We start from the raw sequence: 57,671 nt of genomic DNA, 5'->3' as shown, positions 1-57,671 counted from the left end.
TAACAAATGGGACGTGACCATCACTCTACCTGCTTCTCTCGTTTAAATTAAATGCATATAGAACCTAAAGCATTCCTAAAGTTATGATAGGTTTAACAAACCAATCTGGATGCATCAATTTGATAAAAAGAGCAGCCTGCTGCGCTGCTTCTTTATCTTTAAAAATACCAAAACAAGTTGCACCAGTCCCGGACATACGAGAAAAGAGAGCTCCACTCTCATCTAAGGCATATAAAACTTCAGACAATTGAGGTGCAATTTTTAATGCGGGAATAAAAAGATCGTTACGTGTTTCTTGTAAAGCTTCAACCAATGAATCAACCGTCTTGAGAGATTCTAGATCAATCTTTACGGGTGGATGATCGCGCTTCTCCAAAGCCTTAAAAACAGCTTTCGTCGCAATCTGTTGTCCATGATTAACCAAAACCATTGCAAGAGAACAAGCCTCTTTTAACTGTGTTATATCTTGCCCAATTCCTCTAACAAAAAGTGGCTGCTGATACTCCAATGCAAAAAGACACATCGGCACATCAGCACCAAGCACTAAGCTCATTTCCGCCAATTTTTCACAAGAGCAATCAAGACCCCACTGCTGACGCAATAGACTCAAAACACCAGCAGCATTGCCCGAACCACCACCAATCCCCGAAGCAACCGGCAATAGTTTAACAAGTCGAAAAAAAGCAGGTTTGGCACACTTAGGAAAGGCCTTACACATAAAGTCATGTGCACGAACAACCAAATTACCTGTATCAGAAACAAGCTCATCGGCAAAAGGCCCTGTTAAAATAAAGTGATTACTCTTACAAGGCATATAGCTCAAACAATCACCGCTGAGACTAAAATAAACCAAACTTTCTATTAAATGATAACCATCCGTGCGCTGCCCTACAACGTGCAAGGTTAAGTTCAACTTAATAGGTGTAAATACATAAGAATGCCCTTTGAATGAAACTTTTACATCCGACATCATCTGACGTAATATTCACCAGTGCGAGAATCCTTTACCAACGTTCCCCTTCTACCAACCTGTGGTTTAGATTGGGCACGGTAAATATGATGCCCCCTCCGCTGTAATTGGTTTCTGAACAAACAATAAATATAAAGAGCTATGATACAAATCAAACTCGATGCCATCATTCGTATCATTTCAAATCTCTCTCCTTCTAAAAATTATTTTTAGGCAAAAGCATCAACTACACTCAGCACATATTAAACTACTATTTTCATCACAAACCATAACGTTGCCAAAGCGTCCGTTCTTGTGCTGCTATCAACGCGCTATCAACTGCTGTATAAACCGCATTAGCAGTAACGCCTGAAGGAGTTTTAGGACCTAAAAGGCTTTTCGGAGGAGTGATTAATCGAAGTTTTGTACCAGAACCGAACCGCTCCTTAATAACAGAGCGTATATCATTCAATCCATCAATCAGCCCAAGTTCAACGCTTTTCCTTCCACTCCAAAACATTCCTGTAAAAAGATCCGAATCATTTGATAACTTCGTTGCACGCCGCTCCTTAACCAAATCGATAAAAGTTTGGTGAACTTCGAGTTGCAAAGATTTCAAATGTTCAATATCTGCTTTCTTTTCTGGTTGAAATGGATCCAATGTAACCTTGTTTTTTCCTGCTGTGTATACACGACGCTCAATACCAATTTTCTTCAAAAACTCAGGAAAACCAAAAGAAGCTGAAACAACCCCAATGGAACCAATAATCGAAGAAGGATCAGCAAAAATTTCATCCCCAGCACAGGCAATCATATAGCCACCTGATGCTGCTATATCTTCAATAAATACAAAAACCTTTTTATTTTTCTCCTCTGCCAAATCACGAATACGCTTGAAGAGCAAACGTGATTGTACCGGCGAACCACCAGGAGAATTAATAATAAGTGCAACAGCCGGCGCTTTTTTGTAAGCAAAAGCCTTGTCTAAAAGACTTGCACACCTGCCTAACGAAAGTGTACGTGCTAACATTGAATTTGAATCCATAATCGCTCCATGAAGGCGTACTACAGGAATTTCAAATTTACTGGAATGAAAACAGCACGAAACAAAATTCTTTATAGCGTCAATCAAAATGAAACTTCCTTATAAATTTAGTAAACTGCCAAATAAGCAAGGGCATAAAATAGGAAGAGCATAACTGTAAAAAAAAGTGCCTAAATAAACTAAAATTATAGACCCAAACCCAATTTCACCCAAACTTAAAATCCCCTTCAAAACAATTCAAAGTTTAGCTCGAATTTAAATGATAAACTGGAAAACACAAGATATCATTTTAAAAGTTCCCACAAACTTATATGCCCATTATTAATTGCATCCATCCGCGGTGAAAAAGCATGACCATTGTCCTCATGCATAACTAGTGGCGGCAAGAGAGATAAAGCTGCTTTACTTCCTCGTTTTGCATAAAATAAAATACGAATTGCGGCTGTTGCAACGCGCGCGTGAAGAGGAATTATACAGATATTACCAAAGCGCCCTTTCAAAGCATGTAATATATCATTCAATGATTGTGGACGTGCGATTAACCCCAAATATCCACCCGGCTTAACAATTGCTGCTGTGCTCCGCAACCAATCATCAAACATTGCTTCAGGCATAACATGTGCCTCAAACTTCTGCTCATCAGGTGTTTTGCGATCCGCAGGATTATTAAAAGGCGGATTCATAATTGCAAAATCAAAAGCATGATCCGCTAATCCTGCTTCTAAACGGGCTCTCCCTTTGCATGTAACGTCTGCTTCTACCAAGCAAACTCGCTTCGCAAGTTTCTCATTTTGTTTTAGCATAAGCGTTTTTTGAGCGTAAGATGCCATAAAAGCCGATCGCTCAACCAATGTAACATGAACCTCCAAACAACGTGAGGCAACCGCCAATCCTGCAGCACCAGCACCAGCACCCAAATCAACAACCTTACCCTTAAAATTATTGGGAACTAAACCAGCTAATAACATAGCGTCCATGCCAGAACGATGACCACGTAAACGTGGCTGAACCAAATAAAACTTCCCACGATGAAACGCATCAATTGTTTCATCGCTATGATTCCTTGTTTTATTCATTTGAAAACCCAATATTCATCCTCATAATTCACTCGCCCTCCCTATCAATTGTTGTTCAAACAAAAATATTTCAAATTTTCCCATGACTTCATAACAATGATATTCTCCAAGCACAAAGGACATTCCTTGCAAATATTATTCAAGATTTGAATTTCAAATGCGGTATCAAAGCTTGAGTCAAAACAAAACCATCTTTATGCTATGGACAAAATAGAATTCATATATGTTCATTGCAATACTCTAGGAGTAAACACATTGCGTGCTGCTACAAAATTAGATCAGATAACAAACAATCAAATTTCTCTCCAATCCCTCATTAATCTTACCAAAGACGATATGGAACGTGTAAACAAATTCATCCTCTCTATGGCAAAATCAGATATTGAAATGATCCCTGAAATTTCCAACCATCTTATTTCGTCAGGTGGAAAACGATTGCGCCCAATGATTACACTGGCTTCCGCTCATATGTTTGATTATCAAAATGATGGACATATAAAACTCGCAACAGCAGTTGAATTTATGCATACGGCAACCTTGTTACATGATGATGTAATCGATGAGAGCAATTTACGACGCGGGAAATCTACTGCACGAATGATTTGGGGAAATCAAGCAAGTATCCTTGTTGGTGATTTCCTGTTAGGACAAGCTTTTAAACTGATGGTCGATGTTGGTTCTATAGAAGCACTCTCTGTCTTAGCAAACGCTGCAGCAATTATTGCTGAGGGAGAAGTTATGCAACTTTCTGCCGCAAAAAATATAGAAACTAGTACTTCAGATTATCTCAAAATCATCAACGCGAAAACGGCTGCACTTTTTTCAGCTGCCGCTGAAGTTGGACCAATTATTGCTGGTTATAAATATGAAGAACGTTTTGCATTGCGCGAATATGGAACATTGCTAGGGTTAGCTTTCCAATTAATTGACGATGTACTTGACTATGGTGGGACTGCTAAACATCTGGGAAAAAATATCGGTGATGATTTTCGAGAAGGAAAAATTACGATGCCTGTTATCCTTGCATATGCTCGGGGCAATACGGCAGAAAAAGCATTCTGGAAACAGGCGCTTGAAAATTGCAATAACAATGATGAAACCTTCGCACATGCACAACACTTAATAGAAAAATATGATAGCCTCACAGATACAATAGAGCAAGCGCGTGCCTATGGAAAACGTGCAACCAATGCTCTTGCGTCAATGAACGAAAGCCCCGCTCACAGTGCTTTGATCGAAACTGTTGACTTTTGTATTGCCCGTGTAAACTGATGATTTGCAAGAATCACAATATTTTTTACAAAATAACCGGATATGATTTATAAACTGGACAATTGATTGATTTTCTTAAGAAGGATTAGCTCTATGCGCAGTGCAACAATATCCCGCTTTTTTATTCTCTTTATCGCGGGTATTATGCTGACGCCATCCCCCACCTATAGCAAAATTAATGCCGCTATCAATACAAGCTCATTTACAGGTGCCTATCTGGCCGGGAAAGTTGCAAATCACGAAAACAAAACAGATCTCGCCATCAATTATTTTAAAAAGGCTCTCGCTTATAAACCTGATAACATTGAAACACAGGTAGAGATGCTAGAATTGATGCTCTCTTCGGGTGCTTTTAAAGAAGCTGTTCAGCAAGCCCAAAAACTAAAAGAGCAAGGTATCATGAATCCCTTTGTTTCTTTAACGTTGTCGGTCAAAAATCTCATCAACAAAAACTATAGGAATGCCAAGATTCTTTTACAATTAAAAGAACCTCCTGCATCCAATAATCCAATACCTGAATTAATTAATGCTTGGGCTACATTCGGATCTGGGCATCAATCTCAAGCAATTGCTGATCTTGAAAAGATCCAAGGACCTGCTTGGTATAATCTTTTTAGACTTTATCATCTTGCACTCATGTGCGACCTAGCAGAACGTAAGCAAGCTGCAAAAAAATATTTCACTCAAGTGCTCAATAACCAACAGAGTATTCTTATAAGCCCTAATACCTATGAACGTATTATCATAGCCTATGCCTCATTCCAATTGCGGCATAAGATGCGCAATCAAGCTATTCAGACCCTCAAGCACGGCGAACAAATACTGTCAGACCGAAAAATACTGAAGAACATTCGAGAAAAAATTGAAAAAGGTGCTTCCTTAGAAAGGCTCGTTAAAACACCTCAACAAGGAGCTGGCGAAGTATTATATAACTTTGGAACAGCTCTCAACCACAAAACCTCAGGACACATTGCACATATTTTCAACCAATTATCTTTAGCATTGTACCCTGAAAATGACGCAACAATGTTTCAATTGGCAAATATTTCTGCCAAACTGAATGACCCTAATCAAGCAATTAAGCTCTACCGCTCTTTACCATCCAGTTCCCCTTATTATAAAGATGGACAACTAAGGCTTGCATTCATTCTTGCAAATAACAATAATCAGAATGAAGCGATAAAATTGCTAACATCATTAAAGAAAAAATCTCCCAATGATCGCCACATTTTGATAACACTTGCTGCTTTTTATATGCAAGACAATAAATTTGTCGAAGCTATTAAAATTCTGGATCGTGCTATTGCACAGATAACAAAGTTTCAACGAGATGATTGGAAGCTCTTTTATCAACGCGGTATCGCTTTCGAACGTTTGCAACAATGGTCAAAAGCAGAAATTGACCTGCGAAAAGCACTTGAATTTTTCCCCGACCAACCGCAAGTCCTTAATTATCTTGGCTATTCACTTATTGAGCGTGATCAAAAACTTGAAGAATCACTCCATATGCTGCAAAAAGCTTCTGCCTTACAACCCAAAAATAGCCATATCCTTGATTCTCTAGGATGGGCCTATTACAAGCTTAAACAATATAACCAAGCTGTTCAAATATTGGAGAATGCTGTCAAGTTGCAACCTGAAGATCCAACATTGAACGATCATTTAGGTGATGCCTATTGGCAAGTTGGACGCAAACGTGAAGCAATATTTCAATGGAATCATGCAGTCGATGGGGAACCCAAAAATTTAAAAAAAATCCAAGAAAAGCTGAAATTTGGTTTGCAATAAACAACGATGCTTGACCATAACCATATGAAACAATAGACAGTAATGAAGGCTGAAATTTCTTTGGCTACTGTCTGTTGGTTAAACATTAAAAGAGTATAAAGCGTGAAATTGTCTGAATATCTCAATCCCACACGTTCTTTTCAAGGACTTATCTTCACTTTGCAAAATTACTGGGCCCATTATGGATGCGCAATTCTACAACCTTACGACATGGAAGTCGGAGCTGGAACCTTTCATCCGGCCACAACACTACGCTCACTGGGACCACGGCCTTGGAAAGTCGCTTATGTCCAACCTTGTCGACGCCCAACAGATGGCCGATATGGTAAAAATCCCAATCGTTTACAGCACTATTATCAATTTCAAGTGCTTCTCAAACCCTCTCCTCCCAATTTACAAGAGCTTTATATCAAATCGCTACAGGCTATCGGTCTTGATACAAAACTGCATGATGTTCGCTTTGTTGAAGATGATTGGGAAAGCCCAACACTCGGTGCTTGGGGACTTGGATGGGAGTGCTGGTGCGATGGGATGGAAATTTCTCAATTTACTTATTTTCAACAAGTTTGCGGCATCGAATGCGCGCCGGTCTCAGGAGAATTAACCTATGGACTGGAACGTCTGGCAATGTATATCCAGGGTGTCGATAATATCTATAATCTTAACTTTAACAGTTCAGATGGAGAAAACCAAATAAGTTATAGAGATATTTTTTTACAAACAGAACAGGAATATTCATACTATAACTTCGAATTTGCTGATACAAAACTGCTACATCAGCATTTTATCGATGCAGAATGCGAATGCATCGCAATCCTTAAAGCTGGAAAACCAAATACAGAGAATGGCTTACATCTGTGTGTTTTTCCAGCTTATGACCAGTGTATTAAAGCTAGTCATATCTTTAATCTTTTGCAAGCACGTGGCGTTATTTCTGTAACTGAACGACAAAGTTATATTTTTCGCGTTCGTGATCTTGCACGCCAATGTGGAGAAGCCTTTTTACGCACTAAAGCTGCTCAAATCCACAAAAACGGAGAATCCTAATGTCTGATCTTCTTCTTGAACTTTTCAGCGAAGAGATCCCTGCACGCATGCAGCGAAAAGCTGCTGCAGACCTCAAAAAATGTGTTATAGATCAACTTGTGAATGCGGGCTTAACCTATAAAGCTGCTCGTGAATACTGGACACCTCGTCGATTAACACTAGATGTACGCGGTCTTTCTATACGTTCAAAAGATACCCATGAAGAACGCAGAGGTCCCAGTACAAAGTCACCACAGCACGTGATTGATGGCTTCTTACGCACAACAGGATTGAATAATATTTCTGAAGCACCCATTGTGCATGATCCTAAAAAGGGTGATTTTTATATCGCTAAAATCATCAAAAAAGGACGGAGCGCAGAAGAGATTATTGCTGATATTTTACCGGGTATTATTCGCAATTTTCCATGGCCAAAATCTATGCGTTGGGGAAAAGATTCAGCAAAAAGCGGAGCTCTGAAGTGGATTCGACCTTTACAAAACATTCTTTGCGTCTTTGGACCAGAAATTGGTGAAACGCGGGTCATTCCATTTACCATTGGTTCTCTCAAAAGCAATAATTTGACCTACGGTCATCGCTTCTTAAGTAACGGAAAGCCTCTCCAAATTCGCCGTTTTGATGACTATATCACTCAGCTTGAAGCCCATAAAGTCATTCTGGATGCAGAAAGGCGAAAGAATATTATTTTGACAGATGCGCAAAATCTTTGTTTTGCAAATGGTTTAGAACTGGTTGAAGATAGTGCCCTTTTAGAAGAAGTTGCAGGACTCGTTGAGTGGCCTGTTGTGCTTATGGGCAATTTTGACAAATCTTTCCTTGATATTCCTCCAGAAATTATTCGCTTGACCATTCAGGCCAATCAAAAGTGTTTTGTAACCCGCAAACAAGGCGAAAAGATCAAACTTTCTCATAATTTTATTCTCGTTTCTAATATTCTTGCAAACGATGAAGGTAAAGAAATTTCCAAGGGAAATAGTAAAGTTGTCTGTGCTCGTCTTTCTGATGCGCTCTATTTTTGGCAAACAGACCAACATGATTTGCCTGATATCAAATACTTGCAGTCCTCTGCTAAGAAACTTGCTCTTGATTTAAAAAAACCTCTCGATCAAAGAATAGCACGCCTTGATCATTTGAATGTGACTTTCCATGAAAAATTAGGCACACAAGGTGCAAGAGTGGAGCGAATCGCCACCTTAGCACAAAAAATTGCACCTTCGGTGCAAGCAGACCCTCTCCTAGCTAAACGTGCCGCAATACTTGCAAAAGCTGATTTACAAACAGAAGTCGTTGGAGAATTTCCGGAACTACAAGGATTCATGGGACGAAAATATGCCCTTCTTCAGGAAGAAGACCCTCGCGTAGCTGAAGCAATCGAAGACCATTATAAACCTCAAGGACCAAAAGATCGTATTCCGCAAGAACCTCTTGCTATAGCAGTAGCGCTGGCCGATAAAATTGACATGCTTGTCGGTTTTTGGCTTATTAATGAAAAACCAACAGGTTCAAAAGATCCCTATGCATTAAGACGAGCAGCATTAGGAATTATTAGGCTTGTGCTTTTGCGTGACTGGAAAATCAATCTTATGCCACTGTTTCATCTGGCAACGAATCTTTTTCTACAACAAAAAAACAAAGATGAAACATCTCGAACAAAAACTACGCAATCGCAGAATCTCGTTCTGGAAAAAACAGAATATATTTTATCAGATCTGTTATTCTTTTTTCATGAACGTTTGAAAATCTATCTAAAAGAGGAAGGCGTTCGTTATGATGCTCTTGAAGCAGTCTTAAACAAAGATGCTGATGATTTTTTGTTGGTTGCGCGTCGTGTCGAAGCACTTATCGCCTTTATCAATACAAGTGATGGGGGTAGTTTTTTAACTGCTGTAAAACGTATTGTAAACATTCTTGAAAATGAAATCCAAAAAGGTTCAACAATAGTGAATGAAATTAACCCTGAACTCTTTAGTGAAACAGAAGAAAAACAGCTCTATCAAGCAATCGTTGAAGCAGAAAAAAAGGTTCGTGACCACATCAATGCAATAAATTTATCACACGCACTCAATACGCTAGCGCCATTGAGAAAATTTATCGACACATTTTTTGAAAAAGTATTAGTGAACGATAAAAACCCCAATATTCGTACTAACCGTCTCGCTCTTCTCAAACGTATCCACAACACGACACAAGCAGTTGCAGACTTCTCGAAACTTGTAGTCTAACTAGGTTCTGTGCACCTGAGCAATATTTGAGAGCACAAGCTGATCAGTGATAACATTCTATTTGTAAAGAATAGGAATGTTATCATCGAGGGATATTACATCAAGTGCAGGGATTGGTAAAGAATGTACAACTTATTGAAGAAAGTCTTTGGAATGCATATGAGAGTTAGAAAACCTTACCTGGCTTTTGTTCAAGTAAAAATCTTATAACTATAACAAAACCTTCATAAAGAACACTACCTCATCGAATGATTCTTCAATAAAATCAAACAATTCAGACGTATCTTCTCAATTTGATAAAAAGTCTTCTTTTATGAAATTCTTGATCTATACTGCAATCATTCTTCTGGCTTAAAGAGCTATAAGTGTAAAAAACTAACATTTTATCAACTGGAAAAATGATGAAGATAGAATTCTTCTTTTTCTTAGCTTAGCACCTTTATCATTGAATGTTTTCAAAAAACTTATGAAATAGCTTCACTGTAAGGCTTGAGACAATTTCAGAGAATTTTTAGCATAAATGACACTTTAATCATCATTGAGCAAAAAGCTGAATAGAATTCATTAAATACAAAAATTGAGATAGATGAAAATCAGAAAACTACTGCCCAGTCACGCTAATCCCGAAAAAGAACTCTCCTTCCAAAGGACTAGAAACCTTTTGAACTCACCCAATATCCCTTAATTAAGGTATGCCTTCATTTTTGTAAGAGATTCCTCAACAAGAGACTCCTTAATGAGCTCATTTGCTTTTTTAGAATCTAATTCCTGCTCGATAAGCAAACGCGCAGCAGAAACTGCCAAATCGACAGCAGACGAAGAAACCACGCGTATCGCATCAGCTTCTGCTTGAGCAATTTTTTGCTCTGCTAGTTTATTGCGATTTTTTACATACTCCTCTGCTTTTGTACGAGCTTCAGAGACAACAGCTTCAACTTCACGCTTAGCTGCAGCAATAATCTCTTGCGCATCCTTTTCTGCTTCCGCATGTTTGCGCTGATATTCGGCTAGAACTTCCTGAGCTTCTTCACGAAGACGAAGAGCCTCATCAAGCTCATCCTTGATACGCTTTGCCCGTGCATCAAGACGACGCACAATCATTTCTGGAACTTTGAAATAAGCCAAAAGAGCCAGAAAAAGAACTAATCCAACAAAAGCCCAAAAAGTATCTGTCATCGTTGTAATCCTCAATAACCTGCAGCTTTAACAGCTGAACGAACAGACTCTCTGCTGACATCAACATCAATCATTTTTTTTACAATCTCAAGGGCTGCTTCTTCAGCAATTGAGCCAACATTCTGCATAGCTTTATCGCGAATTTTTGCTATCTGTTTTTCAGCATCTTTTAGCTTTTTCTCTAAACTTGCTTCAATTTCTCTTCGTTCAAGCTCAACCTTTTGTTTTATCTCCTCGCCAGCTGCTTGTGCTATAATATGAGCTTGTGAACGCGCTTGTGCTAATTTCCGCTCGTAAGTTTCAACCACGGTATCTGCTTCTTGTTTCATACGCATTGCTTGATCCAAATCAGATGCGATTCGATCCCGACGTGTCTCAATAACATCACCAATACGGGGTACAATCACACGAGAGATAAAAAGATAAAAAAGCCCAAAAGAAATCGCCAACCAAAAAAAATGTGAACCAAAATGCACAAAATCAAAAGGTGGAAATATACGATCTGCATGCTCTGATGCATTTTTAATATGCTCTACCAGTATTTCATTGCTCTGTGCAAAAGCGCTGGAAATAAACATTTTCTCTCATCCTTCAAACAGCCTGGCTTAAGGCGTTTTATTCAAAACAAACGACGGCCGACTAACGCTCCTTTCGTTACAACACCAAAAGAGCATCCCCGCCCTCATAAAGAAAGCAGGCATACCCTTTCAAAAATGATTAAACCGCAAAAAGAAGCAACAAAGCAACAAGCAATGAAAAAATACCCAAAGCCTCTGTCACAGCAAAACCAAAGACGAGACGACCAAACTGACTATCTGCTGCCGATGGATTACGTAATGCACCAGAAAGATAGCTACCAAAAATATTCCCAAGTCCCAAAGCTGTCCCCGCCATACCAAAGCAAGCAAGACCAGCACCAATGTATTTTGCTGCAAGCACTAATTCCATATTATTCTCCTTTAAAGCAAAATTGCACCATTTGACGGAAAACCGTCAGTTTTATTAATGTCCCGGATGGACCGCATCATTAAGATACATACAGGTTAAAACTGTAAAGACATAAGCCTGAAGAAACGCAACCAAAAATTCAAGAGCAGTAATCGCTACAGTCATGATAAGCGGTAAAATTGAACCGCTAACGCCCATGATTCCTAGTTCAATCATTGATACAATAAAACCAGAAAAGACTTTGAGAGTAATATGACCAGCAAGCATATTCGCAAAAAGACGAAGCGAAAGACTGATAGGACGAGAGAAAAAAGAAATTACTTCAATCATCGTAACCAAAGGCAAAATCACAACAGGTACACCACTGGGAACGAACAGTTTCAAAAAACCGATCCCATGCTTACGAAAACCATAACCAATCACCGTCAAGATCACCAACATCGCCAATGAAAACGTGATCATAATCTGAGAAGTAATTGTATAAAAATAGGGGAAAAGACCAATAAAATTAGCAACCAAAATAAAAGTAAATAGAGAAAAGACTAAAGGGAAAAACTGCATCCCCTGTACACCACATGATTCTCGCAAAGTCGAGGCTACAAATTCATAAGCAATTTCTGAAATAGATTGCATTCGCGTTGGAACCAACCCACGACTTGATGATGAAATAAAGAGAAAGACTGAAGTCGCAACAACCGTAGCAATTATAAAAAATGATACATTTGTAAACGACAAATCCATATTTCCTACGGAAATATTAATCAATCGTGAAATCTCAAACTGATGAACAGGATCTGGAGCGTGCGATGTCACTTTAACCTCATTTATTGGACCTCTTATCGGTCCTTTTATCTTGGCGCGATGCGCCTCTTTGCTCTAATCGACTGGAGGCAATATAGCCGACAGAGCGAAGAATATTTAATACACCAGCAGCAAATCCAAGAAAAAGAAAAAACACCAACCCCCATGGTAATGAACCTACTAGCTTATCAAACCCCAACCCCAAAACAACGCCTACAATGATACTTGCTAAAAACTCACTGGAAAGCTTAACCGCACGGGCACTACCTATCCCTTTTGGCTCTCTTCCTTTCTCACACTTATACCTCTTTAATGCTTCCTTAGGTATTAAAGCTAAGCCTAAATTCTGACTACGGCATTCTAAATCCACTGAATGGAAACAGTCTTCTTGCCTTTTCCCTTCAGCTTCCTCTTGTGGTACAACGCGTTCGTTGCCCTTTGCCATAATTGGCTCCTTAATAATCAAAGAAAAGTTAAAATGCATTTCACAAAACCGCGAATAGCATATTGTTCCTCAATTTATTCGTCAAGCCACTAAAAGAAATCTATCACAATTTATCGCATAAATAACGTGTCTTTCAATTTTATAAACTCCAACCTTTAACGCACCTTCAAATAACTACCTTCAACAAGGAATGCAATGCTGCTTTACCTTAAGGTAAGCTATAACTGTCCTCATATCAGAACTGTAGGAGACATATTGAGCAAACATCCTCCGAAGTCAATCATTTGTTGTAGATTTTATCCATCGTTCATCAATGAAACTCCTTCACCTATTAATGCACGACACATAAATAGACCTATCATTTAATACATATCACACAAAAAGGACTTGTAAACAGGACTTTAAAGACGACCACACCACTTTATGCAACTGTTTACGGTGGTCTATTCATAAGGTGTAAGTAAAAAATTCTTTCGATTTTGATAAGAGAAGTTGAAATAAGAAAATATTACTCTATCCGATGTCCTTAATTTAATAAGGAGAATAATAAATTATCTTTATAAATAAACTTATTATAAAATAATTTTTTCTTTTATTGAAGGAAAAATCATTATCTGTTGAGTTAATAAATTGATATTAAAACTCAATAATCATGAAAAAGCTTATTTAAAAAACTTGTTTTTAAGGCAGATTTCATAAACTTTGAAAAAATAGAGAGCAATCATTTCTTTTTAGAACGTGCTGCGAAAGGATTGTCAGATGCCCGTAATGATATGCGAATTGGTACACCAGGCATATCAAACGTATTGCGCAATCCATTAGAAAGATAACGCAAATACGATTGAGGCATTGTTTTTGGTCGTGAGCAAGAAATCACAAATCCAGGAGGACGTGTCTTAACCTGTGTGATATATTTAACCTTAAGTCGACGCCCAAAAATTGCAGGGGGTGGATGATGCGCAACAATAGTTTCAAGCCATCGGTTCAATTTGGCAGTGGAAATACGACGATTCCACATACGGTGCATCATCATAACATTTTCCATCAGGTTATCAATCCCTTGACCATATTGCCCCGATAAAGGGACAGCTCTCAAACCAGGAACTTGAGGAAGAAGGTGGGCACATTTTTCATGCAAATCAACTAATGTTACCTGGCTATTTTCAATAAGATCCCACTTATTGAAAGCAATAATTGGAACACGCCCTTCACGAATCACAAGATCAGCAATTTGTAAATCCTGCTTTTCAAAAGGCGCAGTTGCATCAAAAACAATCACCACCACTTCCGCAAAACGAATTGCACGCAAAGTATCTGCAACAGAAAGTTTTTCTAATTTTTCTTGAATTTTCGACTTTCGACGTAACCCTGCAGTATCAAAAAGTTTAATATGACGACCACGCCATTCCCAATCCACAGAAATGGAATCACGAGTCAATCCTGCTTCAGGTCCTGTCAACAAACGATCTTGCCCCAACATCCTATTGATGAGAGTTGATTTTCCTGTGTTTGGGCGACCAGCAACTGCAATCCGAAGGGGTTGTTTACTTTCATCGCAAACAGATCCCTTTTCCTCCAAATCATCCACATAATCACCAACAGATGCAGACTGTACAGAAACACATTTTTCCGCGTTCTTGCTTTCAAAAACTCTCTCTTTACCAATAGCATCCATAATTGCATCACGAAGATCTGAAAGACCCAAACCATGTTCAGCAGATATTGGACAGGGCTCCCCCAAACCTAATGACCACGCCTCATACTCTGTCCCTACTGCCGCTTTTGACTCAGATTTATTGGCAACAAGCACAATTGGTTTTCCCGATTTACGAACCAGGGACGCAAAATTTAAATCACTCGGCGTTATGCCACTCTTTGCATCAAACATGAATAAAATAAGATCCGCTTCATTAATAGCAGCTTTTGTATGTGAACACATACGACCTTCAAGTGTATGATCACCGGCTTCTTCCAACCCAGCTGTATCGATCACATCAAAACACAGATCTTGAAGTTCTGCCGCATGAATACGTCGATCACGTGTCACACCTGGCTTATCACAAACCAAAGCCAATTTTTGGCCAACCAAACGATTAAAGAGCGTTGACTTCCCAACATTGGGCCGACCAACTACAGCAATGGTAAGGCTCATCAATTTATTCCTTGTCTGCCTTGCCCTCAGCTTGCATAAGCTCAAGCATAATTCGTGCCCTCTCTGTTGCTTTTGATCCTAGAACACCTTCTTTAGAGATCTTCCTAAAATAATCAACCGCTTCATCCATTTTATCAGCTTTATAAGCAGCTAAGCCCAAAGCCTCTCTTGCAGATATACGCATAGGGTCAATATCATTTTCCATGTCTTTGACCCGTTTTTTGACGTCATCCAAAGTCCCTGTATCAACCAAAATATAAGCTGCCCGAATTTTTGCAACTTTTCGCAAAATTGGCGGTGCTTTTTCATCAGCAGCGACAGAATCAAAAGCTTCCACAGATTTAACAGCATCACCTTGTTCCATAAGTAAAGAAGCCTCACGCATACGAGCAAGAAAAGGATATCCCCCAAAGTTAGAAGCTTTCACATTTTTCAATTGCTTCATCGCCTCATCAAAATGACGTGTATCCGCAAAATCAAGGACTTTCATAAATGCATCACCAATATGACCAGCTTTCTTCATTTGCTCATAATGGTAAATTTGATAAATGACTATCATCAACACAAAAATAATGGCTGCAACAATAACCGAAAAACCATAACGTCTCCAGAAAGCGAGAGCTTTTTCCTGACGAAACTCTGCATTAACTTCAGCAATAAAACTATCATACGACATATATCACACCCTGAAAAAATCACTTTCTGCACTTTTACGCATAAATGAATAAAGATGGTAGCCCTAATTAACTCAAAATCTTAAAATTGCCAGCCTATTCGTTTTAAATAATATAATATCCGATCAGATTGAATTCTTTTAATTTATTCATCAAAAACAATGTTATTCCCTTTTGGTTCACATTACAGCTCTTAGATATCTTTGATTTTGTAAAAATAGGAAAGTTATTAATGCCTTATTTCTACTATGCATGCTTGTTTATAATCTCGACAGTGTTACCCGTAGCTCCCCTAGTTAGTCAGTAGCCGTTCCTAGTTATGTACGGGGAAAATCTTTTAAAACTTTAAAAGCAACTGTTGTATTGCACTTTTCAAAATCCTCGGTTGTAGTATGACAATGGGAAGCAAATTCATTAAAAAAACCTTTAACAAAAAGGCATGACTCAATTTCCATGATTGGAAACATTTAAAACCAAATAAACAAGTCTTATTTATCCAGCATAAAAGAAACGCTGGAGCCCATAATAGAGCCTAATACAAATCCAAACTTCAAGCAAAACTCTTTGCACAAGTCTATCTCTTCAACTTACCTTCATCCAATTAACAGCCTTTGAGATTGATACTTATAGGTTCTAAAAGTGTTCTATTGTAATGGCCAAATCCACATAAGCATTGGAACCGCAACAATGACTATTAATACCGCCAAAGGAGCACCAAAGCGGGGGTAATCACTAAAACGATATCCTCCTGGCGCCATTACAAGCATATTACTTTGATGTCCAATAGGTGTGAGAAACTCACACCCTGCACCAATCGCAACAGCCATCAGAAAAGCTTCAGGCTTATAATGAAGAGAGTGAGCAAAACTTGACGCGATTGGTGCTACCATCATCACTGTTGCTGCATTGTTCAAAAATGGCGTTACCAACATAGCTGTAATCAACATAAGCGCTAATGCACCAAATGGTGGAAAAAATACCGCTAATTGACTGAGCCACTGACCTATAAGATCCGTGCATCCCGTCTTTTCTAGTGCTTCACTCACTGGAATAAGTGCTGCTAATAATACTAATATTTGGCCATCTAATGCCTGATATAAGTCACGCGCTGGCAAAACCCGAAAGATAACCATTGCAGCGGCAGCAGAAAAAAAAGAAAATGCAACTGGAACGATCTGAAAAGCCGTAAAAATAATTGCTATAAATAAAATAGCTAAAGAGACAAAACCATGCCGTAAATTACCAAACACAATATTACGTTTTGCTAAGGGCAAACATTTCAGTTCCCGTAGCAACTTTGGGATAATCATATCCTGTCCCTGCAGAACAATCACATCACCAAGATAAAAATCAATATCACCAAGCCTCCCACGCACCCTTTCATGTTGACGACTTAATGCAAGCAAATTCACATTATAGCGATCAAAGAGTGAAAAACCTTTCGCACTGATACCTATAAGCGGGGAATTATGTGTGATGACTGCTTCCACAATATCAATGTCGCTGTCCTTATCACCCGTGGAAATAGTTCGACCAGTAGAAAATTCTAAACGAGCAGCATTCATCACGCTATCTAGCCCTGTATGCGAACCTTCCAGCAAAACAATATCGTTTTCAGATAAAACAAAATCTGGCAGTGGTGAAATAGATACTTTGTTTCTAATGATTTGAACTACCATGACATCACCACCTGATGGCTTAACGAGATCAACAATGGTTTTTCCTACAATCGGTGAATTTATTGGAATATGCACTTCCGAAACATAATTTCGAATATCAATCACATCATCAAACGAAACACCTGAACGTGCACGCACAGGTAAACGCCAAGAAAAAAAGACCAAATATAAAATACCAGCAGTAGCAACTGCTGCACCAACCGGTGTAAAATCAAACATGGTAAAAGGAGCCCCTGATAAACGTTCTCGCATCGCTGAAATAACGACATTGGGGGAAGTCCCTATCTGTGTCATAAGACCACCCAACAAAGAACCAAATGCCATTGGCATCAAAAAAACAGAAGGTGCAACCTCAGAACGACGAGCAAATTGAAAAGCAATTGGAAGCATGATAGCCAAAGCACCAATGTTTTTAACAAACATTGATAAAAGTACCACAGAAATAACCAAAAAAGCCAATTGAAGGCGCACAGATTTCACCTCTGGCCAGATCCGTTGGATAATAAATTCCATTATACCAGAACGTGATACAGTCGTACTGACAATAAACACGCTCCCCACAATAATAACAATATCACTACTAAAACCGCTAAACGCCTCCTTCGGGCTGACAAGGCCGACAATGCAAGAAATCAATAATGTAAAAATAGCAACAAGATCATAACGGAACCGATCCCAAATAAAAATGATCATCATGAGACCAATGATAGAAAAAGCCATTATTTGATTTTCTGTCATGACACCCCTTTCTCCCCGTTAAATGGCAATGAACAACAACATATCTTTTGTGTTTTAACTGTTCCTATAAACAGCAGCAAGATAAAAGCAAACATGAGGACACCTTAGAGTGATTTAATGTGATAAAATTAGGATCAGCATAAACTTCTCTGTTTGTTATGAGTGCTTGTTTATAAAATGCTGAAACCAAAGAAAATTGGTGACAGTGGATAAAAGTATATTGCCAAAAAAATGATAATGACTCTACATGTAAAAGAAGATAAAAATGGATAACTTTTGAGCTGGTGCAAGCTATATTTGAGCCTTTATTGTTGCTTAAAGAAATTTGTCTACGTTCTCACATAGAGTTATAAAAGCGAAAGAAGAAGTGATGGTCAATCTTAATGGTGGGTACCGAAACAGTCTAAGATATTGGCTGACATGTATTATTGGATTTTGTGCTATTCTGGTAATTATAGTTGTCGGCGGTTTTTATATGGTAAAACCCCATCTTGACAGTTTTGTAAAACAAGAAATAGCCCGCCATTCCATAAAAGCAGAAAAATCCGAAGTCAGCATCACTGGTAAAGTCAACTTGAAAAACGTTACCCTCCCAGTTCCTGCCGACATATCACTTAAAATTGGTGCCATTTCAGCCCGTCCTCCCCTTTCTTTTATTCCTGGCACTTTCACACTTTATAATGTGGACTTACAGCATAATAATATTCACTTACAAATCCCAAAAATTTCTCTTAACAGTGTATCCTTTAAAAAAAAGGATAGTACGATTACATCACATCTTTTGCAATCAATTATGCGTCTTGAACTTTCCTCAATTGCTGCGCCGAATATACTGCTTTCTGTAGAAAATAAGAATAAGCTAACCGACAAATTTGAAATAAAAGGTTTTCAGCTTTCTGATTTTAAAAATGGTCATATTGGATCTGTTGGCATTCAAAATTTGGACCTTACGACGATAGCTGCAGACGGTACAAAACAGAGGACTCTGATCGCCAAGAGTAATACAATAAAAGCGCATGATATTAACATCAACTACGCATATTCTATTATTTTTGGAAAAAGCGACGCTTTCAATCAAGGAAAAACCGTTACTGGTTCTATTTCTCTAGAGAACTTCATGGTCAATGTTTTGGAAGAAAAAGAGAAAAATACTTCCCTCTCTTTTGGCAATTTCAAAACATCTGGCCTAAAAATGAAACCGCTCAAACAAGCACTTGAAAAATTGGTCAAAGCTTATTTTAACGCAAGAAAAGCAAATAACCAAGAAGCTGAAAGAATAGCACGAAATGGTATTATTCTAAATATCCTTCTCGCCATTACCTCAGCCGATGCCAAAATTGATAACATCACCATTGATATACCACAGTTAAAGGCAACACTTGAATCATTTCAATTCAAACCAAGCCAATGGGATCAGCCTATACCAAAAAAACTTCTGCTCTCTCTCGATAACCTTTCGATTGTACCTAAAAAAATGGACGAAAAAGACTTAGAATTCCTTAAAAATATGGATTTTGAACGCCTTGATCTTTCAGGAAAACTTGACATTTCTTATGATGAAAAAAAACGGACCCTTCTTCTTAATCCAATGTCTTTCAACATAAAAAATATTGGTTCTGGAGAAATATCTGCTAAAGCTATTGATGTTGATACAAAACTCTTCTCTGGACAAAAAGAGGCAATGGTTGCTGTCTCTCAAGATTTTGGTATAATCGAAACCGAAGTAAGTTATACGGATGCTGGTTTCATTGATAAGCTTTTTTCTTATCTCGCACAAAATCTTAATGACAGCAAACATGATCTCAAGAAGGAACTTTATAACGATTTCTATCTGATAATGACTCAAACCCCTAAAATATTGCTAAAAAATCATGAAAAAGCTGAAAATATTTCAAAGTCCTTTGGTGACTTTGCTAAAAATCCACAAACGTTGATTGTTAAAATAACAGCAAAAGATAAAAAAGGCCTCACAATCGCTGATCTCAAAACTGCACTTGAAAATGGTTTGTCCACTGTACTGGACAAAATAAATCTAACTGTCAAGAATGCATCGTCACCTTAAAAAACGTGTTCAACTTAAAATGGTAACCTTGTTCTTAAGATTTAAGAGCTTTATTCCTATTTTTTTCTTTTGTATGATAGAATGAATGCCACGCATAACAATCTATACAAAAAATATATATTAGCAGAATTGTTAATATTTGGAGTTGCTTATGTCTGCTTTATCCTCAAATCGCTTGCCAAATCGCGCCTCTCTTGTCACAAATCGAGCGTTCTCTGCTCTTGAGGGTTTTCTCCATGTTGAGGCTTTCAGTGGTATTGTTCTTTTATTAGCCGCTGCTGCCGCACTCATTTTTGCTAACTCTCAATATGCTTCTGTTTATGAATCGCTCTGGCATATTCCTCTTGGCTTTAATTTTGGCCATTTTACACTCTCATGGGATTTACATTTCTGGGTTAATGACGCTCTTATGACCGTTTTCTTTCTCGTAGCAGGAATGGAAATTCGGCGTGAGATTCATGAAGGCGCTCTCGCCGATTTTAAACAAGCAATTTTGCCAATAGTTTCAGCAATAGGTGGAGTTTGTTTTCCTGCACTTATTTATCTTAGCTTCAACTTTAACAGTGAACATATGCATGGTTGGGCTGTGCCAACAGCAACAGATATTGCCTTTGCGCTAGGTATTCTTGCTCTTCTTGGGAAAAAAATCCCTGCTAACCTTCATGTTATTCTCTTATCACTAGCAATTATTGATGATATTATCGCTGTTCTTATCATTGCTTTCTTCTATTCAACCAACATTGATCCTAGTGGGTTAGCCATTGCAATAGCAGGTATTGCTCTGGTGTTATTTTTTCAATGGATTGGGCTCGCATCGGCATGGCTTTACATTCTACCTGGTGCAATCATCTGGTGGGGTTTAATGATCACAGGCGTTCATCCATCACTGACGGGCGTGATTTTAGGTATGATGACTCCGGTTTTTCCTACGCGTACTCTTGTAGCTCCGCTTACAATACTGAGCAACGCCATGCAAATCCTTCAAGAAAAAAATATAAAAACAGACCTGCATCATATCTCAACTGCATTAAAAAAAATGCGCAAAGGACAACGCGATATGATTGCACCAGTAATACGTGTTCAGAAGACATTGCATCCATGGGTTGCATACGGTGTGATGCCAATTTTTGCCTTTGCAAATGCTGGTGTTAGTTTTGCAAATTTTGATCTTTCTTCTCATGAATCATTCTTGGTTGTTCTTAGTGTTGTAATAGGTCTCTTTATTGGTAAACCTTTGGGTATTATTACTGCTAGCTATCTGGCAGTAAAATCAGGGTTATGCCGATTGCCTCCCCATATGACATGGACAGGGATTCTGTTGATTGGATTTTTAGCAGGAATTGGCTTTACAATGTCTATCTTCGTTTCAATGCTCGCTTTCAAAGATATTGTCCTGTTGGATTCTGCAAAAATTGGTGTTCTCTGTGGATCTGGTTTATCTGCTCTTGCCGGCCTTGGATATGGGCTCATTTATATCAAACGTAATAAAAATAAAAAAGTACTTCATAGTCTCAATGGAATCAAATAGCTATCCACTTTATTATAGAAATTGCAGTTTGCGTAATCATAGTGATGATAAAGTTGAGGTACTCGAGATCGCCAGCTAAAAGCCTTGGTGAAAAATACAATAGACAATTTGTTTTGTATTTCTTGCTTATTGATTATGCTATCCACGCTATTCATTGAGATTAATCGGTCTAATCTGAATGATGAAATCAAACGAAGACATATTATTTTATGCGAAGCACACATTATTGTGATGAATCTCTTTCATGAAATTTCACGCTGGAGTTGAATATTTTCAAAAAGAAAATGCTTTTTTTTACTTGTCTATCGATAAAGGGACAAAATATCTTGGAATGTTTTTCCTTATTTATTTTTGTATTATGATACAGCCACAGTGTAACGAATCAATAAAACCGCTTTTTAAAAAATTTCCCGAATAAAGTGAATTGTCGTTTGGTTGATTGAGACTATGAAGTACTTTTTTATTTTTATTGCGTTTGATATAAATGAGCCCATATCCAAAGTCGATATGCTAAGAAAGAAGACAGTTTTTGTGCATTCCCTAAATTGAGAGTATTTTTTTACTCATAATTACTGCACAAACCTTTATTCTAAATATTTATTCAACCTCATGAAAAGGATAAATTAACCCTACAGGACACATAAAATTCTAAACAATCACTTGAGACAAGCAACACATCAATAGAAAATACTTCATCAAAATTGTATTTTGCTAAATTGTCTAAATAATCCGATGAGACCAAATTCTATGAGCTCTATAATATTGACTCTGTATTTACGAAGCTACCTTTGCATAACATGCATATTTGGACAAGCGTAGCGGACCTTTCCTCTCACACTAAAGACTTATTGTAGGAATTTTTCGCTCCCCCTCCATATAGAAATGCTTCATATTATTTGGAATCTCTTTGGAACTAAAAAATGCTTATCCCTTATCAAGTCCATAGAGAGCATGTAATGTTCTAACCGCAAGTTCAGTGTAAGCGTGATCAATCAAAATAGAAATCTTAATCTCTGAAGTCGTAATTGCTTGAATATTAATACCTTTTTCAGATAGAGCCTTAAATGCTGTAGCCGCAACACCTGCATGGCTACGCATTCCAATACCAATAACAGACACCTTGGCAAGATTTCTCTCAAATTGGAGAACGTCAAACCCTATCTCTTTACGATTTTTCTCAAGAAGTGTAACAGCTTTTTCGACATCTACTGATGGTACAGTAAAAGTCATATCGGTTTTTGAGCCATCTTCAGAAATATTTTGCACAATCATATCAACATTAATTCGCTCTTCAGCCAAGGGTCCAAAAATTGCTGCAGAGATCCCTGGACGATCAGCAAGTCGGCGAAGTGAAATTTGCGCTTCATCCTTAGCAAAAGCAATACCAGTAACATTTTGTTGTTCCAAGATTTCATCCTCATCGCAAATAAGTGTTCCAGAAGAATTTATTGGATCATCCATGCCTAACGCATCGGGATCCTCAAAACTTGAGCGCACGAAAGTACGGACTTTATGAACCATAGCCAATTCAACAGAACGAACCTGTAAAACTTTTGCCCCAAGAGAAGCCATTTCCAACATTTCTTCAAAAGCCACTTTTGGTAAAAGACGTGCCTTAGGTTCTATGCGTGGATCAGTTGTATAAACACCGTCCACATCTGTATAAATATCACAGCGATCTGCCTGTACAGCTGCCGCTATTGCAACAGCACTTGTATCTGATCCACCACGCCCTAAAGTAGAAATCCGATTATCTGGCGCTAATCCCTGAAAACCAGCGATCACTGCTACTTGGCCTTCCTGAAAACGCTGTATTAAAAAAGATCCATTAATATCTGTAATACGTGCACTACCATGTATATTATCAGTGTGAATAGGAATTTGCCAACCAAGCCATGAACGAGCATTTACTCCCATTGCTTGCAATTTCAGAGCTAACAAACCCGCCGTTATTTGTTCACCAGAAGCAACAACCACATCATATTCGTCAGCATCTTTATGCATTGGTGAAGCATCACGCGTCCACTGAACAAGCTCATTGGTTTTACCGGCCATTGCGGATACCACAACCGCAACCTCATTGCCTGCATCTACCTCTCTTTTGATATGCCGTGCAACATTATGAATACGCTCAACGTTTGCGACAGATGTTCCGCCAAATTTCATAACAATCCGCGCCATTAATAATACTCTTACCTTTAGATTTCTTATCTCAAACGACAATGAGAATAAGGTCTTACTTCCGTACCAAAAAACTTCTTTTTCACATACCCAATATCTATCGCTTGCGCAAGTCCACCATGTGGATGTTAATTTCCCTTGACTTTGGATAAAATCCACTTGACTTTATTAAAAGAATAGAAGGAGAGCAACATGATGAATGAAACGCGCACCACAATTGATCAGAATGAAATTGATCGCTTTTCCCGTATTGCTGCAGAATGGTGGAATCCAAAAGGAAAATTTCGACCACTTCATCAACTCAATCCAACACGTCTTGCGTATATTAGAGAAAAAATCTGTTTAGCATTTAATCGTGATCCTGTTTCACTTATGCCCTTCGAAAATTTGAAAATTCTCGATATTGGCTGTGGGGGTGGTTTGTTATGCGAACCAATGGCGCGTCTTGGTGCTATGGTTGTGGGAGTTGACGCTGCGCAAACAAATATCGAAGTCGCAAAACTTCATGCAACCCAAAGCGACCTTTCAATTGATTATCGTACCACTATTGCAGAAGCGCTTGCTGATAAAGGAGAGAAATTTGATATTATCCTCAATATGGAAGTTGTTGAACATGTTGCTGATGTCGATCTCTTCATAGCAGCTACAGCAAAAATGCTCAAATCACAAGGGGTGATGTTTGTCTCAACGCTCAACCGCACTTGGAAAGCATGGGGATTAGCTATTGTAGGTGCTGAATACATTTTACGCTGGCTTCCAAAAGGAACCCATGACTATAAAAAGTTTCTAAAACCTCAGGAACTTAAAAATCTCTTATCAAAAAACGCTTTGACTGTTATCGATGAGATAGGCATTACGTATAATCCAGTAAATGATAGCTGGAATCGCTCAAAAGATATGGACGTTAACTATCTGCTTCTTGCAAAACGGCCTTAAAAGAGAATACCATACCCCACAGCTATTCCACGCTTTGCAGCAAAGAATTAAGCTCTCCCTTAGCATTTAAAGCATAGAGATCATCACAACCACCGACATGATAATCACCTATAAAAATTTGTGGAAATGTATTCCGCCCATTTGCGCGCTGTACCATTTCTTCGCGCAAAACAGTTGATGCATCAATATCTGTATATTTCACGCCTTTTTTATCAAGCAAATCACGAGCTTTCGCGCAATAAGGACAGTTAGGACGTGTATAAAGTGTTACCTCTTTCATAATATTATTCTCCAAAGATTTTTTAAATAGTGTTAATTTTAACCGTCTTTCAAGAGTTGGGAAACATAGAAACTTCTTTGAAAGCTCGCGAAAATGTTAGAACATCAACCTGCCACGCACCTGCCTGTTTTAATGTCGCAGCAGCAGCCGTAACCGTTGCACCCGTTGTAAAAACATCATCAACCAGCAAAACAGAACATCCCTTTAGATATTTTTTAACTTTCCGAGGCACCTCAAAGGCATTCAGGACATTAAGTTTTCGTTCCCTAGCAGATAAATTAACCTGTGGACGTGTATTTCGACAACGCACAAGCCAACCCGGCTTAAAATTTTTTTTCTTTTTTACTGCAATATAACGAGCAAGCTCAGCAGATTGGTTATAACGTCGCCAAAAAAAACGGCGAAAATGCAACGGGATGGAAATAATAACATCACAATCATCGATAATCTCACGTCCAGCAAACACCATCCAATTGGCCATGAAAGATGCCAGTTCTATATGATCACCATACTTTAATCGCGTTACCAAAGCTTGCCCCACCCCCTTATGAACAATAGCAGAGCGAACACGCGAAAAAGGAGGGAGGTTTTGAAGAGCTTCACCACTGAGAAAACCATCCCCCATATCACAACCAAAAGGAATCCCCATAACAGGGCAATAAGGTTTTGTGATAAATTGAAGATCTTTCCAACACTGAGAGCAAATGGCACCATAAGCAGAAACTCTTTGCTTACATCCAGGGCACATCGGTGGATAGAGAATTGTTAGCAAGCACTCAATGCACTTATTCAATATATCCCCGCCATTTAAAGCCAATTTTCGAAAGCGTAACATTATCAATTTAGGCTTTTATAGCTTCCCTGTACAAAATTTCTTTTGTATTTTTTAAATGTAATTCCTTTAAAAACTCTTACCTCTTATAAATTTGTTTTTCTTTCACATCATAAACTTGACAGAGCTTGCGCAAAAGTGGACCTTTTTAAAATATTCTATCATACATCGAAAGTCCTCAACGATATGCCACATCCTTTAATCTTTGATCATAACCGCATTGAACAATTTCGCAAACGTGCTTTCCAAAAAGCAAAAAAGGGATACGATTTTTTACTGTCTTCCATGGCCGAAGACCTCTATAAACGTCTCAGTACTGTTGATCGGCGTTTTATATTAGCTCTAGATTTACACAGCCATACAGATCTTGCAGTGCAAGCTTTAATGAAATCAGGAAAAGTCCGTTCAATAGAACGCGTCGAAACCGACATACTCTATCAGAGTTATAATACAAAATTTCATGTACGCCATCGAGAATTGCTTGACTTTCCTCAAAATTATTGTGACCTCATCGTTTCGCTCCTTTCACTACAATTAACCAATGATACTCCTGGTGTTCTTAGCCAAATAAAAAATATTCTTAAACCAGATGGTTTATTCCTTGCTGTTATGACCGGAGCCGGTACATTAAGAGAATTACGCGAAAGTCTGCTGCAAGCTGAAAGTGAAATTTACGGTGGAGTTAGTCCAAGAATTTACCCCTTTGCTGATATTCGTGATGCAGGAGCTCTTTTACAGCGTATTGGTTTTACTTTATCCGTAGCGGATGTTGAAGAGATCACTATACGCTACAATACAATGTTTGACCTTATGCATGACCTTAAAGCTATGGGGATGCAAAATGCACTCATTAACCGGTCACGACGCCCTGGCTCTAAGCGCTTTTTTAACCGCGCTGCCCAAATTTACGCCGAACGATTTAGTGATCCAGATGGCCGCATTCGTGCACATTTTTCTTTCATCTGGCTCTCTGGTTGGACTCCTGATAAAAATTAATAAAAAACTCTATAATAAACATGCTCAGCTCAAATATTTCTTGTAAATATTTGAGAAAAAACAACCAAGATAAAAATGAAAAAATATACCCTCAACATGAATATCATTTTTCAAAAATGCTTTTATCTGTTGTCCGTAAAATTTGACTCGTTACAGTCCCAGCCAACATTGAATCACTTACGTTTAGAGTTGTACGCCCCATATCAATGAGAGGTTCAATAGAAATGAGCACAGCAACCAAAGAAACAGGAAGCCCCATAATTGGTAACACAACCAATGCAGCGAAAATAGCACCACCACCAACACCAGCAACACCAATAGAACTCAATGTTACAACCCCAACAAGGGTAGCAATCCAAGTAGGATCAAAAGGGTTAATTCCTACAGATGGTGCTATCATGGTCGCAAGCATTGCTGGATAAAGACCTGCACAACCATTTTGCCCAATCGTTGCCCCAAAAGAAGCTGCAAAACTCGCAATTGATTGCGGTACACCAATCCACTGCGTTTGTGCTTCAATATTCAAAGGAATACTTGCAGCACTTGAACGACCACTAAAAGCAAATGTCAAAACTGGCAGAACCTTTCTGAAAAAGCGAAATGGATTAATCCCTGATATGCCAAGCAACACACCATGAATTCCAAACATAAGGATAATACCAACATAGGAAGCAACAACAAAAACCAATAAATTTAAAATATCTGCAATATGTGAGGTTGCTCCTACCTTAGTCATCAGTGCAAAAATACCGTAAGGCGTTAAAGCAATCACAATACGGACTAACCACATAATCCAAGATTGTGCCACTTGAATAAATGAAAGCGCTTTTTCCCCTTTATCTCGATCATCTTTTTTTAAAAGAATAACCGCAGCTCCTAAAAACGCTGCAAAAATAACAACACTGATAATCGATGTACGCTTGACTTCACTTAACTCAGCAAATGGGTTTTTAGGAATCAAAGATAAAATCATCTTTGGGACACTCATATCTTCAAGTTGAGAAATACTAACCCCAGAAATAGCAGAAACATTTTGCCCTTCAGATACCAAACCATTCGCTGTTAATCCAAAAACATTAACTACAAAAATACCAACCAATGCTGAAAGAGCAGTTGTAAAGAGCAATATTGAAATTATCATTATGCTCATTTTGCCAACAGCATAAACAGAATGCAAATGAGCAACTGCTGAAACGATAGAGATAAAAACCAGTGGCATAACAATCATTTGCAATAACAAAATATAGCCGTCCCCTACAATATTAAACCATTCAATAGATTTTAACAGAGTAGCTTCACCTTCTCCATAAATAACCTGCAAAATACTTCCAAAAATCACGCCAAGGATAAGCCCTAGCATAACACGTAGTGAAAGACTCCATTTCATCTTCCTACTTTGGGCAAGCCATAACAAAAAAATAACAAATAGAAATAAATTGATGAAAAAATTAAATGTCATTGTTTATGCCCACATTATTATGTTTGCTATTGAATAACATACATAGTTCAAAATCAATGCATAATATCCGAAGATAAAATATAACGCTTAACAGGTCTTTACAAAATCACTATTTTTTTAATTTATAGGTTAGAAGAGAATTTTTTATCTACTAATCACTGTTTAAAGAAGATAAAAAATCAAATAAAATTATTTTCCTATTATTCATAAAAATTTTTAATAGGATAAAACATAAACAGCACCCATTGCAGCTCAACACTAAAAGAACAATTCCAATCTGCCTTAATCATTTGAATGATGCTATTATTCTCTCCTATTACTCGCACGGCATAAGAAGGATTGGGCAGTAGATAAGTAGATAAAAACTGTTTGAAAAGGACTCAATATATTCCTTATGAACCATCTTAATGCAAAAGTAGATACAATATTGAGGTTGGATAAATATCATGATGGTCTGTTACTTCATAAGCGTAAAAGTGGCACTGCCCAATAAATCCTGCGTTATACTCTTCCTGGACAGTGCCAAGAGATAGGATTGGCAGTAAAGTAAGATATCTCTCTAAAACAAATCTGTGAATTAACAGCACAAGGGCGTGCACTTCTTCGAAAAGTATATATTTCTTGCTTCAAAATTTAATAGGCGCATTCTAAAAATACAGGTTCCACAGTCCCATCCCAAACAGAATGATAAAGAGATAAAAATTTATCAGCATCTGTTTGGCCCATTGCAATCACCTCTTCCAAAGGAGTTAGAAAATTTGTCTCATCAAAACCATCCGAATCATATTGCCGACGATTTTTTAACCCCTTGCGTGAAATAGCAACAGCTTGACGAGCTATTTCTAAAATTACAGTTTGACGAAACGGAGCTCTTAATCCCTCTTTAGGAACACGTTTACGCAAATCCAAAACCTCTTCAAAACACCAATCTTTTGTCAAAGTTTCTGCCTCATTAAGCGCTTCACTATCATAAAGAAGCCCAACCCAAAAAGCCGACAACGCACAAATACGCTTCCAAGAACCGCAATCGGCTCCTCTCATTTCTAAAAATCGTTTTAGGCGTACTTCGGGAAACAAAGTCGATAGATGATTAATCCAATCTCCCATGGTTGGCATTGAATTTGCAATCTTTCCTTTTAATGCCCCATTCATAAACTGACGAAAAGTTATATGTGTACAATCGTAATAATGACCGTCACGCACAACGAAATACATCGGTACATCAAGTGCCCATTCAACGTAATCCGCAAAACCAAAATGTTCAGAAAATATAAAGGGAAGAACCCCAGTCCTCTGCTTATCAGTATCGCACCAAACTTCAGAACGCCAAGATAAAAAACCATTTGGGCGCCCCTCAGTAAAAGGTGAACTCGCAAATAATGCTGTTGCAATAGACTGTAACTTCATTGATACTTGCATTTTTCGCCGCATATCAGTTTCAGATGAAAAATCAAGATTAACCTGAACAGTTGATGTACGATACATCATATCAAGACCACTATAACCAACTTTCGGCATATAATTGGCCATAATCCGATAACGTGATTTAGGCATTCGCGGGGTTTCAGCTAATGTCCACTTTGGACTAGCACCAATACCTAGAAAACCAATGCCTAATGGTCCTGAAATTTTCTTGAGAAGAGCTAAATGCTCCATCACCTCGCAATAAGTATGACCAATCGTTTTTAGTGGTGCACCAGATAATTCAAATTGCCCCCCAGGTTCCAAAGAAATAGCACCTTGATCAACTGATCCTACAAGTCCAATAATATTTCCTTCATCTAAAATAGGCTTCCATCCTAAAGCTTTTTGCATTCCCTCTAGAAGTGCACGGATTCCCCTTGAGCCTTCATAAGGAACAGGACGAAAATCGTCTATATAGAACGGAAATTTTTCATGTTCAGTACCAATACGCCAGTCATTTTCTGCTTTACATCCCCCTTGGAAATAGCTAACCAAAGAATCTAAGTTATAAACTTCACTTTCATCAGTTATATCAAGTGCCATAACTTATTGTTTCCTATCATTAGTGCCATCGTTTAACACGAATCGTTTAGAATGTTTTTACAGACTTCTCAATCAATTTACCAATCTCCTACGGTAGCATTAAGCAGAGCCAAAGCAGCAACAGCTGCAGTGTCAGCACGTAAAATACGTGGTCCTAATGGTATTGGAATCACAAAAGAATGTTTTTTTAAAAAGCTCCGCTCCTCTTTACTAAATCCACCTTCTGGTCCAATGAGAACACCCGGCACTGTCATTTCGTGCTTTTTTAAAAGAGGTAATGGATTATGCAATTTGTGGGCTTCATCACAAAAGAACAAAGGTTGTGTCTCATCCCAACACGCTAAAAGTTCTGCTAACGACACAGCAGGTACGCATTCGGGCAAAGATAAAATGCCACACTGTTCAGAAGCTTCCACAACATTAGCCTCCATACGCGTCCTATTGATACGCGTAACCTGTGTATGATGCGTTATAACAGGCTGCAAAATCGATGCCCCCATTTCTACAGCTTTTTGCACCATGTAATCCAAACGCGCGTTTTTGAGCGGAGCAAAACAGTAAATGAGATTCGAAGGCGCTGTTTGCAATCTTTCTTGATGGATAAGCTTAACCACAACAAATCTCTTCTTAATGGTGATAAGTTTAGCAAGCCACTCACCATCTTGTCCATTAAAAAGTAAAATTTCAGCTCCTTCTTGCATACGCAAAACATGTATAAGATAAGAAGCTTTTTGCCCCTCTATCTTTATTTCTTCATTCAAAACAAGCGGCTGTCGAATAAATAATCTTTTAAGTTTATAATTTATGTGCATAAAAAATTGTGTTAGAGTTTACTATAATCACCGAAGAGGAGAATATACAACAATAAAGAAAAAATTACATCTATAGAGCTATATGTATAAAGAACTATAAAGTTTTTTTAAGATTTATAAGATAATAGTGGGAACAAAGAAAACACTAAGTGATTTTATATCTACAAGTTTATAATAACATATCATTCACCATTAATTCAGTGACTGATCATATGATTGAAGAGAAAATATGTCTGCTAAAAAAGCTACAATTATTACTATTATAACCCTCCTCGGCTTTATTCTGATTACGGTAGGTATTGGTTCCGTTGGAGCAGATGGAAAACACACAATCGCTGAAGATGGTTATGGCATCTCCTCTCAGATTCAATAGGCATAGGCTACATATCTTTAAAATTTTATATCAAAACAATATTTTTCAGCAAATTTCTAAAATCGCCGCTAATAATATGAAGGACAATGATCAATCCACATTAATGTCTTTTTTAACCCAAAAATTGCCCTGATCCTGCCCTTTAGAGCTAAGAGAAAAAGCGAAAGGCCATGCAAGACTGTTAGCAAGACATTCGACATCTCTACATAAAGTTTCTGAACTTTTACTTTTTCTTAATTGCGCCTGTAATGTCAATTCATTCTTTTGATCCTGTGCAATCGCAACTGCAATTGCTCCTTGAATGGACAAACTCCAATCCACCGTACGCATAAGCGATTCTATTACCGTGATTGTGCCATCTGAAAATCTCGTTTGAATATCCCAACGATCAAAAGCTGTTGATAAGGAGTCATTGTTCACCAAAAGAAATTGTTCCTTTTTTGAAAGCCTTGTCTGAAAATCATTCAAATCATACCCTAACAGCCACCCAGAAGACATATTGATTGTTAATCCACCTTGCATTTTCGCAAAAATTTCCGACCAAGAACTGGCAAGTGTTCGTACTGTTGTGGTAAAGCTAGTTTTACTCTGTGCAAATGGGATAATCCCCAAAGCCTCTGAAACAGCCTGCGTATCAATAGAAGTGCCTGAAGCACGTCCTTCAAGTCGCACTTTCTGAGCAACTGGTGTAATTTGAATAGTGCTTTGCAATGATCCACCAAAAACATTCGCATGTCCAAGGTCAAAAATGCCATGCCCATTTCTTATTTGTATTGCAGCAGCTAAATGAGTAAGGGTAACATTTCCTAATTTCGCTTGCGGAGTAGAAAGCCGTACATCTACCCCAATGCGATTAAAAATTGTCATATCACAGAATGCCTTCTTTTCTTCAACTAAAGAAAATACCAATTCCGATAGATTAAAGTCTAGGTTATCAAATGCTAACGATCCAATTACGATTGGTACATAATCCTGAAAATCTAACTCTAAAGCTCCACGCGCGCTTGATGTACCCATCGTAAATGTCACATTATTCATTTTAATATGCATGGGCTGCGCTAAAAAATGAGATTCCCATACAATAGGTATTTTCAATCCATGACCCCAGAACTGACTGCCTCCAATCCAGGCCAATGTCTGATTCCACTCTGGAGAACGCATTGATACCTTTCCATCAAAAATGTAATATTCAGATAATTGTGCCTGCCCTGTAAAGGTTATACCACCACGCACAGAATTGATGCTTGCCTTAATCTGGCTTTTCCCTCCTGCTAAAAGCAGCAATGCTTGGTCGGCATCAATCGATAATTTTGTTAACTCTCCGCGCCAACGAGCATCTGCACGAAACCGGGCTTCCTGGGTTGCTTCTGGCCAATCTAAAGCAGCATTTAATCCCGTTATTTTTTCTGCTACACTAGAAAGGCTATCATGATACACAAGAACGCCATTTTTAATAACAATCCGTCCAAAAGGTTGGTTCAAAAGACGCTTTATATCTGGCTGATCAGGGTTATGCTTAATTATTTCACGAGCATTACGTATTGCTAATCCTAATGCACCTTGGGACTGCGAAAATCTAGTAAAAAAATCAGCTACCGTTTTAACCGGCTTTTCCATAACAAATTGTGGACGCACAATCCGCGTCTCTGAAAAAGAAACATGCCCCCAAAGAAGGTCCACCAAAGAAAGATCAACTTCTATCGATTCAGCTTCCATGAGTGGTACAGCATTATTCATTTTTGATGTTAAAGTAACACCGAAAAGAAATGCTCTAGGATAAGGAAAAAGATTTAACCGTGGTGGATCACGTAATTGCACGTTATAGCCTGTCCATGCACTCAAATCCTGCGCTAAACGAATGCGAATCGCATCTGTTGACACAAGAGAAGGTAAAATGAGAATACTAGCTCCAAACAAAAAAACAATTGTAATAAAAACCCCGCTCAAAAACTTTATTATTCTGGCGCGCACAATCTTCCTCTACACTTTCGCCCCTATAACAGATTAAAAGTATACTTAAATTATCGTTAAAAAACTTCTTATAATCCTAAAATCCGTCATATCTCATCTAATAATTTAATTATTCCTGTTCTTATCCAAAGTTTATTGGAACAGCAATGTTGCTGCTTTGTAACAAAGCAATTATTTTAAAGCCTTCTAAAAACAAAAAAATATCTAACACTTTCGAACCACCTTTAGCATTTCCAGATTAATACTGCTACAAAGCTCTATTGGATCGTCAGCAAATGCTTTACAAAAAAAGCCCTTATGAAAGGATCGTTCCCATGAACAATATTATCGATGGAAAAAAGCTTGCTGAAGAGATTATCGTGAAAGTTAAGGCTGAAACAATAAAACTCCGCAATAACTATAAGATACAACCCGGTATTGCTGTCATCATTGTTGGAGATGATCCCGCAAGTCATGTATATGTCACATCAAAAAGCAAAAAAGCCGAAGAATGTGGTTTTTTTTCAATCAAATATATGCTTTCCAAAGAAACATCAGAAAAAGAACTCCTTCAACTTATTGCAACATTAAATTCTGACCCCAAAATCCATGGCATTTTGGTACAGCTTCCCCTCCCTGCTCATATTAATACAAATTGTGTAACGCAAGCCATCGCTTTCCAAAAAGATGTGGATGGTTTTCATTATATTAATATAGGAAAACTCTCATGCAATACCCTTGAAGATGCTATCATTCCCTGTACACCAGCTGGTGCCATGATAATGATTGAACAACAATGCGGACGAGATTTATCTGGTCTTGATGCCGTTGTTGTTGGGCGCTCTAATATTGTTGGCAAACCTATGGCTGCCCTCTTAACAGCAGCAAATGCCACTGTGACAATCGCCCATAGTCGTACCCGCGATCTTGATGACGTGTGTCGTAGCGCCGATATCTTAGTAGCAGCTGTAGGCCGTCCACAAATAATTAAAAAAGACTGGGTTAAAAATGGTGCTGTTGTAATCGACGTTGGCATTAACCGCATTGCAGCACCAGAGAAAGGCATAGGAAAGACGCGTCTTGTCGGTGATGTCGATTTTGAAGCAATAAAAGGAAAAACTGCTGCCATTACCCCCGTTCCAGGAGGCGTTGGACCTATGACAATTGCCATGCTTATGGTTAATACGCTCAACGCTGCTGCTCGATTACATAATCTGCCCGTACTAAAACTCTAAGGATTTTACGCGCTTTCATTGCACGTGCATTACTTCATTACTTTTCGCATTTTACTCATGCTATAATAACAGATGCTCCTTGATCTGCATGATTAACTGATTGACGAAAAACACTAAAGAGCTCGCGCCCAAAACCATAATGATTATCTGAAAGATCAGGAGGGATGACCTTTCGTACATTAAATTTAAAACATCTAACTTACCCACCTAAGCATCAAGACAAACGACATCACCATCCTACAAACGCGCAATAAAGCCATTATCCAAAGCTTCTGGTGTCACATGGACTGCAGCAGGAATTTTTCCTGATGCACCTGACATACGACCGTCGGTTATCAATGCTACCTTTTGACCACGATTTTGTAAAACCCTAAAATTGTCGTTAATTTATGAAGCTCTGGTATAAGATTCGCTTTTGGTCCTTGGTAACGAATGACAGCAATAAACTCTTTACCATTCAAAGCTCCAACTTTAAAAGCCTCGTGAAACCCCTCTTGATCATTAAAGACAAGAACTGGAGCTTCAATCGGCCAATGCTCAGATTTAACGGATGAAACTTTCATAATAGCTGTACCCAAATCTCCCGACAAAACACGAATACCACCATCAGGTTGAAACGACTTTCTCCATCCTGCTAATACCTTATGATTCCAACTTTCATTGCGAGCAGGCTCACGCACCACATTGCCATCAGCGCAAAATTTTGCTTCAATTGCATAAGCATTGAAACCTTTACCGAAAACTGTACAAACATCTTCATGAACTAAACCGGCCTCAATCAATTCGCGAATAATAAATCCCACACCATCAGCCAGCTACATGAAAATGATTGATATCAGCCAAACCGTTAGGGTAAATCCGTGCTAAAAGAGAAACAACTGACGAAACTTCTGCAATATCATGCCCTGTCAACCGAATACCGCCAACAGCGCAGCCAAGCAATTAAATGAATGGCATGATTGGTAGACCTTCCTGTTGCATTTAATCCTATAATGGCGTTTACGAAAGAGCGCTCATCAATTATCGTACCAAGTGGCATATAATCATCGCCAAAGGCTGTCATTTCAAGTACACGCTTGGTAGCTTCCTGTATTAAAGCATCACGCAAAGGTGTATTGGCATTGACAAAAGAAGCTCCCGGCATGTGTGGAACCCCATCATCTCCAGTATCACTTTATTTGAGTTAGCAGTTCCATAAAATGTACATGTCCTTGGCTCATGATAAGAACGTGCTTCTGATTCCAGCAATGTTTACCGATCCATTTTATTTTCTGCATAACACTGGTGCATTTTTGCTTTTTCGTCATTGCTTTGACCACTGTCATAGTGCCAGCAGGAACAAAAATTTCTTGTAAATGGCCGAATGTTAACGCACCAATTACAAACCAGGTATGATTTTATCACAAACTCCGAGATATAGCCACATCGAACATATCATGTATAAGCTTATAGCCGTCGCCATTGCAATCACTTCACGCGAAAAAAGGAGAGCCCCATCCAGCCAGCATACCCTTGTGTTACACCATCGCACATTGCAGGCACGCCACCTGCTACTTGTGCCACACAACCAACCGTATGAGCAAGCTCCTTTAATTAAAAAAGTCTCAAAAGGTTGATGTGCTGAAAGTATATCATTATATGCAGTGATAATACCAATGTTCGTAACGATATTATGCTTCAAACGCTTTTTATCGATTGGACAACAGGCAGCAAAACCATGAGCCTGATTAGTATATCCCCCAAAAAACTCCGCTTGGGACGATTTGCTTGCGCCTTTGCAATACGGTCTAGATAAATTTCCCGTGTCGGAAGAGAATGCTCATAAATTCTTCGCGTAACGGTAGCAACTTCTTTGAAAGTATCATGTTACCGCCCTTTCGCTTACGATCCCATCATCAGTTAGAGAGCTTGCGTATCTATCCTACTCTTCTCATGTTCTGCTTCAGTTATTTCATTTTCTTCCGGTGACCAATAAACCTGAATAAGATGATGGGCATTGCGCAAAACCGCACGAACAGGCATTTCCATTTCAGGCCCATCCTGACAAACCTTTTCAAAACAATCGCGTTTCTGAAAACCTTCAAAATGGAGAATAATGCAACGAGATTGCATTATCACTGGCAGAGTCAGCGTAAGTCTGGGTTCAAGAGCACTCTTCGCATGAAGTGGCAAAACAAGTGCCTGTGTTTGAAGATCAAGTGCTTGCTTCAAACGATCAGCATCAGGAAAGAAAGAAGCGGTATGTCCATCAATCCCCATTCCCAAAACAATAACATCAAAGGGTCTAGGCAAAGCATTGACCCGACTAGCTGCTAAAAAAGCGGTAAGCTCAGCAGTAATTGCCTTCTGATAAAGTCCTACAAAACGCGCTTTAGCGGCAAAATTTTGTAACAAATAGCGCCGCACAACATATTCATTTGAACACTCATGGTGAGCAGGTACAAGACGTTCATCGACCAAAGTGATAATAATATTTTCCCAATCAATATCAGCTTTTGATAAATAATGAAAAAACAATTCTGGTGTTTTACCACCAGAAACTGCCAAAATTGCGCGCTTACGCTCAAGAATAGACACACTAAGCTCTGCTGCAACGCGATCAGCTAATGCCAAAGCTAAGTCCGTGGGTGTTTTAAAATTTAAAGGGTGGATATTCAATTTATACATTATTTATCGCTCTAAACCAAGTTGTTCCATATCCGCCCATCACGTTCCATCAAAACAGTCGAAGCAGATGGTCCCCATGAACCAGCACTATAACCATAAACAGGCTGTTTTATTGCCTCCCATCCCTCAAGAATAGGATCAATCCAAAGCCAAGCAGCTTCAACTTCATCACGACGCATAAACAGTGTTTGATTTCCACGAATAACGTCCATCAATAGGCGTTCATAAGCATCAGGATTACGTTCAGAAAACGCAGACGCAAAACTCATGTCCAATGGAATATGACGAAACCGCATACCACCAGGACCTGGGTCCTTAATCATTAGCCACTGTTTTACGCCCTCATCAGGTTGGAGACGAACAACTAATCGATTAGAAAAAATTTCATTCGAATCCGTATCAAAAATATTATGGGGGATGGGTTTGAAAACGATAACAATTTCAGACATTCGCGTAAACATACGCTTACCAGTTCGTAAATAAAAAGGCGTATCAGCCCAACGCCAATTATCAATCTTAATTTTAAGCGCTACAAACGTTTCGCTCTGGCTGACCTTTTTCCCCAAATCATCAAGATAAGATTTTACAGCAACACCATCAGATAGACCAGAAAGATACTGCCCACGTACAGTATGTTCCTCTACATTATGAACATTAAGAGGCATTAAAGAATGCAAAACTTTAAGTTTTTCATCACGCACAGCATTTGCACTGTTGGTAAATGGTATTTCCATGGCAACCAAACAAAGCAATTGCAGCATATGATTCTGTACCATGTCACGTAGTGCACCCGCACTCTCATAATATTCTGCACGCCCCTCCAATCCTAAAGATTCAGCAACTGTGATCTGAACATGATCAATATATTTTGAGTTCCATAATGGCTCATACAGTGTATTAACAAACCGCAATGCCATTAAATTTTGAACAGTTTCCTTGCCAAGATAATGGTCAATGCGGAAAATTTGATCTTCATCGAATACGCTTGCAAATGTATCATTGAGTTCAACTGCTGTTTTTACATTGTGACCAATAGGTTTTTCAATGATAATCCGTGTTTGCTGCGTCACAAAACCATTTTGTCCCAATCTCATCGCAATATCACCAAAAAGGGACGAACTAACCGCCAAATAAAAAGCCCGAATATCAGCTGATTCTCTCGATAGCAGAAAAGCGAGATCTTCCCACCCCCAGTTTGATGTAATATCAACAGAAACATAGGTTAAACGCGCAAGAAAACGATTGAGTTCAATTCGATTGAGATCTTTTGGATGAACATATTTTTCTAGAGAAGAGCGAACAAAGTTTTGATATTCTTCACAACTCAACGAAGAGCGCGAAACCCCAATGATACGCGTTGGCTCGCTAAATTGCCCAACACATTGACAATGATATAAAGCAGGGATCAGTTTGCGTGATGCTAAATCACCATTGCCACCAAAAACAATACAGTCAAAGGGAGAGACTGGAATAATTTTACGCACCATAAGCTCGTCTCTCTTCCCATTCAATTATAAAAAATTAAAAAATTTATAAAAAGCTCATCATTAGAGCAAACAGATGCTAAACAAGCTCTTAATTTTTTTATTTCAAACGATGTTCAGTTTAAAAATGATCCATCAAAGCAAACCAACGCATTGCTAAAAATACAAGCGGGTAACGCAGCATTTTTCCTCCTGGAAAGGGTGAAATCTTTAAATTCTGAAAATATGCGAAACGCTCATGCCTCCCAGTTAACCATTCAGCATATAATTTTCCCATAAAAGGAGCAAGCATAACTCCATGCCCCGAATAACCACCACAGTAAGTTATACCCGGTAGAAGTTGGCGAACATAAGGCATGCGTTCAACTGTGATAGCAACCGTCGCACCCCAACGATGCGTTAGATTGATAAATTGAAGATGAGGATAAATTTCAGCAATCTGCTGTCGTATACGTTCCTCTAAATTTACAGGATAGCAATTATCATAACTTTCTACTCCGCCAAATAATAAGCGATTATCAACGCTCTTGCGAAAATAGCGAACCATAAAACGAGAATCATCTACTGATTCTCCACCCTGAAGAATTGGGTTCTCTTTTGATAATGGTTCAGTTGCTCCAATATAAGAGCGGATAGAAACAATATTTCTCTCAACAAAATCCTGAAGTCCAAGCTTATACGCATTGGTCGCCAATAAAACATGCTCAGCCGTTATTTTGCCTCGTTTTGTTATTACCATACAACGGCTACCCTTGCGATCTACCGTGGTTACTTGTGTCTTCTCATACAGTTTAGCACCAGCATTTTTGGCTTTTTTTGCCAACCAAACAATCAGCTTCAAAGGATTTATATGGCCCGTGTTGACATCATAAATACCGCCATAATAAAAAGACGAGCCAAGCCGTTTAGCTGTTTCATCCCTCCCCATAAAAGTGAGACCATAATAACCATAACGCTGCATCGTCTCAACATGCCGTTGATAAGAGATTACCTCACGCCTTTTATGGGTCACGGAAAGTTGTCCTTCCATAAAATCGCATTGACAATCAGGCATCATACACCAAGACAAAATATCCTTTTTAGCTTCTTCAGCTAAATCAAATAGTGCCTTACTTCGTTCAAAACCATATTTTTTTTCTAAGGTTTCTACCCATTGTCGTTGCCCCGTACCCAATTGGCCACCATTGCGCCCTGAAGCACCGTCACCAAAACGCGAAGCTTCAAATAAAACAACACCCACTCCAGCCTTAGCGAGATGATAAGCAGCCGAAAGACCAGTAAACCCACCTCCAATAATAACCACATCGCACTGTTGCTGTTCGTTAAAAAATGGATAAGAAGGGCGATCTTCTAAAGTATCTTCATACCAAGAAATTCCTGGAGAAATGGGATTATAATCAATCATTGTGATAAAACTTAAACATTCAGCAAGAGATATTCACGCTCCCACGGACTAATGACTTCCATAAAAGTTTCAAACTCTTGGCGTTTGATTGCAGCATAAGTACTGACAAATACATCTCCTAAAATAGCACGTATCGCCGTATCTTGTTCAAATAAGTTAACAGCCTCAATGAGTCCACGCGGTAATTCAATGTTATCAGTATTCACATTCTTTGTTGTTGGCTCATCCGGTTCAAGCTCTTGCTGCAACCCAATGAGACCACAAGCCAAAGAAGCCGCAAGCGCTAAATAAGGGTTAGCATCTGATGAAGGAAGCCTATTCTCAACACGCCGTCCCTGGGGAGAAGAACGCGGCACACGAAAAGCTGTAGTACGATTATCATATCCCCATCGCAAGTTAACAGGCGCTGAAAGATCAGGCACAAGACGCCGATAAGAATTCACATAAGGAGCAAGCATCACAAGAACCCCAGGTATATGTCTTTGTAATCCACCAATAAAATGGCGAAAACGGATATTTTCTTTACCATCCTCCTGTGTAAAAATGTTCATACCTGTTTTCTTATCAACAACCGATTGGTGAATATGCATAGCAGACCCTGGTTGCCCTTGAATAGGCTTGGCCATAAAAGTTGCATACATATTATGTTTCAGTGCCACTTCACGAATTGTTCGTTTAAATATAAAAACTTGATCAGCTAATTCGATCGGATCGCCATGGCGTAAATTGATTTCAAACTGACCAGCCCCTTCCTCATGAATGAGCGTATCAATTTCTAGCCCTTGCGCTTCCGAAAAATGATAAATATCATCAATCAGATCATCAAATTCATTCACACCAGCAATCGAATACCCCTGTCCCCCACCAATTGAACGTCCAGACCGACCAATCGGAGGAACTAAAGGATAATCAGGATCGGGATTTTTCTCTACCAAATAAAATTCAATTTCTGGTGAAACAACGGGTTTTAGACCCATTTTCGTGTAAAAATCAATCACTTTTCGCAAAACATTTCGCGGTGTATAATCAACACCTTGCCCATTTTGATACACAAGATCACAAATCACTTGTGCTGTAGGAGCTTCTTCCCATGGAACAATGCTTAACGTAGAAAGATCAGGCTCAAGGCGTAAATCACCATCTGTTTTGGGATATTCAAAACCATGACCATCCTCAGGATAATCTCCTGAAATTGTCGCCATAAAAACCGCTGAAGGCAATGCCAATGATGTTTCCGATATAAATTTTTTAGAAAGCATCATCTTGCCACGTGCTACCCCCGCTTGATCAGGCGTAATACATTCAATATCTTCTACATTACGCAAAGCAAGCCACTGCGAAACTTGCTCCCAATTATCGACACCGCGTAAATTTTTGAGAAACTGAGAAACAGGTTTAGAACCTTTACTTTTCATTTGTTTACTATTTTTCATCGCCATAACACACCACTTTTAAAAACAATCAAGCCCCGCTATTATGGTATCATCCCATGCATAAACGTCAAAAAAACCTTATCAACTTAATTTATAAAGAATGACACAACTTCCATCAAGGTAAAAGAGACCTTGCGATTTATTATAAGCTGTTCATCGTATCAAACATAGTGAAAAAAACTGGTACGGTTGGTGGGATTCGAACCTACGACCTCTGGTGCCACAAACCAGCGCTCTAACCAACTGAGCTACAACCGCATAAAGTAAATTGGATCAAACTGTTCACTCTTTCGTAAATACTTATTCTTCGCTCGTGTGACATAAGGAAGATCAGAAAAGTTTGCAAGCCCTTTAAAACAAATCATGCATTTTTTATCAAAAAAATAATTTATCATAAAGGAAGAGCGCGCTTTGCCCAATACTCAACACGATGATCACGATAAGTCTTTATGGTATCGACCCCATCTTGCTGCATAAACTGCAAAATCTCTTTCAAAATCGTTATGGCAAGGTCTGGGCCTTCATAAACTATCCCACTATACAACTGGATTAAGTCTGCACCAGCTTTAATTTTCTCTAAAGCTGTTTGTGCATCCTTTATGCCACCAACGCCGATTATCGCAATCTCCTTCCCTAATTTTTGACGCATCTTTGCAAGCACAATAGTAGACCGCTCGAAAAGTGGACACCCAGAAAGCCCCCCTTTCTCACCACTCAATTTACTATCCCTAAGGCCTTGCCGTGAAAGAGTGGTATTGGAAACAATGAGACCATCAAAATCAGATAATTTCATTTCTTCAGCCACATCATCCAATTCCTTTTCTGATAAATCGGGCGCAATTTTTAAAAAAATGGGAACAGAGAATCCATGCTTTTTCTTTTGTTCACGACGTGCTTGTGAAAGCGCATTCATCAAAAGATGCAAACTGTCACGCGCTTGTAAATCGCGTAAACCCGGGGTATTAGGCGAAGAAATATTAACCGTAAAATAATCAGCAATATCATAAAAACAAGTAATACCAGTGGCATAATCATCAATCTTATCGACCGTATCCTTATTGGCACCAATATTGATTCCTACAATACCAAGTTTTTTACACGCGCGAAGCCTGCTGTAAACAATGTGATGCCCATTATTATTAAAACCCATTCGATTAATAATCGCTTCATCTTCTCTCAAGCGAAAAAGCCGTGGTTTAGGATTTCCGACCTGAGGTTTTGGTGTAACAGTACCAATCTCAGTAAAACCAAATCCTAAATGAAAAATAGCTTCGACAACTTCTGCATTCTTATCAAAACCCGCAGCAAGACCGATAAAATTTTCAAACTCAAGACCTGCAACAGCCACACACAAACGCCTATCAACAACCTTACGATAACTGCTCAATCCACTTTTCAGCCCGACAATCGCTAAGCGGTGCGCATGCTCTGGATCCAACATAAATAAAGCAAAACGACCAATACAACGAAAAAAACTCATCAATCTCTCTCCACAACATGCAAAAAGTCCATTGCACCTCACGTAAATCCTTTAACACAAAAGATCGCTACCAAAGATGGCAATTGTCTAAATTAAGAACGTACTCCCTACTGCAAGAAAGTACATAATATAAACACCACTCATATTTATGTTTATGAACATTAAACAGAAAAAATCCTTGTACTATTGAAAAGACTGTCTTTTTTTCGCAATTCTTCAGATATTGAAAATTGAAACACTACAAATAAAAGCAATAGGTGTGGCCTGTAAAATATACCGCCTTTTTCAACACATTATCATAAAAATCTTGAACCTATTTCATAAATTAAGGATAGTTTTTCGTCTTTCGTGGAAAAGAAGATACAGTTTTTTATCAAAAAATATTAGTTTGAGTTTTATAAGACATTCGCGTATTAAGCCAAACAAAGTTCTTCGTTAAACTCTTTAACATATCATAACACTCTTATGAAAAATTTTTGATATTTGTAATATAATACTACAAGAAAGTAAAAAATTTCCCTTTCCTTTTTCATCAAAAGCGATAATTAAAGTTACCGTATGTCGCATATACAAAGGGGAAAATGCAATGCTTAAAGAGTTCAAAGAATTTGCCCTAAAAGGTAATATGATTGATCTCGCCATCGGTGTGATTATAGGGGGAGCTTTCGGTGGCTTAGTCAATTCAATTGTCAATGATATTCTTATGCCAATCATTGGCTTCATCACGGGTGGGATTGATTTTTCTAACATGTTTATTCAGCTTGCCGGTGAAAAACAAGCTACATTGAGTGCTGCCAAAACAGCCGGAGCGACCATTAGTTATGGTAACTTTATCACTTTACTTATCAATTTTCTCATCATTGCTTGGGTTCTTTTCTTATTCGTGAAAGGCATGAATAAAATCCGCCGCAAACAAGAAAAAGAGGAAAATTCAAAAAAAATGTCTCTGGAAGAACAACTCCTATCAGAAATCAGAGACCTGTTGGCCAAAAAAAATTAAATTTATGCATGGCCTCACCCATGAAACACAGGAAAAAACATTTCCACAGTTGTTCCATGATTAGGTTTTGAAAACAACAAAAATTGACCACCACTTTCTTCTACCATTGCTTTACATATCGGTAGTCCTAGACCAGTTCCGACAAAAACGCTGTCACCAGAGTGGCGGTCTTTGCGTTCTACCTGACCATAAGGTTGTAGAGCTTGCACAATCTCTTCGTCGCTCATCCCTACACCATTATCACTCACTGAAATCTTCACGCACTCTTTTTTACCATAAGAAACGTGAACAATAATTTGCCCACCTGATGGTGTAAAATGGATAGCATTGGAAAGGAGATTCCATATAATTTGCCGAAATATCTGTTGCGATACACAAATAAATGGTACATGAACCGGTGCAATAATGCGCATGATAATGCCATTATGATTCGCTTGTGTTTCAAGAAAAGCCATACTCGCACGTAAACAGGATATCACATCAAATGTTTCAGCTATAATGGGCGTATTGATCTGGTTCTTTGAGCCAGAATGATTTGCTTTCGAGCACTCTAGTAATTGATTCACCAGCGACAAGATATGTTTTCCAGATGAGATAATATCGCGTAAATATCCGCGATAACGCTCATTTTCAATCGAACCAAAACGGCCATCCCTCATAATTTCTGCAAAACCGATAAGAGCATTCAAAGGTGTCCGCATTTCATGAACAACTCCAACCATTTTATTTTCTTCTACCTTTTTCTCTAAGGACAGCATCACATCTGTCATATCGGACAGCATAACAGCATAACTATTTTGTTGTGCTAAAGATACAATCGTCATAGAAACGGTTATATTCTTAGAACTTTTCGTCACTAAATCAGCTATCTCACCGCGAGTAAAAACCTGATTTTTTCCTTTCACAGTAATCAACTTAAAATATTTCTCAATCAAAGATCGGCTTTGCAAAGTAAATAATGATGATAATGGTTGTCTCCGTAATTCATTTATTTCATAGCCAGTTAATGCTAAAACAGCGCGACTAACCGACTGAATGAAGCCCTGTTCATTCAACCACAAAATGCCATCAGTAGCTGTATCCAACAATGATAAAACCGCTGCCGGTTCTTTTATGAAAGCTTGTTCTATGATATTTCCAGACAATGTCTGTGCACATGGTAACTGAACCGCTGTTTCTTCAACCAAATGTGCCCCCGCTACCTCCAATTCGCCACGTAATCGCTCTGCAATCTCCCGAAAAGCTGAATGCTCTAGCTCCGAGAGACCCGATATTTTTGTATCCAGCTTTTCATCTCTTTTGTTTTGTACTTTTTCTTGCATCTTCAAAACACCAAAGCCACGAAACCCTTGAAGCCACTGTTGAACAGCAAAAATTGGCAAAGCAGATCATTCAACATCAAGCCACTCTAAACAACCATCAACAGGCTATTGAACGGTCTGTTCGCTCCAAGGATAACCGCTTCAATAACCGCTCAGTACTCGATACCGTTCACCATGAAATTGATTGGCAAGTTCACGAAAATGAGATCCTAAAATAGAGGAAGATAAAAAACCAAAAATTTCAGCTAATTCTTTTGAGACATCACAAAACCGGCCATTTTTATCCATTTTCCAAGTAAAACGTCGTGGCAAAAGTTCTGGTATAAAACGAAAAAGTTCTTGTTCATAGTTCAACTTCTCTTCTTTTAATAGCGCGCATAAAATCAAAAAACTTTCTGTTTTTACTGACAAGCGAATAATGCCAACTTGTGTATTGGCACCTCCTATGGATAAAATGGTTCTGACTGGCATCTCATTATCAATGGTCTGTAGTAGAATTTTGACCATTTCATCAATAAAACAAAAATGAGAGGAAGCCTCTAATCTCGTTGCATTTTCATCAATCACTGCAACAGATATTTTTGCATCATCCAAACAAGCAATAAGAGAAATAGCTTCTTCCCGGGAAGCTTCCAGAAAAAACGCTTTGCCTAAACCAAGAACATCAATAGAAATTACAGAAAATTCAGCACAGCGCTTTAAACTGCCTAACGCAACAGAACCTGCCCATTGAGCACACTTTAGGATCTTGTCGTGCTCCACTTGGTCAAAAAAAGACCGTTCTTGAATCATAGCAGCTAAAGAAGAAAAACCAAAAAAATACGCCTCAAAACCATTTGACCAAAGAATATTTCTACAATCAGAGGAAAGAACAAAAGCCATCTGTCCTCGAAGGAAAGCTTGTTTAATTTCTTCACATTCCAGATAATCTAAAAAAGGCAAAGGCATCTGTACCCCTTCTTTGTATCATCCTGTGCTACTTACCAGCAGCCTCAATACAAAATATCGTTTCGGCTCTAGCCACTCCCCATTTAATCTTTTTAATATTTTACAGTAAAAAAACAAGCAGGTGATAACATTCACTCTCATAAAATAATCAAGCATTAACCTTTAGAATAACCGCGTTCAGTTCACACATCTGGATCACCTTGATTATTATTGTTATAAACATTGAGCAAAATTTCACGTTTACCAACATGATTGGCAGCTCCGACAATGCCCTTTTCTTCCATCCGCTCAACGAGAGAAGCTGCCTTGTTATAACCAATTGCAAGCCGACGCTGAATGTAAGATGTCGAACATTTTTTATCACGCATGACAATTTTAACAGCTTGCATATAAAGTTCCTCCCCATCCTCACTAAGGCCTTCCGTCGCACCAATTCTCGCAACAGAGTCAGCAGATTCCACCTCTTTGTTATCGTCTTCACTATCTGTTATCGTTGCTAAATAATCAGGTTTTCCTTGTACTTTAAGATGTGCAACCACGGATTCAATTTCTTCGTCAGAAACAAAAGGCCCATGAACGCGTACAATGCGCCCACCACCAACCATATGAAGCATATCTCCCTGGCCTAAAAGCGTTTCAGCACCTTGTTCTCCCAAGATTGTACGACTGTCAATTTTTGATGTTACCTGAAAAGAAATACGCGTAGGAAAATTCGCCTTAATCGTACCCGTGATGACATCAACAGAAGGACGCTGTGTTGCCATAATAAGATGAATACCTGCCGCACGCGCCATTTGTGCTAAGCGCTGAATAGCATTCTCAATTTCTTTACCTGCCACCATCATGAGATCAGCCATTTCATCAACAATCACAACGATATAAGGAAGCTGCGTTAAATCCATTGCTTCTTCATGATAAAGCATTTCCCCACTTTCTTTATCAAAACCTGACTGTACAGTACACATGATTGTTTCGCCTTTTTGTGCTGCAAGTGCAACGCGTGCATTAAACCCATCAATATTACGCACACCTAACTTAGCCATTTTACGATAACGTTCTTCCATTTCACGAACCGCCCATTTTAAAGCTGTTACAGCTTTCTTTGGATCCGTCACAACAGGTGTTAAAAGATGTGGGATGCCATCATAAACAGAAAGTTCTAACATTTTAGGGTCAACCATGATCAAACGGCACTGCTTTGGTGTCATTCTATAAAGAATTGATAAAATCATTGTATTAATCGCAACAGATTTACCTGATCCTGTTGTTCCTGCAACCAATAAGTGAGGCATTTTCGCTAATTCTGCAATGACAGGCTTACCATTAATCCCTTTTCCCAAAGCAAGAGCTAATTTAAACTGGCTTTCACGAAAAGAATTTGATTGGATTAATTCCCGTAAATAAACGGTTTCACGAACAGCATTTGGCAACTCAATTCCAATAACATTGCGGCCAGGAATCACAGCAACGCGCGTAGAAATAGCAGACATAGAACGAGCAATATCATCAGAAAGATTAATGACCCGTGATGATTTTACTCCCGCTGCAGGCTCAAATTCGTACATTGTCACCACAGGTCCTGGATGAACATGGATAATTTCACCCTTAATTCCAAAATCTTCCAAAACACTTTCTAAAAGTCCAGCACCGCGCTCCAATGTTTCCTGTGGAATCATCGTGCCTTCATGGAAAACAGGCTCCTGCAATAAATCGATGGGAGGAAATCCATAACTGCCATAGTCAAGAGATTGAACGTTTGGCATAAAAGCAGAATCATAATTGCCTAACAACGCGCTAGCCGATTGCAATGTTTTGCCTTTTGCTTTCATCATAGACCAATCTTCTGAACTCTTCGCTACATCTTCTGTTATACAATCAGCAATATGGTTGGTATTTTTGGCTTCGATAGTAGTAGCCCTTACATCATCGCTTAACGTATGAGCAGACTCTTCAATAACAAGCTCAGAATGACACTTTTGAGCCTCTCTAATAGTATCACTCTTTGTATGTATCAAATCAGAAATTTGTTCAATTCTCCGACTACCCTCCGCGGGAGATTCTGATATAACGGAATCATAAAATTGTGGGAAACGGTATTCAAGCACACGATAAGGAGCAGTCATCGATTCATCAAAGGCAGAAACAGTATTCGATGCAACGTTATCGCTCGCAAAATTAACAGACGTTGCATCTTTTTCTGAAATTTTTGTGTTGACCTGCTCCAACATAAAGGGTTCACACTCAAAAAATGCGTTATCAGAAAGATGAAAAACAGGTGTTATTTTTTGCATCACATTATCTGCTTGTAATTTATGCTTCCCTGCATCCTCCTCAAGCGGCGTGCTAACAGTTTGCCGTGACAATTGCTCTAAAACCGTTGAATGACAAATTGACGCTTTATTTTCTATCGATCGAGAATTAATCACCCTTTTTGTCGATGGGGAATTTGTTGTTTTCTTGTTACAGTGTATAATGTTCGTGAGATTTTTTCGCTCTTGCTTCGTAAAAACTTTAAACTGTTTCGCAAAAACTGGATCTGTTTCTATGCGACGACGCAAAATCTCAACTTCTGGTGTTCGTGTAAAACGCACATTCTGCCCAAGCATAAATGCTTTTTTCCATATTTCCGGATAAGGAAATATTTCAGCAATCTTAGCAGATGAATTTCTTTCTGATTTACCTTGTGTACTCTCATCAGAAAAAGAAGATGTAGAAATAGATTTTGTTTTCGAATTATGCATGATACCCAACAAACTTATAGAAATGAGAACAATTGCCTCTTCAAAAAGAAAGAATGCATAGAGACTATAATACGAAGGTTAATAACCTTTTGCTGGCTGTCACTTTATTAACGAAAAAAAAGAATGCTATAATTCCTCTTAATGAGGCTTCCTCCACGCTTAATGCCATGGTATCATCCAGTTATACTTATTCATTTTAAAGAAAAATCTATGAGAAAAAATGACAGAAAAATTGCTAATACTTTTCTTTCTTTACCTCTTTCATACAAACGATTAGTAAATAATACAAAAATTTAGTATAAGCAGTACCTTTTCAACTCTCCATGCCTGGTTTTCATAAAAAAATCCAATTTCTTTACCTTCGAAAATTATCCTTGTTATCCTTGCAAAAAAAAGTCTCAAATAGAAGGTAACTCAACAACACAGAAATAAAAAATAGGGAGTGTATCATGTTTAATAAGCGGAAATTTTATATCAATGGTCTATGGGATGATCCAACCACTCCTCACGATTTACACGTCATTGACCCCTCGACAGAAGAAATTTGTGCTGTCATTAGTGTTGCCAGTACAAAAGACGCAGATAAAGCAATTAATGCTGCTAAAGCCGCTTTTCAAAATTGGAGAACAACCCTGCCTAATGAACGTCTTAGCTTCGTTGAAAAAATTTTAGAGATCTATGAAAAACGCTCGGAAGATATGGCAAAAACCATTTCAATGGAAATGGGAGCACCTATTGATATGGCTCTCAATGCACAGACTGCAACCGGCAGTTCCCATATTCGCAACTTTATCAAAGTTTATAAAGAGTTCACGTTCCAGGACGTTTTAGTAGAAGGAAATGAGCAATCGATTCTTCATTACGACCCTATCGGCGTCGTAGGATTGATTACTCCATGGAATTGGCCCATGAACCAAGTAACTCTTAAAGTTATCCCTGCTCTCTTAGCTGGCTGTACTATGGTCTTAAAACCCTCTGAAATTGCTCCTCTTTCTGCTATGCTCTTTGCTGAAATTTTAGATGAAGCTGCACTCCCAGCAGGCGTTTTTAATTTAATCAACGGTGATGGCGACAATGTCGGTTCTTACCTCACTGCTCATCCAGATTTGGAAATGATCAGTTTTACCGGATCAACCAGAGCAGGAAAAGATATTTCTAAAAATGCCAGCAGCACTTTAAAACGGGTCTGTCTGGAACTTGGAGGCAAAGGAGCTAACATCATCTTTGCTGATGCCGACACAAATGCTCTTCAACGCGGTGTACATCACTGCTTTTATAATAGTGGACAAAGCTGTAATGCACCAACACGTATGCTTGTGGAACAAGCCATCTATGACAAAGCCATCAGAATAGCTAAAGATATTGCCGAAAAAACAAAAGTGGGACCAGGCCACAAAACAGGAAATCATATTGGTCCCGTTGTTTCAAAACAACAATACGACAAAATTCAAGATCTTATCCAATCTGGAATTGATGAAGGTGCAACTCTTGTGGCAGGCGGAACTGGTTTACCGATAGGGATGGAACGCGGTTATTATGTACGCCCAACAGTCTTCGCCGATGTGAAACCTAATATGCGTATTTTCCGAGAAGAAATTTTTGGTCCAGTCCTCTCGATTCTTCCTTTTAATACAGAAAATGAAGCTGTAGCCTTAGCCAATGACACCGAATATGGTCTCACAAACTATATACAATCGCAAGATCGCAACAAATGCCGTCGTATCGCTGCACAAGTACGGTCTGGTATGGTAGAAGTTAACGGACATGAGTTACCCAGGGAGAGTTACTTTGGAGGTGTAAAATTTTCTGGACGTGCCCGTGAAGGCGGACAATGGGGAATTAAAGAATTTCTCGATACCAAAGCAATTTCATATTGGTAAAAAATCTTATTAAAAGCTTAATAGGAATCGTATGGTAACACAGCAAATAACGGATGAAGGTGCTCTTGGGCAACGACTTGATCAGTGGCTAGCCAAACAATATCATAATGCGCTATCACGTTCACGTTTGCAAGCCCTCATCCGTGAAGGTCATCTTAAAATTGATGGTCAATTAATACATGAGCCAAAAACAAAATTAAAACCCAACCAAATGATCGAATTAACAATACCTATCCTTCGGGATGCAAAACCTAGTGGTGAAGCTATTAAATTGGATATTCTCTTTGAAGATGATCATGTTATTGTCATCAATAAACAAGCTGGTCTCGTTGTTCATCCCGGAAATGGCAATTTGACAGGTACATTGGTTAATGCTCTGATCTACCACTGTGGCGATAGTTTATCTGGAATTGGTGGTGTTAAACGTCCTGGTATTGTTCATCGTCTCGATAAAAATACAACCGGAATCATGGTTGTCGCTAAAAATGACCTTGCTCACAAAAATCTCAGTGCCCAATTTTCTGACCACGGACGCACCAGCGCTTTAGATCGACGTTATCACGCCTTGATTTGGGGATCTCCCAATCGTAATGTTTGGAAAATTGATGCACCCCTTGGCCGTTCTCCCCATAACCGAACAAAGCAAGCTGTCATCTACAGCCAAAACCCTCATGCTCGTCACGCTGTTACCCATTTTTCTCTCCTAGAAAAATACGGGATATGCTCAGATAAAACATCTTTTGCTAGCCTTCTGGAATGTCGTCTGGAAACCGGACGTACCCACCAAATTCGTGTTCATATGGCCCATATCGGACATCCGCTCGTAGGTGATACTGTTTATGGAAACGCTTGTAAAACAAAATCAAATATGCTTAAACCTATCATTAAAAATGCAATTGATCAATTCAACCGACAAGCTCTCCACGCAGCCAGTCTTACCTTTGAACATCCCGCTACAGGTAAAATTATGTCTTTTTCTTCACCAATCCCTCAAGATATGGCTGAACTTATCAAGCATTTTAAAGAAATGAATTGAAACTTTTAGCCTTCTCATGATTTCACAATAAAATATCTCTCTTTGAACAAAATTGAGAATTATGGTAAGGTAAATGCGTAGAGGTATTTAATATCTGAAAATGGAATTTGCCTTATCAGGGAATTCATTGCAAAAGGAGGGTGCTGTATGGCCCATATAAATCTGCTATCAGTAACAACAGGTGACGGAGGATTGAATCGTTACCTGGAAGAAGTACGTCGCTTTCCAATACTTGAGCCAAAAGAAGAGTACATGTTAGCTCAACGTTATCGTCAACATAACGACCTAAAAGCTGCACATAGATTGGTAACCAGTCATCTACGTCTCGTAGCGAAAATCGCAATGGGATATCGCGGCTACGGACTACCCATTGGGGAAGTTATTTCAGAGGGCAATGTTGGACTTATGCAAGCTGTTAAACGTTTCGAACCAGAACGAGGTTTGCGTCTTGCAACCTATGCAATATGGTGGATTAAAGCATCAATCCAAGAATATGTATTGCGGTCTTGGAGTTTAGTAAAAATAGGGACAACCGCCAATCAAAAGCGCTTGTTTTTTAACCTTCGTAAGTTAAAAAGTAGGCTTCAAGTGCTTGACAAGGGTGATCTTAATGCAGAACAAGTAAAGGAAATTGCAACCCAACTGAATGTCACAGAAGATGAGGTTATATCGATGAACCGTCGACTTTGTGGTGACACTTCACTCAATGCACCTCTCCGAACACAAGAAGGTGAAAATAGCGAATGGCAGGATTGGTTGGTTGATGACTCCAACAATCAGGAACAAATTCTGATCGAGCAAAGTGAATTGGAAAATCGTCGTTCCATGCTAACATATGCCATGAGTAACTTAAATGAACGTGAAAAGCGTATATTCAAAGCACGTCGTTTAAGCGATAAGCCTTTGACGTTAGAAGAACTCTCAAGTGAATTTAACATTAGTCGCGAGCGTGTAAGACAAATTGAAATGCGTGCATTTGAAAAAGTACAAAATTCTATCAAAGCTTCTGCTTTATCCCAAAGTCAGATGTGAAATTCCCAAAGTTAAGTATTTGCACATTTAAAAACGGAGAAAGAGCTAGCATAAGTTGGCTCTTTGCTTTTGTATTAGGCTGTTAAGTACTTTTTGTGGTGAAAAAAATCTATTTATAGCCTTTCATTTCAGCCACATTGGGATTTTATTTTGTCTGATCAAGACCTGTTAACTTCTCTGTTTGCGCAAGCCATTGCCCAATAACTTCATTAAAAATAGATTTACCTGTTGGTCCTTTTGCGAAAGTTAATTCATTTATACGTCCATTTTTATCAGTCAGTACCAAACGCATCCAATCCAATTCTCGCATCAATTGTAGATTTCGGTTAAGAAATGGATGATTGCCACTCAATGCAACAAGAAAAAAATCATCGTCAATCTTCGCTGCAACAGCCCTTTTTAAAGCCTGTCCAACCGACTGTTCACTTGCTTTAAAAGTGACTGTTTGAACATTGCGTATAGCCTGACCTGAAAATTTATCAGAAAGAATAAAAATAAGATCCATAATATACGCAGCCGGAAAAGACAGATCAGTATTACGACGTAAAATTAACCGTAATGATAGCCCTTCATCTGGAATTGTTATATCACCTTGTATAGCCGATTCTTCTGGCCCCCCCTTCACGCTAGACTCCTTTATAAGCGTCCAACGTGCGTTCCCCGTTGCTACCTTTTCTGCATCATAATTCGTACGCGCTTGATAAAAGACAGCTTCACCTGGTTGTTCAATTGACTGCAAATTGCTGGTAACAACTGTTGAGATTCCTTCTTCATTCGAAGAATCTGCCGTTGGATTTAAACCAACATCAACTTCGCTCCCATCCTCTAATAAGCGTTGTGTTAACTTTCTTTTAACTGCTGGTGCCTTTGGTAATAGATGAGAAGCTTGAACATTTCCTCCCGACAACTGATGATCATTTAATACAAACACACGTACACCAATGAAATAAATACCAATAATTAACATGACAAAACTGGTAACAACAGCAGCACTTATCACAATACGCCTTTGCATCGACGATCGATTAGCACGACGCAAAGCCTGAGAAAAAATATGCGAAACAATGTGCGGATTATCCCCTTGCGAAGAAAGAGCTAAAGGAGAAGCCTTGAATGTATTGTTGTCAGCATCCTGAGAAGTTAAATAAGCCTCCATATTGACAAGCTCTGCATCTGGTATACCTGACTCAGAAGATTCACCAAATGCCTGGTTATCCTTTGAACTTGTGATAGAGCCCTGTCTGCTTTCCATTTTTACCACTGAAAACTCATTCCCTTGTGGCAAGATAGAATTTTGTATGTGTTTGTCATCTTCAGCTATACCTTTAGGATTCCATCCAATAACTGAAGAAAGCAATTCTTTTTCAACCGCTAAATATTCTTCTTCAACAGCTGCAATAGCACTTTGCAAAATCTTTTTTTGCTCATCTGCTATCGCTTTTGGTATTGTGGCTGCTGCAAATTGATGTTCTAGTGTTTCGATAGCTCGCTTATAAACCCGCTCACGCACTTGTGGTGTAACATTAATTTGCGCATCGATCGCTTTTTTTAAGATTCCAACGAAATCTACCATATCCTCTAAATCTTTCTCAAACTGAGAAGATAAACCCCAGCCGTAAGGTCAAAAATGCCATTATATTAGGCTTCTAAATTGATTGCCATTTATATTGATACAAGTATCGTTGTAGTTTAAATGAATATGGAAAATAAACAATGCTCTTTTGCACATTTCTCTTATTCGCTCTTAAGTTTTTATTCGTACTAAAAACATAGAGAAAAAATGAAAATCAATATGGAAACTAAAAGGTATTGATTAATCTGCAAAAGGATCAGTAACGAGGATAGTATCTTCACGCTCAGGACTGGTGGATAATAAAGCTACCTGTGCATTAATCAGTTTCTCAATATAGCGTATATATTTGACAGCCTGTGGCGGTAAATCTTCCCAACTCAATGCATGTGCTGTTGCTTCCTTCCAGCCTTCCAATGTCTCATATATAGGCATTACACGCGCTTGTGCTCCCATAGAAGAGGGCAAATAATTAATTCTTTTACCATCAAGCTCATAACCAATACAAATTTTAATTTCATCCAAACCATCCAAAACATCAAGCTTTGTCAATGCTATACCCTGAACACCGCAAATTGTTACCATCTGCCGTACTAAGACAGCATCAAACCATCCACATCGACGTTTCCGACCAGTCACAACGCCAAATTCTTTACCACGCATTCCAAGAAATTCACCAATATCATTTATCTGCTCTGTCGGGAATGGACCTTCTCCAACACGTGTTGTATAAGCTTTTGCAATACCCAAAACGTAATGAATTACACCAGGTCCTATACCTGAGCCAGTACATGCCTGTCCAGCAATTGTATTGGATGACGTCACATAAGGATAAGTACCGAAATCATTATCTAATAAAGCACCTTGCGCACCCTCAAAAAGAACATGCTTTCCCACCTGATAACTTTCATCTAAAAGACGCCACGTACAATCCATAAAGGGTAAAATTTCATCCGCTACTTGCATCAATTCATCATAAAGCGCTTGAGAATTAACCTCTGCAACGCCCATCCCACGACGTAAAGCATTGTGATGTGCCAAAAGCCGTTCAATCTTAGCCATAAGCGTATTAGTTTCCGCCAAGTCCATCACTCGGATAGCACGACGCCCCACCTTATCTTCATAAGCTGGACCAATACCACGTTTTGTCGTACCAATTTTTAAACCCGATAAACCGCTTTCCCGAGTTGCATCAAGATCGCGATGCAAAGAAAGAATCAATGGAGCATTTTCAGCAATACGCAAAATTTCCGGTGTAATTTTAACCCCCTGATCACGCAGTTTTTTTAATTCTGCTACAAAATGATGAGGATCAACTACAACACCATTACCGATAATTGATAACTTCCCACGAACTAAACCAGACGGTAAAAGCGATAATTTATAATTAACTCCATTAACAACCAATGTGTGACCTGCATTATGCCCTCCCTGATATCTCACCACGATATCTGCCCGCTCCGATAACCAATCTACAATTTTACCTTTGCCTTCATCGCCCCATTGTGTCCCGACAACTACTACATTGGCCATAATTTTCTCCGTCGCATTTGGTTAATTAAAACCAGCATTCAAAAACAAACGTTTCTTTATAACGAAACCTCAGAGAAAGTGCGACTCTTCATTTGAGTTTTTCCCAATCATCAGGTGATTAAATCTTCTGTATTACAATAACAAAGGAAAACAATACTAAGGATATAAAACATGTTTTCAAAAAGTAGAAGAATTTAGAGCTTTTGGTTATTGCCTTTGCCAATATCTGACAAATCATTCATACTACCCTCGTAATCTTTTACGTTCTCTATACAATATTTGAAGGTCATTCGTCTAAGACACAGGTGCGGAAGACCATCATGATTTCCCTTATTCTTTTTCTGGAAAAACCACTTTATAAAATCACCCACAATTTCTTAAAGTTGAGCTTTTTCAACCTGAAATGCCCATTCAAGCCATTGTGTTAAAATTTCAAGATCGGAAACCTCAATTGTTATACCTGTCCAAATCCGAAGACCTGGAGGAGCATCTCGGTACGAACCAATATCATACGCAACCCCTTCCTCATCAAGACGATTCACTAACGCTTTTATAAAAGATGTCCGCTTTTCAACATTCAAAGCAGTAATAACTGGATCGACAATATCTAAACAAACAGATGTATTAGAACGTATTTGAGGGTCTTTTGCCAAATATTCTAACCACGGTGTTTTGCGAACAAATGCATCAAGTACAGCAAAATTTTTATCAACTCGTGCCATCAATGCCCGCAAACCACCCAATGACTTTGCCCACTTCAATCCATCAAGATAATCTTCAACACATAGCAGAGAGGGCGTATTGATTGTTTCCCCCTTAAAAATATTTTCGTTCAATTTTCCACCTTTTGTAAGACAGAAAATCTGGGGTATGGGCCAAGCTGGAACATAACTTTCAAGCCGTTCAACAGCACGAGGACTTAAAATCAATATACCATGTGCAGCCTCACCTCCTAAAACTTTTTGCCATGAAAAAGTAACAACATCTAACTTTGAAAAATCAAGATTTTGTGCAAAAACTGCTGATGTTGCATCACAGATTGTCAATCCTACCCGCTTATCTGGAATGAAATCTGCATTAGGAACACGCACACCGGAAGTCGTTCCATTCCATGTAAAAACAACATCACGATCAAAATCCATTTGTGTTAAGTCTGGTAATTCGCCATAAGGAGCTTCAAAATGACGCACATCAGAAAGCTTTAATTGCTCAACAACATCTGCGATCCACCTTGAACCAAAGCTTTCCCACGCCGCCATATCGACACCACGTTCGCCTAATAAAGACCATAGAGACATTTCAACAGCACCAGTATCTGAAGCAGGAACAATCCCTATACGATAATCAGAAGGCACTTCAAGAACCTCACGGGTTAAATCAACGACCTCAGCAAGTCTTGATTTCGCTACTCTAGATCGATGTGAACGCCCAACTAATGCCTTTTTAAGGACTTCAAGATTCCATCCAGGCCGCTTGC

43 protein-coding genes, 1 tRNA gene and 1 pseudogene (1 of these 45 only partly in view) are annotated in these 57,671 nt (G+C 38.7%); 14 read left to right on the top strand and 31 right to left on the bottom strand.

All coding sequences use genetic code 11. The features are described from left to right. Positions 1–64 precede the first annotated feature (64 nt). From MF1_RS01565 to MF1_RS01555, 3 genes are all read right to left on the bottom strand, one after another. Positions 65–973: a 4-(cytidine 5'-diphospho)-2-C-methyl-D-erythritol kinase gene (locus MF1_RS01565; protein ID WP_161510315.1), complete on the bottom strand. Its 909-nt coding sequence runs from the start codon at positions 971–973 to the stop codon at positions 65–67. A 256-nt stretch (positions 974–1,229) separates the two neighbouring features. Next, on the bottom strand, positions 1,230–2,081 hold the full coding sequence (locus tag MF1_RS01560) for a S49 family peptidase (RefSeq protein WP_161510314.1): 852 nt from the start codon (positions 2,079–2,081) through the stop codon (positions 1,230–1,232). Between the two features lie 197 nt (positions 2,082–2,278). After that, positions 2,279–3,070: a tRNA1(Val) (adenine(37)-N6)-methyltransferase gene (locus MF1_RS01555; protein ID WP_011179117.1), complete on the bottom strand. Its 792-nt coding sequence runs from the start codon at positions 3,068–3,070 to the stop codon at positions 2,279–2,281. Positions 3,071–3,325: 255 nt separating this feature from the next. On the opposite strand from MF1_RS01555, the gene MF1_RS01550 reads away from it, so the two are divergent. The 4 genes from MF1_RS01550 to glyS all read left to right on the top strand — a co-directional run bounded on the left by MF1_RS01550 (position 3,326) and on the right by glyS (position 9,399). Next, the gene (locus MF1_RS01550; RefSeq protein ID WP_014923826.1) at positions 3,326–4,342 is read left to right on the top strand and encodes a polyprenyl synthetase family protein; all 1,017 of its coding nucleotides are present in this window, start codon (positions 3,326–3,328) and stop codon (positions 4,340–4,342) included. Positions 4,343–4,435: 93 nt separating this feature from the next. Continuing rightward, complete coding sequence (locus tag MF1_RS01545; protein WP_161510313.1) at positions 4,436–6,130, top strand: tetratricopeptide repeat protein; 1,695 nt, start codon at positions 4,436–4,438, stop codon at positions 6,128–6,130. 102 nt (positions 6,131–6,232) lie between these two features. Beyond that, positions 6,233–7,177 carry a glycine--tRNA ligase subunit alpha gene (locus MF1_RS01540; protein ID WP_042995309.1) on the top strand — a complete coding sequence of 315 codons (945 nt, stop codon included), beginning with the start codon at positions 6,233–6,235 and terminating at the stop codon, positions 7,175–7,177. Then, the gene (gene glyS, locus MF1_RS01535) at positions 7,177–9,399 is read left to right on the top strand and encodes a glycine--tRNA ligase subunit beta (protein WP_161510312.1); all 2,223 of its coding nucleotides are present in this window, start codon (positions 7,177–7,179) and stop codon (positions 9,397–9,399) included. The genes MF1_RS01540 and glyS overlap by 1 nt, the downstream gene beginning before the upstream one ends. Positions 9,400–10,080: 681 nt before the next feature. On the opposite strand, the gene MF1_RS01530 is transcribed toward glyS, so the two are convergent. From MF1_RS01530 to MF1_RS01495, 8 genes are all read right to left on the bottom strand, one after another. Next, positions 10,081–10,575, bottom strand: coding sequence for a F0F1 ATP synthase subunit B (locus MF1_RS01530; RefSeq protein WP_014923822.1), 495 nt, complete (start codon positions 10,573–10,575; stop codon positions 10,081–10,083). A gap of 11 nt (positions 10,576–10,586) precedes the next feature. Next, positions 10,587–11,153 carry a F0F1 ATP synthase subunit B gene (locus MF1_RS01525; RefSeq protein ID WP_161510311.1) on the bottom strand — a complete coding sequence of 189 codons (567 nt, stop codon included), beginning with the start codon at positions 11,151–11,153 and terminating at the stop codon, positions 10,587–10,589. A 139-nt stretch (positions 11,154–11,292) separates the two neighbouring features. Continuing rightward, positions 11,293–11,523, bottom strand: a complete 231-nt coding sequence (locus tag MF1_RS01520) for a F0F1 ATP synthase subunit C (RefSeq protein WP_004855165.1) — start codon at positions 11,521–11,523, stop codon at positions 11,293–11,295. A gap of 54 nt (positions 11,524–11,577) precedes the next feature. Next, entirely contained in the window at positions 11,578–12,336 is a 759-nt protein-coding gene (locus MF1_RS01515) for a F0F1 ATP synthase subunit A (RefSeq protein ID WP_014923820.1), read from the bottom strand. 7 nt (positions 12,337–12,343) lie between these two features. Continuing rightward, positions 12,344–12,769 (bottom strand): AtpZ/AtpI family protein, encoded by a 426-nt coding sequence (locus MF1_RS01510; protein ID WP_161510310.1) that lies wholly within the window; start codon positions 12,767–12,769, stop codon positions 12,344–12,346. 721 nt (positions 12,770–13,490) lie between these two features. Beyond that, a complete protein-coding gene (gene der / locus MF1_RS01505) occupies positions 13,491–14,921 on the bottom strand; it encodes a ribosome biogenesis GTPase Der (RefSeq protein ID WP_014923818.1) in 1,431 nt (476 codons plus the stop codon). Between the two features lie 4 nt (positions 14,922–14,925). Next, positions 14,926–15,597: a DUF2659 family protein gene (locus MF1_RS01500; RefSeq protein ID WP_161510309.1), complete on the bottom strand. Its 672-nt coding sequence runs from the start codon at positions 15,595–15,597 to the stop codon at positions 14,926–14,928. A gap of 642 nt (positions 15,598–16,239) precedes the next feature. Then, positions 16,240–18,012: an SLC13 family permease gene (locus MF1_RS01495; RefSeq protein ID WP_014923816.1), complete on the bottom strand. Its 1,773-nt coding sequence runs from the start codon at positions 18,010–18,012 to the stop codon at positions 16,240–16,242. A 370-nt stretch (positions 18,013–18,382) separates the two neighbouring features. Between MF1_RS01495 and MF1_RS01490 the strand changes: the two genes are divergently transcribed. Further along, positions 18,383–20,074, top strand: coding sequence for an aq_1923 C-terminal domain (locus tag MF1_RS01490; protein ID WP_161510308.1), 1,692 nt, complete (start codon positions 18,383–18,385; stop codon positions 20,072–20,074). A 151-nt stretch (positions 20,075–20,225) separates the two neighbouring features. Further along, complete coding sequence (gene nhaA / locus MF1_RS01485; RefSeq protein WP_014923814.1) at positions 20,226–21,602, top strand: Na+/H+ antiporter NhaA; 1,377 nt, start codon at positions 20,226–20,228, stop codon at positions 21,600–21,602. A 924-nt stretch (positions 21,603–22,526) separates the two neighbouring features. On the opposite strand, the gene MF1_RS01480 is transcribed toward nhaA, so the two are convergent. After that, a complete protein-coding gene (locus MF1_RS01480; protein WP_161510307.1) occupies positions 22,527–23,783 on the bottom strand; it encodes an aspartate kinase in 1,257 nt (418 codons plus the stop codon). Positions 23,784–23,975: 192 nt separating this feature from the next. Between MF1_RS01480 and ubiG the strand changes: the two genes are divergently transcribed. Beyond that, positions 23,976–24,719: a bifunctional 2-polyprenyl-6-hydroxyphenol methylase/3-demethylubiquinol 3-O-methyltransferase UbiG gene (ubiG, locus tag MF1_RS01475; protein ID WP_014923812.1), complete on the top strand. Its 744-nt coding sequence runs from the start codon at positions 23,976–23,978 to the stop codon at positions 24,717–24,719. Between the two features lie 22 nt (positions 24,720–24,741). Here ubiG and grxC read toward each other — a convergent pair whose 3' ends face one another. Both grxC and MF1_RS01465 read right to left on the bottom strand, forming a co-directional pair. Continuing rightward, positions 24,742–24,999 carry a glutaredoxin 3 gene (gene grxC / locus MF1_RS01470; RefSeq protein WP_011179101.1) on the bottom strand — a complete coding sequence of 86 codons (258 nt, stop codon included), beginning with the start codon at positions 24,997–24,999 and terminating at the stop codon, positions 24,742–24,744. Between the two features lie 49 nt (positions 25,000–25,048). Further along, entirely contained in the window at positions 25,049–25,834 is a 786-nt protein-coding gene (locus tag MF1_RS01465; RefSeq protein WP_161510306.1) for a ComF family protein, read from the bottom strand. Between the two features lie 183 nt (positions 25,835–26,017). Between MF1_RS01465 and MF1_RS01460 the strand changes: the two genes are divergently transcribed. Further along, positions 26,018–26,827: a methyltransferase domain-containing protein gene (locus MF1_RS01460; protein WP_014923810.1), complete on the top strand. Its 810-nt coding sequence runs from the start codon at positions 26,018–26,020 to the stop codon at positions 26,825–26,827. Positions 26,828–26,930: 103 nt separating this feature from the next. On the opposite strand, the gene MF1_RS01455 is transcribed toward MF1_RS01460, so the two are convergent. From MF1_RS01455 to MF1_RS01445, 3 genes are all read right to left on the bottom strand, one after another. Beyond that, positions 26,931–28,286, bottom strand: a complete 1,356-nt coding sequence (locus MF1_RS01455) for an L-cystine transporter (protein WP_014923809.1) — start codon at positions 28,284–28,286, stop codon at positions 26,931–26,933. A gap of 633 nt (positions 28,287–28,919) precedes the next feature. After that, the gene (locus MF1_RS01450) at positions 28,920–30,293 is read right to left on the bottom strand and encodes a glutamate--cysteine ligase (protein WP_014923808.1); all 1,374 of its coding nucleotides are present in this window, start codon (positions 30,291–30,293) and stop codon (positions 28,920–28,922) included. Positions 30,294–30,370: 77 nt separating this feature from the next. Next, complete coding sequence (locus MF1_RS01445; protein WP_161510305.1) at positions 30,371–31,105, bottom strand: 16S rRNA (uracil(1498)-N(3))-methyltransferase; 735 nt, start codon at positions 31,103–31,105, stop codon at positions 30,371–30,373. Positions 31,106–31,334: 229 nt separating this feature from the next. Between MF1_RS01445 and MF1_RS06625 the strand changes: the two genes are divergently transcribed. Next, positions 31,335–31,478, top strand: coding sequence for a hypothetical protein (locus MF1_RS06625; protein WP_174235328.1), 144 nt, complete (start codon positions 31,335–31,337; stop codon positions 31,476–31,478). A 90-nt stretch (positions 31,479–31,568) separates the two neighbouring features. Here MF1_RS06625 and MF1_RS01440 read toward each other — a convergent pair whose 3' ends face one another. After that, entirely contained in the window at positions 31,569–33,449 is a 1,881-nt protein-coding gene (locus MF1_RS01440; RefSeq protein ID WP_014923806.1) for an AsmA family protein, read from the bottom strand. A 314-nt stretch (positions 33,450–33,763) separates the two neighbouring features. Here MF1_RS01440 and folD point away from each other — a divergent pair, with 314 nt between their 5' ends. After that, positions 33,764–34,663 (top strand): bifunctional methylenetetrahydrofolate dehydrogenase/methenyltetrahydrofolate cyclohydrolase FolD, encoded by a 900-nt coding sequence (folD, locus tag MF1_RS01435; protein WP_161510304.1) that lies wholly within the window; start codon positions 33,764–33,766, stop codon positions 34,661–34,663. A 55-nt stretch (positions 34,664–34,718) separates the two neighbouring features. On the opposite strand, the pseudogene edd reads toward folD, so the two are convergent. The 7 genes and pseudogenes from edd to MF1_RS01400 all read right to left on the bottom strand — a co-directional run bounded on the left by edd (position 34,719) and on the right by MF1_RS01400 (position 43,132). Beyond that, positions 34,719–36,490 (bottom strand): annotated as a pseudogene (gene edd / locus MF1_RS01430) (phosphogluconate dehydratase). 72 nt (positions 36,491–36,562) lie between these two features. Next, positions 36,563–37,330, bottom strand: coding sequence for a 6-phosphogluconolactonase (pgl, locus tag MF1_RS01425; RefSeq protein ID WP_161510303.1), 768 nt, complete (start codon positions 37,328–37,330; stop codon positions 36,563–36,565). A gap of 11 nt (positions 37,331–37,341) precedes the next feature. Beyond that, a complete protein-coding gene (gene zwf / locus MF1_RS01420) occupies positions 37,342–38,817 on the bottom strand; it encodes a glucose-6-phosphate dehydrogenase (protein ID WP_161510302.1) in 1,476 nt (491 codons plus the stop codon). Between the two features lie 118 nt (positions 38,818–38,935). Beyond that, on the bottom strand, positions 38,936–40,219 hold the full coding sequence (locus MF1_RS01415) for an NAD(P)/FAD-dependent oxidoreductase (RefSeq protein WP_161510301.1): 1,284 nt from the start codon (positions 40,217–40,219) through the stop codon (positions 38,936–38,938). Positions 40,220–40,230: 11 nt separating this feature from the next. Then, on the bottom strand, positions 40,231–41,658 hold the full coding sequence (locus tag MF1_RS01410; RefSeq protein WP_014923798.1) for a glutamine synthetase family protein: 1,428 nt from the start codon (positions 41,656–41,658) through the stop codon (positions 40,231–40,233). A 175-nt stretch (positions 41,659–41,833) separates the two neighbouring features. Further along, a tRNA-His gene (locus MF1_RS01405) sits at positions 41,834–41,910 on the bottom strand. A gap of 133 nt (positions 41,911–42,043) precedes the next feature. Then, a complete protein-coding gene (locus MF1_RS01400; RefSeq protein WP_014923797.1) occupies positions 42,044–43,132 on the bottom strand; it encodes a quinone-dependent dihydroorotate dehydrogenase in 1,089 nt (362 codons plus the stop codon). 586 nt (positions 43,133–43,718) lie between these two features. Here MF1_RS01400 and mscL point away from each other — a divergent pair. Then, positions 43,719–44,132, top strand: coding sequence for a large conductance mechanosensitive channel protein MscL (gene mscL, locus MF1_RS01395; RefSeq protein ID WP_014923796.1), 414 nt, complete (start codon positions 43,719–43,721; stop codon positions 44,130–44,132). A gap of 14 nt (positions 44,133–44,146) precedes the next feature. Here the strand turns inward: mscL and MF1_RS07135 are convergent, their stop codons facing one another. The 3 genes from MF1_RS07135 to MF1_RS01380 form a co-directional block, all read right to left on the bottom strand. After that, positions 44,147–45,454 carry a PAS domain-containing sensor histidine kinase gene (locus MF1_RS07135; protein ID WP_174235346.1) on the bottom strand — a complete coding sequence of 436 codons (1,308 nt, stop codon included), beginning with the start codon at positions 45,452–45,454 and terminating at the stop codon, positions 44,147–44,149. A gap of 141 nt (positions 45,455–45,595) precedes the next feature. After that, on the bottom strand, positions 45,596–46,402 hold the full coding sequence (locus MF1_RS07130; protein ID WP_161510299.1) for a PAS domain-containing protein: 807 nt from the start codon (positions 46,400–46,402) through the stop codon (positions 45,596–45,598). A 182-nt stretch (positions 46,403–46,584) separates the two neighbouring features. Next, entirely contained in the window at positions 46,585–49,143 is a 2,559-nt protein-coding gene (locus MF1_RS01380; RefSeq protein WP_161510298.1) for a DNA translocase FtsK, read from the bottom strand. Positions 49,144–49,592: 449 nt separating this feature from the next. Between MF1_RS01380 and MF1_RS01375 the strand changes: the two genes are divergently transcribed. The 3 genes from MF1_RS01375 (at position 49,593) to rpoH (ending at position 53,091) form a co-directional block, all read left to right on the top strand. Next, positions 49,593–51,023: an aldehyde dehydrogenase family protein gene (locus MF1_RS01375; RefSeq protein ID WP_014923792.1), complete on the top strand. Its 1,431-nt coding sequence runs from the start codon at positions 49,593–49,595 to the stop codon at positions 51,021–51,023. A 31-nt stretch (positions 51,024–51,054) separates the two neighbouring features. Then, positions 51,055–52,059: an RluA family pseudouridine synthase gene (locus MF1_RS01370; protein ID WP_014923791.1), complete on the top strand. Its 1,005-nt coding sequence runs from the start codon at positions 51,055–51,057 to the stop codon at positions 52,057–52,059. A 147-nt stretch (positions 52,060–52,206) separates the two neighbouring features. Beyond that, entirely contained in the window at positions 52,207–53,091 is an 885-nt protein-coding gene (rpoH, locus tag MF1_RS01365) for an RNA polymerase sigma factor RpoH (protein ID WP_014923790.1), read from the top strand. 145 nt (positions 53,092–53,236) lie between these two features. On the opposite strand, the gene MF1_RS01360 is transcribed toward rpoH, so the two are convergent. The 3 genes from MF1_RS01360 to MF1_RS01350 form a co-directional block, all read right to left on the bottom strand. Next, on the bottom strand, positions 53,237–54,664 hold the full coding sequence (locus MF1_RS01360) for a hypothetical protein (protein WP_161510297.1): 1,428 nt from the start codon (positions 54,662–54,664) through the stop codon (positions 53,237–53,239). Positions 54,665–54,904: 240 nt separating this feature from the next. Next, positions 54,905–56,194 carry an adenylosuccinate synthase gene (locus tag MF1_RS01355; RefSeq protein ID WP_161510296.1) on the bottom strand — a complete coding sequence of 430 codons (1,290 nt, stop codon included), beginning with the start codon at positions 56,192–56,194 and terminating at the stop codon, positions 54,905–54,907. A 377-nt stretch (positions 56,195–56,571) separates the two neighbouring features. Then, positions 56,572–57,671, bottom strand: partial view of a phosphoserine transaminase gene (locus MF1_RS01350; RefSeq protein ID WP_042995301.1) — the 3' portion only. 64 nt of this gene lie beyond the right edge of the window; 1,100 of the gene's 1,164 nt are visible here — the last part of the coding sequence; the start codon falls outside the window, past its right edge; its stop codon occupies positions 56,572–56,574.

Source organism: Bartonella quintana, assembly GCF_009936175.1.
GTDB classification, from domain to species: domain Bacteria; phylum Pseudomonadota; class Alphaproteobacteria; order Rhizobiales; family Rhizobiaceae; genus Bartonella; species Bartonella quintana.
Note: the sequence above shows the minus strand (reverse complement) of the source record. Positions and strands in the feature narration are given on the sequence as shown.

Coding starts and splice junctions, on each gene's coding strand:
- MF1_RS01510 (WP_161510310.1), bottom strand. CDS start 12,769: ATGGCAAAGGGCAACGAACGCGTTGTACCACAAGAGGAAGCTGAAGGG.
- MF1_RS01375 (WP_014923792.1), top strand. CDS start 49,593: ATGTTTAATAAGCGGAAATTTTATATCAATGGTCTATGGGATGATCCA.
- MF1_RS01490 (WP_161510308.1), top strand. CDS start 18,383: ATGGTCAATCTTAATGGTGGGTACCGAAACAGTCTAAGATATTGGCTG.
- MF1_RS01380 (WP_161510298.1), bottom strand. CDS start 49,143: ATGCATAATTCGAAAACAAAATCTATTTCTACATCTTCTTTTTCTGAT.
- MF1_RS01530 (WP_014923822.1), bottom strand. CDS start 10,575: ATGACAGATACTTTTTGGGCTTTTGTTGGATTAGTTCTTTTTCTGGCT.
- MF1_RS01400 (WP_014923797.1), bottom strand. CDS start 43,132: ATGAGTTTTTTTCGTTGTATTGGTCGTTTTGCTTTATTTATGTTGGAT.
- MF1_RS01545 (WP_161510313.1), top strand. CDS start 4,436: ATGCGCAGTGCAACAATATCCCGCTTTTTTATTCTCTTTATCGCGGGT.
- nhaA (WP_014923814.1), top strand. CDS start 20,226: ATGTCTGCTTTATCCTCAAATCGCTTGCCAAATCGCGCCTCTCTTGTC.
- MF1_RS01355 (WP_161510296.1), bottom strand. CDS start 56,194: ATGGCCAATGTAGTAGTTGTCGGGACACAATGGGGCGATGAAGGCAAA.
- MF1_RS01455 (WP_014923809.1), bottom strand. CDS start 28,286: ATGACATTTAATTTTTTCATCAATTTATTTCTATTTGTTATTTTTTTG.
- MF1_RS07130 (WP_161510299.1), bottom strand. CDS start 46,402: ATGCCTTTGCCTTTTTTAGATTATCTGGAATGTGAAGAAATTAAACAA.
- pgl (WP_161510303.1), bottom strand. CDS start 37,330: ATGTATAAATTGAATATCCACCCTTTAAATTTTAAAACACCCACGGAC.
- rpoH (WP_014923790.1), top strand. CDS start 52,207: ATGGCCCATATAAATCTGCTATCAGTAACAACAGGTGACGGAGGATTG.
- MF1_RS01520 (WP_004855165.1), bottom strand. CDS start 11,523: ATGGAATTAGTGCTTGCAGCAAAATACATTGGTGCTGGTCTTGCTTGC.
- MF1_RS07135 (WP_174235346.1), bottom strand. CDS start 45,454: ATGCAAGAAAAAGTACAAAACAAAAGAGATGAAAAGCTGGATACAAAA.
- folD (WP_161510304.1), top strand. CDS start 33,764: ATGAACAATATTATCGATGGAAAAAAGCTTGCTGAAGAGATTATCGTG.
- MF1_RS01555 (WP_011179117.1), bottom strand. CDS start 3,070: ATGAATAAAACAAGGAATCATAGCGATGAAACAATTGATGCGTTTCAT.
- grxC (WP_011179101.1), bottom strand. CDS start 24,999: ATGAAAGAGGTAACACTTTATACACGTCCTAACTGTCCTTATTGCGCG.
- MF1_RS01410 (WP_014923798.1), bottom strand. CDS start 41,658: ATGGCGATGAAAAATAGTAAACAAATGAAAAGTAAAGGTTCTAAACCT.
- MF1_RS01500 (WP_161510309.1), bottom strand. CDS start 15,597: ATGTCGTATGATAGTTTTATTGCTGAAGTTAATGCAGAGTTTCGTCAG.
- MF1_RS01460 (WP_014923810.1), top strand. CDS start 26,018: ATGCCACATCCTTTAATCTTTGATCATAACCGCATTGAACAATTTCGC.
- mscL (WP_014923796.1), top strand. CDS start 43,719: ATGCTTAAAGAGTTCAAAGAATTTGCCCTAAAAGGTAATATGATTGAT.
- MF1_RS01525 (WP_161510311.1), bottom strand. CDS start 11,153: ATGTTTATTTCCAGCGCTTTTGCACAGAGCAATGAAATACTGGTAGAG.
- MF1_RS01495 (WP_014923816.1), bottom strand. CDS start 18,012: ATGACAGAAAATCAAATAATGGCTTTTTCTATCATTGGTCTCATGATG.
- MF1_RS01450 (WP_014923808.1), bottom strand. CDS start 30,293: ATGGCACTTGATATAACTGATGAAAGTGAAGTTTATAACTTAGATTCT.
- MF1_RS01415 (WP_161510301.1), bottom strand. CDS start 40,219: ATGATTGATTATAATCCCATTTCTCCAGGAATTTCTTGGTATGAAGAT.
- MF1_RS01445 (WP_161510305.1), bottom strand. CDS start 31,105: ATGCACATAAATTATAAACTTAAAAGATTATTTATTCGACAGCCGCTT.
- MF1_RS06625 (WP_174235328.1), top strand. CDS start 31,335: ATGTCTGCTAAAAAAGCTACAATTATTACTATTATAACCCTCCTCGGC.
- ubiG (WP_014923812.1), top strand. CDS start 23,976: ATGATGAATGAAACGCGCACCACAATTGATCAGAATGAAATTGATCGC.
- glyS (WP_161510312.1), top strand. CDS start 7,177: ATGTCTGATCTTCTTCTTGAACTTTTCAGCGAAGAGATCCCTGCACGC.
- zwf (WP_161510302.1), bottom strand. CDS start 38,817: ATGGTGCGTAAAATTATTCCAGTCTCTCCCTTTGACTGTATTGTTTTT.
- der (WP_014923818.1), bottom strand. CDS start 14,921: ATGAGCCTTACCATTGCTGTAGTTGGTCGGCCCAATGTTGGGAAGTCA.
- MF1_RS01565 (WP_161510315.1), bottom strand. CDS start 973: ATGATGTCGGATGTAAAAGTTTCATTCAAAGGGCATTCTTATGTATTT.
- MF1_RS01360 (WP_161510297.1), bottom strand. CDS start 54,664: ATGGTAGATTTCGTTGGAATCTTAAAAAAAGCGATCGATGCGCAAATT.
- MF1_RS01465 (WP_161510306.1), bottom strand. CDS start 25,834: ATGTTACGCTTTCGAAAATTGGCTTTAAATGGCGGGGATATATTGAAT.
- MF1_RS01480 (WP_161510307.1), bottom strand. CDS start 23,783: ATGGCGCGGATTGTTATGAAATTTGGCGGAACATCTGTCGCAAACGTT.
- MF1_RS01370 (WP_014923791.1), top strand. CDS start 51,055: ATGGTAACACAGCAAATAACGGATGAAGGTGCTCTTGGGCAACGACTT.